The organism is Paenibacillus sp. P4_E11, from assembly GCF_056401635.1.
On the sequence record NZ_JBFUIX010000037.1, the window covers coordinates 1 to 57,459 of the forward strand.

General features: G+C 50.1%; 59 protein-coding genes and 1 other annotated feature (1 of these 60 only partly in view). Of the genes, 46 read left to right on the plus strand and 13 right to left on the minus strand.

Going from position 1 to position 57,459, the window contains the following annotated elements:
- Positions 1-1,657 (minus strand): ABC transporter ATP-binding protein (locus AC1DWB_RS15660; protein WP_477542012.1); only part of this gene is annotated, 1,657 nt, incomplete at its 3' end.
- A complete protein-coding gene (locus AC1DWB_RS15665) occupies positions 1,654-3,453 on the minus strand; it encodes an ABC transporter ATP-binding protein (protein WP_477542013.1) in 1,800 nt (599 codons plus the stop codon). The genes AC1DWB_RS15665 and AC1DWB_RS15660, both read right to left, overlap by 4 nt.
- 426 nt (positions 3,454-3,879) lie before the next feature.
- Here AC1DWB_RS15665 and AC1DWB_RS15670 point away from each other — a divergent pair, with 426 nt between their 5' ends.
- Both AC1DWB_RS15670 and AC1DWB_RS15675 read left to right on the plus strand, forming a co-directional pair.
- The gene (locus AC1DWB_RS15670) at positions 3,880-6,174 is read left to right on the plus strand and encodes a DEAD/DEAH box helicase (protein ID WP_477542014.1); all 2,295 of its coding nucleotides are present in this window, start codon (positions 3,880-3,882) and stop codon (positions 6,172-6,174) included.
- Positions 6,171-7,703 carry a ribonuclease H-like domain-containing protein gene (locus AC1DWB_RS15675; protein ID WP_477542015.1) on the plus strand — a complete coding sequence of 511 codons (1,533 nt, stop codon included), beginning with the start codon at positions 6,171-6,173 and terminating at the stop codon, positions 7,701-7,703. Before AC1DWB_RS15670 ends, AC1DWB_RS15675 begins: the two co-directional genes overlap by 4 nt.
- A 37-nt stretch (positions 7,704-7,740) precedes the next feature.
- Here the strand turns inward: AC1DWB_RS15675 and AC1DWB_RS15680 are convergent, their stop codons facing one another.
- Positions 7,741-8,475, minus strand: a complete 735-nt coding sequence (locus tag AC1DWB_RS15680) for a S24 family peptidase (protein ID WP_477542016.1) — start codon at positions 8,473-8,475, stop codon at positions 7,741-7,743.
- A gap of 308 nt (positions 8,476-8,783) precedes the next feature.
- Between AC1DWB_RS15680 and AC1DWB_RS15685 the strand changes: the two genes are divergently transcribed.
- The 25 genes from AC1DWB_RS15685 to AC1DWB_RS15805 all read left to right on the plus strand — a co-directional run bounded on the left by AC1DWB_RS15685 (position 8,784) and on the right by AC1DWB_RS15805 (position 31,609).
- Positions 8,784-9,059, plus strand: a complete 276-nt coding sequence (locus AC1DWB_RS15685) for a hypothetical protein (RefSeq protein ID WP_477542017.1) — start codon at positions 8,784-8,786, stop codon at positions 9,057-9,059.
- A gap of 113 nt (positions 9,060-9,172) precedes the next feature.
- Positions 9,173-9,391 (plus strand): hypothetical protein, encoded by a 219-nt coding sequence (locus AC1DWB_RS15690; protein WP_477542018.1) that lies wholly within the window; start codon positions 9,173-9,175, stop codon positions 9,389-9,391.
- On the plus strand, positions 9,384-9,806 hold the full coding sequence (locus tag AC1DWB_RS15695) for a hypothetical protein (RefSeq protein ID WP_477542019.1): 423 nt from the start codon (positions 9,384-9,386) through the stop codon (positions 9,804-9,806). The genes AC1DWB_RS15690 and AC1DWB_RS15695 overlap by 8 nt, the downstream gene beginning before the upstream one ends.
- Before the next feature lie 159 nt (positions 9,807-9,965).
- On the plus strand, positions 9,966-10,352 hold the full coding sequence (locus tag AC1DWB_RS15700) for a M15 family metallopeptidase (protein ID WP_477542020.1): 387 nt from the start codon (positions 9,966-9,968) through the stop codon (positions 10,350-10,352).
- A gap of 196 nt (positions 10,353-10,548) precedes the next feature.
- Positions 10,549-10,824, plus strand: a complete 276-nt coding sequence (locus AC1DWB_RS15705; protein ID WP_477542021.1) for a YolD-like family protein — start codon at positions 10,549-10,551, stop codon at positions 10,822-10,824.
- Between the two features lie 60 nt (positions 10,825-10,884).
- The gene (locus AC1DWB_RS15710) at positions 10,885-11,679 is read left to right on the plus strand and encodes an HAD-IIA family hydrolase (protein WP_477542022.1); all 795 of its coding nucleotides are present in this window, start codon (positions 10,885-10,887) and stop codon (positions 11,677-11,679) included.
- Positions 11,680-11,764: 85 nt separating this feature from the next.
- Positions 11,765-12,574 (plus strand): Fpg/Nei family DNA glycosylase, encoded by an 810-nt coding sequence (locus AC1DWB_RS15715; protein WP_477542023.1) that lies wholly within the window; start codon positions 11,765-11,767, stop codon positions 12,572-12,574.
- Positions 12,575-12,586: 12 nt separating this feature from the next.
- Positions 12,587-13,420, plus strand: coding sequence for a deoxyribonuclease IV (locus AC1DWB_RS15720; RefSeq protein ID WP_477542024.1), 834 nt, complete (start codon positions 12,587-12,589; stop codon positions 13,418-13,420).
- Between the two features lie 65 nt (positions 13,421-13,485).
- Entirely contained in the window at positions 13,486-13,863 is a 378-nt protein-coding gene (locus tag AC1DWB_RS15725; protein ID WP_477542069.1) for a cyclic-phosphate processing receiver domain-containing protein, read from the plus strand.
- Positions 13,864-13,947: 84 nt separating this feature from the next.
- Positions 13,948-14,712, plus strand: coding sequence for an ABC transporter ATP-binding protein (locus AC1DWB_RS15730; protein WP_477542070.1), 765 nt, complete (start codon positions 13,948-13,950; stop codon positions 14,710-14,712).
- A gap of 67 nt (positions 14,713-14,779) precedes the next feature.
- Positions 14,780-15,817 (plus strand): SAM-dependent methyltransferase, encoded by a 1,038-nt coding sequence (locus AC1DWB_RS15735; protein WP_477542025.1) that lies wholly within the window; start codon positions 14,780-14,782, stop codon positions 15,815-15,817.
- A gap of 32 nt (positions 15,818-15,849) precedes the next feature.
- Positions 15,850-16,133 (plus strand) — a binding site (T-box leader).
- A 68-nt stretch (positions 16,134-16,201) separates the two neighbouring features.
- Entirely contained in the window at positions 16,202-17,185 is a 984-nt protein-coding gene (gene ilvA, locus AC1DWB_RS15740) for a threonine ammonia-lyase (RefSeq protein ID WP_477542026.1), read from the plus strand.
- A 128-nt stretch (positions 17,186-17,313) separates the two neighbouring features.
- Positions 17,314-19,068, plus strand: a complete 1,755-nt coding sequence (locus AC1DWB_RS15745) for a serine/threonine protein kinase (protein ID WP_477542027.1) — start codon at positions 17,314-17,316, stop codon at positions 19,066-19,068.
- 167 nt (positions 19,069-19,235) lie between these two features.
- The gene (locus tag AC1DWB_RS15750; RefSeq protein WP_477542028.1) at positions 19,236-20,378 is read left to right on the plus strand and encodes a CpaE/TadZ family protein; all 1,143 of its coding nucleotides are present in this window, start codon (positions 19,236-19,238) and stop codon (positions 20,376-20,378) included.
- A complete protein-coding gene (locus AC1DWB_RS15755; protein ID WP_477542071.1) occupies positions 20,362-21,642 on the plus strand; it encodes a CpaF family protein in 1,281 nt (426 codons plus the stop codon). The genes AC1DWB_RS15750 and AC1DWB_RS15755 overlap by 17 nt, the downstream gene beginning before the upstream one ends.
- The gene (locus AC1DWB_RS15760) at positions 21,608-22,369 is read left to right on the plus strand and encodes a type II secretion system F family protein (protein WP_477542029.1); all 762 of its coding nucleotides are present in this window, start codon (positions 21,608-21,610) and stop codon (positions 22,367-22,369) included. The genes AC1DWB_RS15755 and AC1DWB_RS15760 overlap by 35 nt, the downstream gene beginning before the upstream one ends.
- Before the next feature lie 20 nt (positions 22,370-22,389).
- Positions 22,390-23,172, plus strand: coding sequence for a type II secretion system F family protein (locus AC1DWB_RS15765; RefSeq protein WP_477542030.1), 783 nt, complete (start codon positions 22,390-22,392; stop codon positions 23,170-23,172).
- A 24-nt stretch (positions 23,173-23,196) separates the two neighbouring features.
- Entirely contained in the window at positions 23,197-23,430 is a 234-nt protein-coding gene (locus tag AC1DWB_RS15770) for a Flp1 family type IVb pilin (RefSeq protein WP_477542031.1), read from the plus strand.
- Entirely contained in the window at positions 23,385-24,452 is a 1,068-nt protein-coding gene (locus tag AC1DWB_RS15775; RefSeq protein ID WP_477542032.1) for a TadE/TadG family type IV pilus assembly protein, read from the plus strand. The genes AC1DWB_RS15770 and AC1DWB_RS15775 overlap by 46 nt, the downstream gene beginning before the upstream one ends.
- Before the next feature lie 12 nt (positions 24,453-24,464).
- On the plus strand, positions 24,465-26,744 hold the full coding sequence (locus AC1DWB_RS15780) for a hypothetical protein (protein ID WP_477542033.1): 2,280 nt from the start codon (positions 24,465-24,467) through the stop codon (positions 26,742-26,744).
- Positions 26,745-26,772: 28 nt separating this feature from the next.
- Positions 26,773-27,447: a TadE/TadG family type IV pilus assembly protein gene (locus tag AC1DWB_RS15785; RefSeq protein WP_477542034.1), complete on the plus strand. Its 675-nt coding sequence runs from the start codon at positions 26,773-26,775 to the stop codon at positions 27,445-27,447.
- Positions 27,448-27,466: 19 nt separating this feature from the next.
- Positions 27,467-27,988: a prepilin peptidase gene (locus tag AC1DWB_RS15790; protein ID WP_477542035.1), complete on the plus strand. Its 522-nt coding sequence runs from the start codon at positions 27,467-27,469 to the stop codon at positions 27,986-27,988.
- 21 nt (positions 27,989-28,009) lie between these two features.
- Entirely contained in the window at positions 28,010-29,659 is a 1,650-nt protein-coding gene (locus AC1DWB_RS15795; protein ID WP_477542036.1) for a DUF6382 domain-containing protein, read from the plus strand.
- A gap of 46 nt (positions 29,660-29,705) precedes the next feature.
- Positions 29,706-29,993 (plus strand): Dabb family protein, encoded by a 288-nt coding sequence (locus AC1DWB_RS15800; RefSeq protein WP_477542037.1) that lies wholly within the window; start codon positions 29,706-29,708, stop codon positions 29,991-29,993.
- Positions 29,994-30,046: 53 nt separating this feature from the next.
- The gene (locus AC1DWB_RS15805; RefSeq protein ID WP_477542038.1) at positions 30,047-31,609 is read left to right on the plus strand and encodes an ABC-F family ATP-binding cassette domain-containing protein; all 1,563 of its coding nucleotides are present in this window, start codon (positions 30,047-30,049) and stop codon (positions 31,607-31,609) included.
- 69 nt (positions 31,610-31,678) lie between these two features.
- On the opposite strand, the gene AC1DWB_RS15810 is transcribed toward AC1DWB_RS15805, so the two are convergent.
- Both AC1DWB_RS15810 and AC1DWB_RS15815 read right to left on the minus strand, forming a co-directional pair.
- A complete protein-coding gene (locus tag AC1DWB_RS15810; protein ID WP_477542039.1) occupies positions 31,679-32,119 on the minus strand; it encodes a DUF2269 family protein in 441 nt (146 codons plus the stop codon).
- A gap of 13 nt (positions 32,120-32,132) precedes the next feature.
- Positions 32,133-32,468 (minus strand): ASCH domain-containing protein, encoded by a 336-nt coding sequence (locus AC1DWB_RS15815; RefSeq protein ID WP_477542040.1) that lies wholly within the window; start codon positions 32,466-32,468, stop codon positions 32,133-32,135.
- Between the two features lie 117 nt (positions 32,469-32,585).
- On the opposite strand from AC1DWB_RS15815, the gene AC1DWB_RS15820 reads away from it, so the two are divergent.
- Positions 32,586-34,571, plus strand: a complete 1,986-nt coding sequence (locus tag AC1DWB_RS15820; protein WP_477542041.1) for an ABC-F family ATP-binding cassette domain-containing protein — start codon at positions 32,586-32,588, stop codon at positions 34,569-34,571.
- A 56-nt stretch (positions 34,572-34,627) separates the two neighbouring features.
- Here AC1DWB_RS15820 and AC1DWB_RS15825 read toward each other — a convergent pair whose 3' ends face one another.
- A complete protein-coding gene (locus AC1DWB_RS15825) occupies positions 34,628-36,058 on the minus strand; it encodes an NAD-dependent malic enzyme (RefSeq protein WP_477542042.1) in 1,431 nt (476 codons plus the stop codon).
- A gap of 198 nt (positions 36,059-36,256) precedes the next feature.
- Here AC1DWB_RS15825 and AC1DWB_RS15830 point away from each other — a divergent pair, with 198 nt between their 5' ends.
- The 6 genes from AC1DWB_RS15830 (at position 36,257) to AC1DWB_RS15855 (ending at position 41,056) form a co-directional block, all read left to right on the plus strand.
- Positions 36,257-37,873: an ABC-F family ATP-binding cassette domain-containing protein gene (locus AC1DWB_RS15830; protein WP_477542043.1), complete on the plus strand. Its 1,617-nt coding sequence runs from the start codon at positions 36,257-36,259 to the stop codon at positions 37,871-37,873.
- Positions 37,874-38,012: 139 nt separating this feature from the next.
- The gene (locus AC1DWB_RS15835; protein WP_477542044.1) at positions 38,013-38,552 is read left to right on the plus strand and encodes a hypothetical protein; all 540 of its coding nucleotides are present in this window, start codon (positions 38,013-38,015) and stop codon (positions 38,550-38,552) included.
- Positions 38,549-38,854, plus strand: a complete 306-nt coding sequence (locus tag AC1DWB_RS15840; RefSeq protein WP_477542045.1) for a thioredoxin family protein — start codon at positions 38,549-38,551, stop codon at positions 38,852-38,854. Before AC1DWB_RS15835 ends, AC1DWB_RS15840 begins: the two co-directional genes overlap by 4 nt.
- 21 nt (positions 38,855-38,875) lie before the next feature.
- A complete protein-coding gene (gene kapB, locus AC1DWB_RS15845) occupies positions 38,876-39,265 on the plus strand; it encodes a kinase-associated lipoprotein KapB (protein ID WP_477542046.1) in 390 nt (129 codons plus the stop codon).
- 23 nt (positions 39,266-39,288) lie between these two features.
- Positions 39,289-39,921, plus strand: a complete 633-nt coding sequence (udk, locus tag AC1DWB_RS15850; protein ID WP_477542047.1) for a uridine kinase — start codon at positions 39,289-39,291, stop codon at positions 39,919-39,921.
- A gap of 652 nt (positions 39,922-40,573) precedes the next feature.
- Positions 40,574-41,056: a hypothetical protein gene (locus AC1DWB_RS15855; RefSeq protein WP_477542048.1), complete on the plus strand. Its 483-nt coding sequence runs from the start codon at positions 40,574-40,576 to the stop codon at positions 41,054-41,056.
- A 12-nt stretch (positions 41,057-41,068) separates the two neighbouring features.
- Here the strand turns inward: AC1DWB_RS15855 and mraY are convergent, their stop codons facing one another.
- Together mraY and AC1DWB_RS15865 are read right to left on the minus strand one after the other, a co-directional pair.
- The gene (mraY, locus tag AC1DWB_RS15860) at positions 41,069-42,019 is read right to left on the minus strand and encodes a phospho-N-acetylmuramoyl-pentapeptide-transferase (protein ID WP_477542072.1); all 951 of its coding nucleotides are present in this window, start codon (positions 42,017-42,019) and stop codon (positions 41,069-41,071) included.
- A gap of 99 nt (positions 42,020-42,118) precedes the next feature.
- Positions 42,119-42,715, minus strand: a complete 597-nt coding sequence (locus tag AC1DWB_RS15865) for a biotin transporter BioY (RefSeq protein WP_477542049.1) — start codon at positions 42,713-42,715, stop codon at positions 42,119-42,121.
- 102 nt (positions 42,716-42,817) lie between these two features.
- On the opposite strand from AC1DWB_RS15865, the gene AC1DWB_RS15870 reads away from it, so the two are divergent.
- From AC1DWB_RS15870 to AC1DWB_RS15895, 6 genes are all read left to right on the plus strand, one after another.
- Positions 42,818-43,783 (plus strand): ATP-binding cassette domain-containing protein, encoded by a 966-nt coding sequence (locus tag AC1DWB_RS15870; RefSeq protein WP_477542050.1) that lies wholly within the window; start codon positions 42,818-42,820, stop codon positions 43,781-43,783.
- Complete coding sequence (locus AC1DWB_RS15875; protein ID WP_477542051.1) at positions 43,780-45,849, plus strand: ATP-binding cassette domain-containing protein; 2,070 nt, start codon at positions 43,780-43,782, stop codon at positions 45,847-45,849. Before AC1DWB_RS15870 ends, AC1DWB_RS15875 begins: the two co-directional genes overlap by 4 nt.
- Positions 45,850-45,873: 24 nt before the next feature.
- Complete coding sequence (locus AC1DWB_RS15880) at positions 45,874-46,452, plus strand: histidine phosphatase family protein (protein ID WP_477542052.1); 579 nt, start codon at positions 45,874-45,876, stop codon at positions 46,450-46,452.
- 299 nt (positions 46,453-46,751) lie between these two features.
- Complete coding sequence (locus tag AC1DWB_RS15885) at positions 46,752-46,976, plus strand: TraX family protein (protein ID WP_477542053.1); 225 nt, start codon at positions 46,752-46,754, stop codon at positions 46,974-46,976.
- A gap of 38 nt (positions 46,977-47,014) precedes the next feature.
- Positions 47,015-47,170: a hypothetical protein gene (locus AC1DWB_RS15890; protein WP_477542054.1), complete on the plus strand. Its 156-nt coding sequence runs from the start codon at positions 47,015-47,017 to the stop codon at positions 47,168-47,170.
- Positions 47,171-47,284: 114 nt separating this feature from the next.
- A complete protein-coding gene (locus AC1DWB_RS15895; protein ID WP_477542055.1) occupies positions 47,285-47,524 on the plus strand; it encodes a hypothetical protein in 240 nt (79 codons plus the stop codon).
- Between the two features lie 77 nt (positions 47,525-47,601).
- On the opposite strand, the gene AC1DWB_RS15900 is transcribed toward AC1DWB_RS15895, so the two are convergent.
- Positions 47,602-48,792, minus strand: a complete 1,191-nt coding sequence (locus AC1DWB_RS15900) for an ROK family protein (protein ID WP_477542056.1) — start codon at positions 48,790-48,792, stop codon at positions 47,602-47,604.
- Between the two features lie 162 nt (positions 48,793-48,954).
- Between AC1DWB_RS15900 and AC1DWB_RS15905 the strand changes: the two genes are divergently transcribed.
- On the plus strand, positions 48,955-50,196 hold the full coding sequence (locus AC1DWB_RS15905) for a hypothetical protein (RefSeq protein ID WP_477542057.1): 1,242 nt from the start codon (positions 48,955-48,957) through the stop codon (positions 50,194-50,196).
- Positions 50,197-50,265: 69 nt separating this feature from the next.
- Here the strand turns inward: AC1DWB_RS15905 and AC1DWB_RS15910 are convergent, their stop codons facing one another.
- Entirely contained in the window at positions 50,266-50,907 is a 642-nt protein-coding gene (locus AC1DWB_RS15910) for a GntR family transcriptional regulator (RefSeq protein ID WP_477542058.1), read from the minus strand.
- Between the two features lie 93 nt (positions 50,908-51,000).
- On the opposite strand from AC1DWB_RS15910, the gene AC1DWB_RS15915 reads away from it, so the two are divergent.
- Positions 51,001-51,633, plus strand: a complete 633-nt coding sequence (locus AC1DWB_RS15915; RefSeq protein ID WP_477542059.1) for a GntR family transcriptional regulator — start codon at positions 51,001-51,003, stop codon at positions 51,631-51,633.
- A gap of 3 nt (positions 51,634-51,636) precedes the next feature.
- On the opposite strand, the gene AC1DWB_RS15920 is transcribed toward AC1DWB_RS15915, so the two are convergent.
- The 3 genes from AC1DWB_RS15920 to cysK all read right to left on the minus strand — a co-directional run bounded on the left by AC1DWB_RS15920 (position 51,637) and on the right by cysK (position 54,617).
- On the minus strand, positions 51,637-52,416 hold the full coding sequence (locus AC1DWB_RS15920) for an SDR family NAD(P)-dependent oxidoreductase (RefSeq protein ID WP_477542060.1): 780 nt from the start codon (positions 52,414-52,416) through the stop codon (positions 51,637-51,639).
- Between the two features lie 21 nt (positions 52,417-52,437).
- The gene (locus AC1DWB_RS15925; protein ID WP_477542061.1) at positions 52,438-53,586 is read right to left on the minus strand and encodes a mandelate racemase/muconate lactonizing enzyme family protein; all 1,149 of its coding nucleotides are present in this window, start codon (positions 53,584-53,586) and stop codon (positions 52,438-52,440) included.
- A 98-nt stretch (positions 53,587-53,684) separates the two neighbouring features.
- Positions 53,685-54,617 carry a cysteine synthase A gene (cysK, locus tag AC1DWB_RS15930; protein ID WP_477542062.1) on the minus strand — a complete coding sequence of 311 codons (933 nt, stop codon included), beginning with the start codon at positions 54,615-54,617 and terminating at the stop codon, positions 53,685-53,687.
- Between the two features lie 220 nt (positions 54,618-54,837).
- Here cysK and AC1DWB_RS15935 point away from each other — a divergent pair, with 220 nt between their 5' ends.
- The 4 genes in view from AC1DWB_RS15935 to AC1DWB_RS15950 are tightly spaced (at most 15 nt apart) and all read left to right on the plus strand, a layout consistent with a single transcriptional unit that may run on beyond the window.
- A complete protein-coding gene (locus tag AC1DWB_RS15935) occupies positions 54,838-55,683 on the plus strand; it encodes an HAD-IIB family hydrolase (RefSeq protein ID WP_477542063.1) in 846 nt (281 codons plus the stop codon).
- Between the two features lie 15 nt (positions 55,684-55,698).
- Positions 55,699-56,340, plus strand: a complete 642-nt coding sequence (locus AC1DWB_RS15940; RefSeq protein WP_477542064.1) for a hypothetical protein — start codon at positions 55,699-55,701, stop codon at positions 56,338-56,340.
- 4 nt (positions 56,341-56,344) lie between these two features.
- A complete protein-coding gene (locus AC1DWB_RS15945; RefSeq protein WP_477542065.1) occupies positions 56,345-56,815 on the plus strand; it encodes a DinB family protein in 471 nt (156 codons plus the stop codon).
- On the plus strand, positions 56,812-57,459 hold the 5' portion of the coding sequence (locus AC1DWB_RS15950) for an HAD family hydrolase (RefSeq protein ID WP_477542066.1). 6 nt of this gene lie beyond the right edge of the window; 648 of the gene's 654 nt are visible here — the first part of the coding sequence; its start codon is at positions 56,812-56,814; its stop codon lies beyond the right edge, outside the window. Before AC1DWB_RS15945 ends, AC1DWB_RS15950 begins: the two co-directional genes overlap by 4 nt.

The following is a 57,459-nucleotide window of genomic DNA, read 5'->3' on the forward strand; positions in this document are numbered from 1 at the left end:
CCCGTATGGTGGAGAGGCGGTGAGCGATTATGAACGCAGTACGGCCTTTAAGCAGCACCTTCAATGCTTCCTGGATGTGCTGTTCGGTTTCGGTATCTACGCTCGACGTTGCCTCATCAAGAATCAGAATACGCGGATCGGAGAGCAGAACACGGCCGAAGGCTAGCAGTTGTCGTTGACCAACAGATAGTTTGGAGCCGCGTTCTTCGACTTGTGTCGCATAGCGGTCTGGCATACGGTCTACGAACCGATCCACTCGAACGCTGCGAGCCGCATTTTCCAACTCCTCAGCTGTCGCTTCTTGCTTGCCATAACGCAGATTGTCTTCTATGGTTCCGGAGAATATGAACGAATCCTGCAACACGATGCCCATTTGTTGGCGTAAGGAAGCGAGTGTAACGTCCTTAATATCTTCGCCGTCGATCTGAATTGTACCGGATGTAGCATCGTAGAACCGCATTAACAAATTGACGATCGTGCTTTTCCCCGCACCAGTAGGTCCCACGATAGCAATACGTTCCCCCGCATTCACTTCCAGATTGAAGCTGCGAATGACGTCCGGTTTATCCGGCTGGTAGCGGAAGCTGACGTTGTTGAAGACTACATGACCTTTGATGACTGGCATCGTCTTGGCGTTCTTCTTGTCCTGGACCTCCGGCTCGGTATCCAATATTTCGAAGATCCGTTCAGCAGAAGCCATGGCGGAGAGCAGTTGACTGTATACTTTGGACAATGAGCTGAGCGGTCCCCAGAAGCGCCACAAGTAGTTGATGAACGCGATTATGAAACCAATGGTCAAAGCTTCATCCAATACACGTACAGCGCCATACCACATCACTACACACGTACCCAACGTACCGATAAGTTCCACTAACGGCCATACCATGGATTCCAATGAGACGGCGCGCATGAAGGCCGTGCGGTTCCGGTTATTGATGTCATTAAATTGGTTATCGTTCTCGGCTTCTCTTGAGAAAGCTTGCACAACGCGTATCCCTTGAATTGTTTCGCTTACGTTGCCGTTGATAGCGGACATCGTCTTCCTGGAGCGAGTCCATGCACCCTCGACCTTCGGTCTGAAGCGGGAGACGAGCAAGAAAAGGAAAGGGAAAGTAGTGAATGCCATCAAGGCAAGCTTCCAGTCCATCCAGAGCAAGATCGCCACTATGCCGATCAGATGGGTCGTCTCCATCATTAACGTGATCAAGCCGCCGTTAATCAACTCGCCAATTGCATTCGTATCATTCGTAATCCGGGACATGATCTTACCGGTCGGCCTGCCGTCAAAGAAACGGAACGACAACGACTGCAGATGGTTGAATAGCTGCTGACGTAATTCATATAAGATGCGCTGACCGGTGAAATTCACCATCCGAATGTGTAAAAAGCTGAACAGCCATGCCAGTAAGCGGATCGCGAGGAAAGTGAAGCCGACAACATGGATGATCGTCATGTTCTTCTTGATCATGCCTTCGTCGATCGCATATCGGATGAGCAGCGGCTCTGCCAAACTGAGCAGCATGTTCAGAACGACGATGATCGAGACGATGAGCATGACTTTCTTATGCGGCTTCAAGTAGCCGATCATCCGTTTCATATATAGCTTATTAAATGGTTTATCCTGTTCCTCTTCGGAATCCATATCCCATTGACTCATCGAATATCACCTGCGCTTTGCATGTAAGGATGTTTCTCCGATACTTCCTCAGCTCCGGCAGCATCTTGCTGCATCGCATAGAGCTTACGGAAGAATCCGTCTTGTGCGGCTAGTTCTTTGTGCGTTCCTTGCTGGGAAATGCGACCGTCTTGAAGCACAACGATGCGGTCTGCCCGCTGAACGGACGAGAGCCGCTGGGCCACGATAAATGTTGTTCTGCCGTGCATAATGTCGTGCAGCGCTTCATGAATCGCAGATTCGGTTGCTGTATCTACGCTTGCTGTCGCTTCGTCAAGAACGAGAATCGGCGGATCCATTAGAATAGCTCTTGCCAACGCTACACGTTGACGCTGACCGCCAGACAATCCTACACCTCGCTCGCCGATTATCGTATCGTAACCCTCCGCAAGCGTATGAATAAATGCATGGATTTGCGCTTTGGCAGCGGCCCACTCGATTCGCTCCTGTGTGGCGTCCGGGTATCCGAATGCAATGTTCTCCCGTATCGATGCCGAGAAGAGGAATGTCTCTTGGGGGACGATCCCTATCTTCCTGCGAAGCTCTTCGAGGTTGTATTCCCGCGTGTCCATGCCATCAATCAGAAGTTGGCCTTGTGTGATGTCATAAAATCGCGGCAGCAGGTTGATCAAGCTTGTTTTACCGGAACCGGTAGCCCCGAGAATCGCGATCACTTCGCCTGGTTGAACATCGAGCGTGATGTTGGAGAGGATCGGTGCGATCTCCGTTTCTTGGTCGTTCGGGAATGTGAAGGCAACATCTACAAACTGCACATGGCCTTTCAAGCCGTCTGTAGATTTGCCCCCATTTGCGGGAGATTGGATGTCGATAGGGGTGTCGATAATCTCAAATACTCTAGGTGAAGCCTTCAAAGCTTGCTGCATGATGTTTATGAGCCAACCGAGCATATTGAGCGGCCAGATCAGTCCCCACGCATACCATTGAAATGCCATCAACGTTCCGATTGACATCTCGTCGCGTGCTACGTATATGCCACCGACCCAGATCATGAGCATGAACACGATACCGCCATAAAAACCCATTAACGGAAATGAACCAGCTTCCAGTTTGGCCCGTTTCAAATTGGTATTGAAGTTCGTGTCATTACGCCAGCTGAATTTATCCTTCTCTGTCGATTCACGAGCGAACGCTTTCACGACCCGTATCCCTGAAATATTTTCCTGTAAAGTCGTAGTGAGCTTCCCCATCTGCTCTCTAATCTCGGTCCAGGCGGGTCCAACCTTGCGGTTGAACTGCCGCAAAGCGATAGCCAGGAACGGGATCGTAATCATGCTGATGACTGTCACTTGCCAGTGCAGGGTCAACATGACGATGAAAGTGCCGATGAAGGTTAGTACCCCGGTAATCATAAGCATGGCGCCGAAGCCTACGAAATTTTTGATCGCGTCGACGTCACCGGTCATCCGGGACATAATCTGACCTGTTTGCGCTTTATCATAATAGCCGAACGAAAGTCGCTGCAGATGAGCGTAAAGCTGACTGCGCATGTCGAACACGACGTTTTGTCCGACTCGTTCCTGTGCTACTCCTTGCCAATACATACCGACACTTTTCACAATCTGGCCGATCGCCAGCATAGCTGAATACAACACAATGTAATAAATGCTAGCTGTTCCGATGCCTACATCAATGGTTTGTTTAAGAAACCAAGGAGCCAGCAGATCGAATGCAACTCCAAGCGTAAGCATAAGAAGTGCAAGGCAGGCCCAGCCTTTGTACGGAATAGCGTATCTCATAATTCGAAGCAAAATGTTCAAAGATTAACCCTCCTAACGAGCTAGTACCGGTGTGAATGTCTTAATAAATTAATAACGTAAAAATAACCACAGCCAGATTAGCTGCGGCGTTATCCCGAAGTTGACTTAGGTCAACAACGGTTACGATCCAACAGATTTTAACTGGATAATGAAGCTTGTAAATATAAATCTATAACGAACGGATGAAATTACGAATGGATTATGCAAATGATCGTGCTCCTCTCTGACAGTAAATGGGTAGGCAGGATGTGTAAATCGTATCATCGACAGTTCAGAGCAGGCAAGATAAAAGATTAAATATAGATGTTCTCTCCTCCTACAATGTGAGATTGGGTTGAGTAAGGAATCGTTATTGTCATGCGAACGTATATTCTGTACAATGAAATCATAATCGTCCAGACTAAGCTTGGCAAGGAGTATATTTCGATGAATCCGATAACGGGTAAAGTATCTTCGATCAATGAAATGATCGACCTAATCAAGCGTACGCCAGATCTAATGAACCAAGTTACGCATTGGCGCACGATTCCTCCCAGAGACGCAGAATACGCGGAATTCCCGGACCTCATCCACCCTGGAATCCGGGAAGCGTTAAAGGCTCGAGGGATCAATCGTTTATATACCCATCAAGCCATGACGTTCGAAGCGTCACAGGCAGGGCACCACGTTGTAACGGTAACACCAACGGCATCGGGTAAGACGCTCTGCTACAATTTGCCGGTGCTGCATCGTATTCTGGAGAACGACAGCTCCAGAGCGCTGTATATGTTCCCGACCAAGGCGCTTGCCCAGGATCAGGTGGCGGAACTGCATGAGATCGTGAACGTGATGGGAGTTGACATCAAGTCGCATACATATGATGGTGACACTCCGCCTACTGTGAGACAGGCGATCCGCAATGCCGGGCACATTGTAGTGACGAATCCGGATATGCTCCACTCGGCCATATTGCCTCATCATACGAAGTGGGTGAAGCTATTTGAGAATTTGAACTTCATCGTGATCGACGAAGTGCACAGTTATCGGGGGGTATTCGGCAGTCATGTTGCTAACGTCATTCGACGGTTGAAGCGGATTTGCCGATTTTATGGTTCGAATCCTCAATTTATATGTGCATCGGCGACAATCGATAACCCTCAGGAACATACCGAGGCGTTAATTGGGGAACGTGTGGCTTTGATTGATCGTAATGGCGCGCCGGCCGGGGAGAAGCATTTCGTCTTCTACAATCCGCCAGTCGTCAATCAGCAGCTTGGCATTCGCAAGAGCAGCGTTCTGGAGACGAAGAAGATTGCAGGATTGCTGCTCAAGAATGATGTTCAGACGATCGTGTTTGCCCGCAGTCGCGTTCGCGTGGAGCTGTTGCTCACCTACTTGCAGGATTTGGTGAAGCATGAGCTAGGCACGAAGACGATTCGGGGCTATCGTGGCGGGTACTTGCCTAATCTACGCAGGGAGATCGAGCGTGGGTTACGTAACGGTGACATCCGGGGCGTTGTCAGTACGAATGCATTGGAGCTTGGGATTGATATTGGTCAGTTGCAAGCTTGCGTATTGAACGGATATCCCGGTTCTATTGCGAGCACGTGGCAGCAGTCCGGAAGAGCGGGTAGGCGACAAGAAAGTTCGATCACGTTTCTCGTTGCGAGCAGCAATCCTCTTGATCAGTATGTGATTCAGAACCCTCAGTACTTTTTCGAGCGTTCGCCGGAACGGGCACTAATATTGCCGGACAACCTGATTATTCTCATGGACCATGTCAAATGCGCCTCTTATGAATTGCCATTCGAGGTAGGCGAACAGTTCGGTGGCGAGTCGTTGGAGGACATTTTAGAGTTTTTAGTAGAAGAGAAGATCGTGCATCGTGTTCAAGGGCGGTTTTATTGGATGGAGCAATCGTTTCCTGCTCATGAGATATCGCTTCGGTCCGCAGCACAGGAAAATTTCATCATTATCGATAAAACCAATGGCAGCCGCGTTATTGGCGAGGTGGATCGGTTTAGCGCACCGACACTCATTCACGAAGAAGCGATCTATCTTCACGAAGGCGTCCAGTTCCAAGTTGAGAAGCTCGACTATGAAGAGAAGAAAGCCTATGTACGGCAAGTGAATGTCGATTATTTCACGGACGCTAATTTGGCGGTACAACTGAAGGTGCTGCAGACGCATCGGGATAAGACGGGGGACAGCGTATCGATCCAATATGGTGAGGTCACGATTAATGCAAAAGCAACGATTTTCAAAAAACTGAGATTGCGGACTCATGAGAACATAGGTTCCGGTCCGATCCACCTGCCCGAGGAAGAACTGCATACGAATTCGTATTGGTTCACTCTGGAGGAGGGCGCAACACGCGATATGTCGACGAACGATTTGCAATTCGCGCTACTCGGATTGGCGAATGTCCTAGTACATTTGGCTCCGTTGTATCTGATGTGCGACCCGCAAGATATTCGCGTAGTTCCTCAAGTGAAGGCTGTGCACGACCAGAAACCCACTGTATTCCTATATGACCGCTATCCCGGGGGTGTTGGGTTGAGTGAAAGGCTGTACGAAATGCACGAGGAGCTGCTCGGGCGGTCAGAGGACTTGATTCAAAACTGCACCTGCCTGAGTGGCTGTCCGGCCTGTGTCGGTCCGATCGAAGAGGTTGGATTGACGGGAAAGGAACTGGCAGTTCGGTTGTTATCCCAGATGAAGGGGGCGTATGCATCATCATGAGCGGGATCAAGGAAAAACTGCTGCGAATGAAGCGTAGCGTAGGCTCTGGAGCTGGCGAGGGCAGCGATGCTGGTTCTCAGATCGAGTCTGTAGTGAGTGCTGACCGCATAATGGAGGACGAATCGGAATCGTCAGGATCCCTGGCGTCTGACCACTTTCCAAAGAAAGAGGCATTGGATCCATGCTGGGCCCGACTTGGGGTTCAGGTCAAGAGCCATGATCAGGGCGCATTTCTAATAAGAGAACGGCGTTATGGCTTGGACTATGCGCATGGTATGCATGATTTGGGGGAACTGCAGGGCCGTACTAATCTGTTCTCCTCGATGACATCGGGAACTTCTGTGACTTCGGGAGCAGAGGTAGCGGAGGTACTTGAGGGAACAGAGGGACGGACGAGTTCATCTTCGTTCTCCATTGAGGAACTATTGTTTCTAGATACAGAAACGACGGGTCTGGGGGTCGGGACGGGCAATGTGCCGTTCATGATCGGTATAGGCTTCTATGAGGCAGATGAGTTCGTCGTTCAGCAGTTGTTCATCCGCAATCCTGCTGAAGAGCGGGGGATGCTCGCTTATTTGCAAGAGACGATGGAGACGCGCAACCGTCTTGTCACCTATAATGGCAAATGCTTTGATTGGCCTCTCGTCAAAAACCGCTTCATTCTGAACCGGTTACGCACAACAGGCGCGGAACCAGATCATTATGATCTGCTCTATCCTTCTCGCAGCTTATGGAGGCGTTCGCTTCCTTCTTGCCGGCTCAGCATAGTCGAGAAGGCGAGATTGGGGCTGTCCCGGATGGATGATGTTCCCGGCTCGATGGCTCCGGCTCTGTACTTCCTGTACTTAGCTGAAGAGAAACCGGATGTGTTGTCTGGCGTATTCGAGCATAACGAGAAGGACGTGCTGACACTGGCGACGCTGTCTGTTCATCTGGCTAAGCTGCTCGAGGGCATCATACCGATGGAGCAGCTCGACGAGGAGGAGCTGTATCGGCTAGCGTTATGGATGGAGAAGCTGGGGGAGTCTGCCAAGGCCATGGAAGCGATCGATTCGCTGATCAGCCGACCGACGATCCAGCATTCGGAGATCGCGCTGCTCTGTGCGGCCTTCTATAAGCGACGCCATCGTTATGATCTTGCCGTGCCTATCTGGCGCGAGCTCGCAACTGCGGCTGGGCGAAGCGGGTTGACCTTGCTTGAGCCGCTGCTTGAGCTGGCGATGTACTACGAGCACCGCGAACGTGATATCGCGGAGGCGCTCTACATGGCGGAGCAGGCCCTGAACCGCGCGTGGAGCCGATTGTCCCTCACCCGAGGGGACAAGAAGCAGCGCGAGGCCTGCGAGCAGTTGCAGCAGCGCATTGCGAGGCTGCGGAAGAAGGCTGCGGGCGGTACGCAGAAGCGCACAGCCCCACGAGCTGCGACGGCGGATCGAGCCGTCAGTCGATCTGCGTCGCAGCTGCGACGCAGCCCCCAGCCGCGTACGGCTGAGTACGCGAACACCCTGTTCACAGCTCCGCATATGTGAACAGGATTAGAGCTTGTGTTGTCCCCGTAAACGTAGTTTACGGGGAATATTTCACATTCGGATCGAAGATCACTTGGATCACTTTTCCGCAGACACGGGCACTTTCAGAGTCGACAAGGATCGGCTCGTACTTGGGATTATCGGCAAGCAGCAAGTATTTGCCGTCGATCCGTTTGACCCGCTTGAGCGTCGCATGATCACCATCCACATTCACGACCGCAATCTCCCCATCCTCCACCTCATGCTGCACCTTCACAAGTACTTTATCCCCCGCATAGATGCGTGAGCCAGTCATACTGTCTCCTTGGACGATCAGAGAGAACAGCTCCCCTTCACCATAACCGGGATTCGGCATCACATCATACTGGATAATATGATCTTGTGCGAAGATCGGCTGGCCGGCTGCGATGTTCCCAAGTAACGGGACCCTGACAAACTGGTTGATGGACTGCGCACCGGCATCCTGTAACAGGCTGATACCTGCTACTGAACGTGCGTCCAATTGATTGTAGACAGCCATTTTCTTCTGCATATACTCGTCTGTATAATGACCGGCCGCTTCCATCAACATGTCATATGTAACTTCATTGTGGGCGGCTTCCGCCAGTTTCTTGATCGTTTCCGGCTCAGGGGCTTTGACGATTAGGCATCGCATAAGACGGGAGACATGGGCGTTTGAGACACCAGCGTTGTCAGCGTACTTATTAAGTGATCTGCGGCCTATCGCCATCTTCAGCAGTTCGGCGAATCTTTCTTTCTGGAATGAGGACACGGGTGAAGCTCCTTCCGAAAATGGGTTATTGATCACAGTATACATGATTCGTTACATGCAAGCAATGGTTGGCAGATATCTCAAACAAAATGTTGACTGAATGTAACGATATGTGATAAGTTTTTCTTGCGTAACTGTTACATTCAGTTAATGACACTTTAAAGGGAGTGAATCTCTGAGCATTTAAGTGGTATCGAATAGCTTTATTTGGAGATTGCCGAACTGGATTTTCAATATGCTTCTCTTACTTAAGTCCCTTCCTTTTGCTCGGTTTTTAACCTAATCCAATATTTGAGGAGGAATACACTATGTTTGCAAGGTATCAGATCGTTACATTTGGATTTTTTAACCGCTTGAGGTTTTTATGTACAGGCAGATTATGGCTCCGAATCGTGTATGACCCGAATGGGGCGCCCACCCATGCAGCAGCAGGCTTCAAGGAGCCTGGTGATGCGGTTCGTGCTACTCCTGAGGAGTTGCAGTCCGTTCAACAGCAGTTCGAGAACCATCAAGCAGCCGCAACTGAACATGGTATAGACTCGCAAAGTGCAGTAAATGAAGCGAAGGGAAATGCTGAGGAGTAGTTACGATGTTTCAATTGCGACAGTTTCCATATACGTTACCCCGCTGGTGAGGTTTTACTTTACACATACCGTTACATGCAGATAACAAAATATTAATAGGAGGATCCAGAAATATGATTCGTAATGAGAGTGGGACTCTGCATTTCATGAGACACGCACCGACGGAACGGCAGGAAATCGTACGCAGACCTCCGGGAGCATTCGCCGGGTGGATTAGTCGGGAATGGGGCGTGTCTTGGGTCATCAGTCAGGAAAGAAGCGATAAGCGTACCGGAAAGCGCCTTCAAGCCACGGAGGGCGTTCGTCTTGGGAAGGAGAGGGGACATGGATGATAACAACGGAGTTCGAATACCACAACCTGAAGAATATGGGGAACATATCGCGCGATTGAATGCCGAAAGCATTCATCAGAAGCAGCAGATTGCTTGGCAGTCGAAACAGATTGAACGTCTGGAACATAACTATCAGGCGCTGACGACGCAGCAGAGCGAGACCAAGACACTTGTCGGAGGCTTGTATACGCGGTTTGAAGGCTTGGACAGTCGTCTATTCGGTATGGTCCAACAGATGACTAAAGATAATGCCCAATTACTGCAACAAGTTACCAAGGGACAAGCCCATGAGCGTCATGAAAGTGATCTGGAACGATCAACCACCCAGAAATCATGGATGGGCCTCACGAAATACGTAATTTCAGTTACGATAGCAGCCCTGATCACTTATATCTTCACAAGGGGACTAATATGATGGCTGACATGAACGAACAGCAGATCAGCCAGTTGCACCCAACAGTCGCCCTGAAGGCGCGACAGTGGATGAAACAATCAGAGACGGAGGGCATCCGGCTTCTCATCACCCAGACACTGCGAGCTATATGCTCAAGGCAGAACCCGACCCGGCGCAATAGTGACCAATGCGAAGGGAGGTCAATCGTATCATAATTACGGTCTCGCTTTGGACTTCTGCTTGCTTAATGAGTATGGAAGCGCCAGTTGGCAGGTGAATGCGCAATGGAAGCGGGCAGCCGAGATTGGTAAGAGCCTGGGTTTTGCCTGGGGTGGTGATTGGAAAGGTAGTCTGATTGATTATCCGCACTTGGAATATACGTTCGGCTTATCGATCCAGCAACTGCAAGGAGGGAAGAAGCCGCCAACTCATAGCGAAGGGGAAGCCAATATGATCTGGCCATATCAACCTGAAATAATCAAGGAACGCATCTATGCTGAGAATGGTCAGCTGTATCGTTGTGATCGGCGACTACAACAAATTAGCCACTTCCAATGTCCACAATGAATCGACAGCCGCTATGATCAGAGTTAACGATCTATGTAATACTGACAATAACATGCTATTCTACCTCTCTCCCGCTGAGCTTCTGCTCAACGGGTCTTTATTAATTTAACAAATACCCTTTTCTTTCCACCTGAAATCATTGTATAATACGAGAACAAACGTTCGTATTTTTAATAGAGAGAGGAGATAATAATAGATGACAAACAAACGATCGATCACCTCAGTGCCTTGGCAGGATCACATGAAACCAGTAGTAGATGAGCTGCAGCTGAATGAGTTTTCTATGAAAATCCATCAATCTTATATATCACAGCAAGTACTAGAATTCACCCTGTTCGGAGGGATAGAGAACTATACGATTCACGGGGTTGTGGTCCACTTGGACAAGACATCGAATCGGTTCCGGATCATGGTGAACGGGGAGCTCGAATGGATTTGTATGTCGGAAATCGCAAGTATTGAAGCCAAGTAGCAAAAGAGGTACAGTTATTGAATACGCAGTCGTAATGAAACTGAAGGAGAACTGATCTTTTTGAAAAAGAAACTTGGCTTTTTAATCGATTTGGACGGTACGATGTATGCGGGCGATCAGGAAATTCCGTATGCCAGCGATTTTATTCAGTTACTGCGGGAACAGGACATTCCTTACTTGTACGTGACTAATAATTCTTCAAGAACACCCGAGGCAGTCGCCGAGCATCTACGGCATATGCGAATCCCGGCATCAGCCGAAGAGATAGTCACTTCTTCGCAAGCAGCAGCCGAATATATCGCCCATACGAATGGACTTGGAACGAAAGTATTTGCTATCGGGGAAGAAGGGTTGCGGGTGGCTCTTCTAGAAGCTGGGCTGCAATTGGTGGATGATGAGCCGGATGTTGTCGTTCAAGGGATTGACCGCACGTTCGACTATGCGAAGTTGAACCGGGCAGCCAGCTTCATTCGGGAAGGGATCCCTTACGTGCTGACGAATCCGGATGCCATGATCCCGTCGAACGGAACGTTCCTACCTGGAGCGGGATCCATCTCATCTGCTATTCAGATGGCTTCCGGTACTAAACCCGTCGTGATCGGGAAGCCGTGTGAGCCCATCATAAGCTTCGCTCTACACAGACTTAGGGAGACGGAACAGGTGTGGGTCGTCGGAGACAACCTCCTTACAGACATTGCAGCAGGCGCCGCCAGTGGGCTTCGAACAGCACTCGTGTTGACCGGCTTGGCAACGCCGGATAATGTAGAGCATCAGGTCGAACAGTCCGGCATTGTTCCGGATGTGATCGTCCAGCATCTGATGGAGTTAATTCCTAGCATCCAGCAGCGTGACTAGCAACCCATCTCCGTTTAGATTCTCGTGGAACCGGACATAAAAGTAACAAGGATTGACGGATCACGGAACGGAGGAACGTTGCACTATGCCTGAATTGCCAGAGATGGAAACGTATAAAATGCTGCTTCACCGAGAACTTGTCGGGAAAACGATACTTGACGCCTCGGTGCAAAGGGAAAAGTCGCTTAATGTGCCAGTTGATACGTTCATAATCACGGTTCGCTCGCGGACAATAACCGATATTTCCCGACGTGCCAAGCATTTACTGTTTCATCTGGACAATGGGGATACGTTGCTGCTCCATCTAATGTTGGACGGGTGGATGTTCTATGGCACAGACGAGGAGAAACCGGATCGCACTACACAAGTCGTGCTTACGTTCGGGGAACGAAGTTTGTACTTTATTGGACTACGGCTCGGTTATCTGCACCTGTTGCATGCAACGGAGCTGCAAGAGCGGTTAGCCTCATTCGGCCCGGAGCCTTTTGATCCAAGACTCGATGAAGTCAGATTCAACCATCTGCTGAAGCGAAAAAGGGCGGTGTTGAAGCCAACTCTCGTGGATCAAAAAATTCTTGCGGGCATCGGGAATTGTTATGCTGATGAATTTTGCTACCATGCCGGTGTTCTGCCGTATCGGCGAACTGGAGATTTGAGCGAAGCCGAGACGGCTCGATTGCTCCATGCGATGCGATACATTTTGAACGACGCCATGCGCTTCGGGGGCTATATGGAATATCCGTTGTACGTAGGGGATTCGCTGACTGGTGGCTATAATGCCCAGTGCCGGGTATATGACCGTGGGGGAGAACCTTGCTTCCAGTGCGGTCAACCGATCGTTCAGGAAGAGCTGGCATCCCGTAAAGTGTTTTATTGTAAGCATTGTCAGCGATAAGGTGGACGAGACATGTACCTGGGCAGTCATGTGAGCATTCGAGGTGGATATTTGGGTGCAGCGAAGACGGCGATTCAGCTTGGCGGGCGTTCGTTTCAATATTTCCCGAAAAATCCGCGGAGTCTCGCAATCAAATCATTCGATCGCAGAGACGCAGAAGCTTGTGCGGTATTTTGCCGTGAACAAGACCTGCAATCTATTGCACACTCCGCGTATCCCGCCAATCTAGCGGCTGAGGACGATGAGAAGCAGGAGGCGGTCATTCGCTCGATTCTGAACGATCTGACGATCACGGAGGCGTGCGGTTCGGTCGGACTCGTTGTCCATTTCGGAGTGTACAAGGGTAATGACCCGTTGCAAGGCTATACACGGATCATTCAGACTCTCAATGAAATCATGCGATTGTGGGAGGGCAATACGCTCATTCTTATCGAAAATCAAGCAGGGGAGCATGCGCGGATGGGCATGACGCTGGAAGAACTAACCCAAATCCGCAATCTCACCACAGCACCTGACAAAATTGGATTTTGCCTGGATACGTGTCATGCATTCGCAAGTGGATTATGGGATGGGCACAATTGGACAGAGGTGATCGCTAAGGGAGAGAAGACGGGGTATTGGGACCATCTGCGGGCGGTTCATCTGAACGATTCTGTCTATCCGACCCGCTCTTACCGAGATCGTCATGCGAATATTGGACACGGCCAAATCGGTCTGGAGGCGTTTAGACAGTTTTTGACTACGCCCTTGCTGTCGAACTTGCCTGTTGTGTTGGAAACTCCGACGTCCATATCGCTTTCTCATGCGGATGAACTACGACATCTTAGCACGTTGGCTGGAGAATAGTTACTGGATGGTAGATGAATATAGGCTACACTCATGATCGTTTGGGGGAAGACGTTATGGAGCAGATGGAAGAGAGAGGACCGAGTATCCTATTATACTTGGATGATAACAGGCCTTGTCCGCCTGGATTCGTTGTGGCGAGAAATGCGGACGAGTGCATAGAGTGCCTCACATTATGTGACGTACAACTTTTATCTCTGGATTATGACTTGGGCTGGGGGATGCCAACGGGACTGGAAGTCGTGCGTTTTATGGTTACGAAGTTGACGAAATCAAGGTTTCCTCGTGAAATCTATATGCATTCTTCGAGTGCGATAGGCAGAATGAATATGTATCAACTCCTCTATATGCACTTACCAGATGGGGTACAGCTATACAATGCTCCAGTTCCAGTTGAGACGCTTCAACGAGCAGCCTTGGGGAAATTGAATGTGGAAAAGTAAGGGCAATCAAGCTACAATAGGTCTATTCGCATTGTAATGATTCGCAATGAATAGGCCAACAGGAAGTGAAGGTGACTTATGAGCTTGATTCAACTTACAGATGTACAGTTCACCCGTGGTGAACGACGCATCCTACAAGATGTTCAATTGAAGGTCAATCGTGGCGAGCACTGGGTTGTTCTGGGGAAGAACGGTTCCGGTAAAACAACAATTCTGGAAATGATCAACGGATATTTGTTTCCGAGCAGCGGTCATGTAGAAGTAATGGGCAATTTGTTCGGCTCTGTCGATCTGCGCGAAGTTCGTAAGCATATAGGCTACATAAGCCAGTCGCTGTTAGAGAAGCTGACGATGCGCGACCCTGTATGGGAAGTTGTCGCCACGGGGGAATACGGTTATCTGAGATTTTATGAACAGATTCCGCAGGAAGCAGAAGACAAAGCTAGAGCGATGTTGGCAGAGCTGCGGCTCTCGCATGTGCAAGATCAGCCGCTCGGAACTTTGTCTCAAGGGGAGCGCAAGAAAGTGATGCTGGCTCGGTCGCTGATGACCGACCCTTCTATCCTGATTCTGGACGAGCCATGTTCTGGCCTGGATTTGTTCGAGCGTGAAGAGCTGCTCCAAAGTGTCGAAACTCTCGGCAAACGCGATTTGACCATGGTATACGTGACACATCATATTGAAGAGATTGTACCGACTTTCACCCATATTGCACTTATTCAACAGGGACGCATCCTTGCACAAGGGGAGAAGAAGCAAGTGCTAACGGCCGATCTGCTCCAGCAAGCGTATGACGTACCTGTAACGATCGAATGGGTTAAGGATCGCCCTTGGATTCGTGTTATTTAAGCAATCATACCACATCATTAATGCTGTTAATAATTAATGCAACTAATAAGTTAGGGGATTGAGGCAAATGGATACCGAGATACGAACATCAAGCTTTATCGGCACATCCAATCGCGGCTTTGCCCTTTACGCGCAGGACGAGATTCGCCGCCTATTTCCAGGCGCCAAATGTACAGAGCTATCGGAGCAGGAAGTATTCCTCATCGGGCTTTCAACGTCCCGGGAAGAGGCCATCGGCAAATTCATTACGGATGAGCCTATTTTTCTGCGCCACATTCAACCCGTTGACGCAGCAGTTCCTATATTGCGCAATGAAACGGATTTATTCATGCTGTCCTCCTATGTCAGCTCGAATCTTACGTTTCAATCCGGTGAACGAGTAGCGATTCAGATTCGCAAGCAAGATCGGTTGGAGCTGCCATATAGCCTTACACAAGTTAGAGAAGCGCTATCGGAGAAGCTGGAGCAGTACTTTCAGGTGGCAACAGTACCCAAGGATGCGGAACGTATTGTCTCGATGTATTTCACGAGTGAGACGGCGTACATCGGATTATCCACTCCAGATGAAAACTTGTCTGATTGGGCGGGCGGAGCGATTCGATTCCAGCGGGAAGCCGAACAGATCTCGCGTGCGAAGTTCAAGCTTCTGGAAGCGGAGCAGGAGTTCGGACTGGATTTCTCGGCGTTCTCAGCTGCGTTAGATATTGGTGCGGCACCAGGGGGTTGGACATCATTGCTGCTTGAACGTGGACTGCGTGTTGCAGCTGTCGATCCAGGTGATATGCACCCCAGCTTACTTAAGCATCCGCAGCTTACGATTTACAGGAAAAATGCGAGTGACGTAACGTTTCCGGATCAGTCCTTCGATCTGCTCGTATGTGATATGAGTTGGAGCCCCTTACAGATGGCCAAGCTGCTTATTCCATTACTGTCTGCGTTACGTGTAGGTGGAACGGCAATCGTGACACTTAAGTTAATGCATGGTAAACCGTTCCAGACCGTGAAGGATACTTCCCGTACGTTTGGTCCCCAGCTTGAGTTGATTCGGGCGAAGCAATTGTTCCATAATCGGGACGAAGTCACATTATTTTTGCTGAAGCGTTGAAATGCTTCTCCGTATCTGATATATTCGTTCTAACAAAGTCAATGAAGAGGAAGAGTATGTGCACCCTCTGTTCCCCAGAGAGTCGGCGGTTGCTGTAAGTCCGACGTTCAGATTGCACCGAAAATCACCTCCGAGACGTGACCCGAATCCAGATTCTGCGTAAGTAGACTAGGGGTAGGGGGCACCGGATGTCCACCGTTACAGGGAACCGCATGTGATGGCATGTCGGATGAGCGCCGAATTTATTCGCTGTTTGATTACAAGCAGTGCATGGTTCGGAATTAGGGTGGTAACGCGAGTAAACCTCGTCCCTTTTTGGGGCAAGGTTTTTTTTGTTTTCCAAGAAAAATAATTCGATGAGGTGGTTCAGTTGGGGATTACTCGGTGCAATATCAGGACATCATGCGGGCTAAATACAAGCTTGGAGATCACATTCACCGCACGCCACTAACGTTGTCCAAGACTTTAAGCGAGATGACGGGCAGCACGGTGTATCTCAAGCTGGAAAATTTGCAGAAGACAGGTGCATTCAAAGTTCGTGGAGCGTGGAACCGGATCGCGCATCTGAGCGAAGCAGAACGTCGTCGCGGGGTTATCACGGCTTCGGCAGGTAACCACGCCCAAGGCGTTGCTATGGCAGCAGCACAGGCAGGGATYGCTTCAACGATTGTGATGCCGATCGGGGCACAAGAAGCGAAGATCGCCGCGACGAGAAGTTACGGATCGAGTGTTGTGCTGCATGGACAAAACTATGATGAAGCCTATGAACATGCTGTGCAACTGGCGGACAAGAGTGGTGCTGTGTTCGTCCACGCCTTCAACGATCCATATATTATTGCCGGTCAAGGGACGATCGGAATTGAGATCATGGATGATTTACCTGGGGTCGATGCGATTATTGTACCTGTTGGTGGCGGTGGTCTAATCAGTGGAATTGGTTTGGCAGTGAAGTCCGTTCGTCCTGAAATCTCGATTATCGGGGTGCAACCTGAAAAGGCCGACTCGGGATTCCGTTCCTGGCAGGCTGGTTCGATGCAAGCAATCGAGCAGCCCAAATCAATCGCTGATGGGTTGTGCGTGAAGAAACCGGGTGCGCTGCCCTTAGGATGGATGAAGCAAGTTGTGGACGACTTCGTAACAGTGAGTGAACAACAGATCCGGGATGCCATGTTCCTGTTGTTGGAACGAAACAAGGTGTTGGTGGAAGGGGCGGGTGCCGCTGCTGTTGCCGCCATGCTGACGGGTAGCTTGAACCTTCGAGGGAAGCGTGTGGCACTAGTAGTGAGTGGCGGTAACGTGGATTTTGCCAAGCTTGCCGACCTGTACTCAACTCGGACGTCGATTCCGGTCGAGATGGGTACATCATAATTGTATTGAGATAAAATGGAAATAGTGGTAATTTGAATAGGACTGCTTTGTGCAGTCCTATTTCTTTTGGCAAACATAAGGGGGAATGATGAATTCAATCATTACCGAACAATAACACCCCGTCCGAGTTGCTTGGCGGGCGATATCGGCTGCTGCGTCCAATCGGACAGGGTGGGATGAGCACCGTATTTTTGGCGGAGGATATGAAGCTGCCGGGCAAGCTGTGGGCGGTGAAACAGTATAATAATCTGGGAACGGAGTATTCGATTGCACAAGGTGAAGTAGCGGTTATGCTCCAGCTGAAGCACCCTTACTTGCCACATATCGTGGATTTCTTCCCGCCGAATCCGTCTAATCCGGATCCGCCCCACCCAGCCAATCCGCAGCTGCCTCAACAGCTTGAACGCTCCGATTATGGATATTTGGTCATGGAATACATCGAAGGACAGACACTATTAGATTGGCTCAGTCAACAGGGAAATCGACTACCGATCCGTCTGACATTGGAGATTGGCATGCAAGTATGCGAGCTGCTTCAGTATTTGCATGAGCAACAACCAGCCCCGATTGTTTACCGGGATCTGAAGCCGGCTAACTTGATGCTGGACAAGCAGGGGAAAATTCGGCTGATCGATTTCGGCATTGCGAGAAGCTATAAGCCCGGCCAATCCTCAGACACCGTCCCGCTAGGGACCATGGCGTTTGCAGCACCAGAACAGTTGAACAGGGAACAGACCGATCCGCGATCCGACCTCTATTCGCTCGGGGCCATGCTGTACTTCTTACTGAGTGGAGGCAGCTACTTTGTGTCTACTCGTAAGCCGCTACACCAGCTGAGAGATGAGCTGGATGAGCAAGTGTCTGAGGTCGTTCATCGGCTGATGGAGCATGATCCAGGTGATCGGTTCCAAACGGCGGGCGATGCGGGGGCGGCGTTGTATCAGGTAAGTTTGCCTGCAACTCTAGATCCGCTACACTCGACGATAAGCAAAGGCATAACGGCTCGCACGGAGCAGCTTCCGTTGACTTTGCCGGATACGTCCAGCAATCGTGTCGGTCAAATGTCCGCAAGCCATGCAACCTACACGGCTAAAGGTCAAAAACTGATCATTGTCGGATCGCTATACGCTGGAGCTGGTGCAACATTCACAACGATCGCATTGGCTCGTACGCTTGCCCGACTTAGTATCCCGGCAGCCGTTATCGAATCGGCGGTCAGGGAACCAGAGCTTGCCGCGCTTCTGAGGCTCCCTGATGTGAGGCCTACGGCAGCTTCCGCGAACTATTATGATGACGATCCTAGCTTGATCGGCCATACCAAGGGCGGAATTCGTTGGCTAGCGCTTCAGCCATCTGCAATGATTTCTGCCTCGACTGACTCAAGGAGTGCGGCTGCGAATGTGGAACGTGTGTGGCAAGCGATGGAGCGTGTGACGGAATCGAACGTCATTCTCGACGTATCTGACGGTTGGTTGGACCAAGGTGTGCTTCAGTTATGCAGGACAACTGCGGAAACCGAGATTGTAGTCGTACTCGATCCATTCCCATCCAGATGGGAAGCGGGATGGACGCATAGGAATTTACAAGTGCTCCGTCGATTGTCGAATGAAGGCCATTCGATTCGTTGGGTGATGAACAAAGACGCACCACATGCTGGGAGAAAAGAACGGATGAACAGAGCACCTGCCAAGCCGCTGTGTGTTCTGCCCTATATCGCGGCTGAGCAACGTCTTCAAGCGCTCGATAAGGGCAAGCTTGTTCAAGACATGCCTGTTGTGCGAGAGTCGATTGCCACAGCACTGATGCCGCTTTTGAAGCAGTTGCAATTGTTGCCAGCTTCGTCCAAGACATCTAGCACGTTTTCATTTTTGTCGTTTTTTTAATAATGGTGTAAAAAAATATGTTGAATTATCGTCATCAGTTGCATATACTAAGGGTAACTTAGTAACATTTGGAAGCGGAAGCACCGCGAACCTCAGACCTCAGTCTGTGCGTTTGCGAGTGCTTTTTTTGTTGTTATTTTGGGGTGAGAGAAGGAGGAATTGTATCGATGACTGAAAAAATGGATTTTGTAATCGCTGATCCAGATAGTGCATATTTGCAATTGTTGGCCGCCTATATTCGACAGTCCAACTGGTCGGAACGTCTAACCGTCAGATGGTTTACGAAACAAGAGAGCTTGCAAGAGGAAGTAAGTAGCTCTGATCAACAAGCCCATTTGTATCTGGTTCATCGTCTTTGGCACCCGGAACAACCGGTGCGAGGTTGGGTTGCTCTGGATGATTCGAATGTTGAACTAACCGTTGCTGTCAATCAATCACTCGTTATATCCCGGTTGTTCAAGTACCAGCCGATTGAGCGATTGCTAGACGCGGCTTCCCACATGGCCGAGCAGTTACGATCCGATCGCACGCAGAGAGCATACCTGGAGCCGTCGAAGGTGACTGTTATCTCCGTTCTCTCGGCAGCGGGGGGCACGGGCACCACTACTGCCGCATATCAATTAGCTCGCTTGCAGGCAATGAAGGGAGGGCGGTGTCTGCTCGTCAATCTGGAACCGATCTGCTCCCTGCTGTCGTCCGATCCCGATTATTCCCGTCAATTCGGACAATATTTGTACTACTGCCGGGGCGATTCACCAAAAGTGTCTGAAGGGCTGAAGAAGCTGATTCGTAGGCATCCTCGCTGTCCAATCGATGTGCTTGGGGGATCTGGGGCATTCCGAGAGATGGAAGAGATTTCGGCAGAAGATATTCGACGTCTACTAGACCATATCCGTTCATTGGGCACATACAGCACCGTGATCATCGATCTCGATTCAGGAGTAAGCGCCTGTGTGAAAGGAGCCATCGGCGCAAGCGATCGATTGGTCTGTATGCTGACGGAGGATGCAGCTTCGATACGCAAGACTGCTGAGTTTCTCAATGCTTGTCCGAAGTGGCTGGACACCGATTCCGAATGGATTCGTTCCAAACTGATTTTAGCCTTTAACCGATGGAAGGGTGATACTGGAATTGATTTTCGTACTCTCGGAGTTCCGGTTGCGGCCAAGTTGCCCTATATCCCACAGTGGAAGCTGATCCCGGCATGGGAACAAGAGCAATGCGATCCATTGTTCGAGCGTCCGTTGCAGCAGCTGGCAGAGGCACTACACCTTGATTCGACAGGATTCGGTCATGCTTCAACAGCTTGATACCCTTGCTGCCGGAATTCGCGAACAGATCCGTGAACGACTGAATTGGAACCGTACGATGTCAGATGCTGAGCTGCTGGAGCATATCGAACAGACCGTATTCCATCACAACGAGTACCAGACTTCCGAGTTAACTGCCCATGAGATACAAGGGATTATACGTCGCATTTATTATTCATTCCGGGGAATGGACGTTCTGCAGCCGCTACTTGATGATCCGACGGTAACCGAAATAATGGTCAACTCGCATGAAGAAATTTTTATCGAGCGTGAGGGAAAGGTCGAGTCGTTCGGGGGCCGATTCGAATCAAGGGAGAAGCTGGAGGATTTGATCCAAGCGATTGTCGCCAAAGTGAATCGGGTTGTGAATGAAGCGAACCCGCTCGTGGATGCAAGGCTCCCAGACGGCTCACGTGTCCATGTCGTGCTTCCGCCTATTGCGTTGAAAGGCCCTACCCTAACGATTCGGAAATTCCCAAGTGAACCGTTGCTCATGAGTGACTTGATCACCCGAGGGGCAATTGATCAGCGAGCTGCTGTATTCCTGCAACGTCTAGTTGCCGCCAAATTCAACGTGTTCATTAGCGGTGGCACCGGGTCAGGTAAAACGACTTTTCTGAATGCGTTGTGTCAATTCGTGCCTCGTGAAGAGCGGATTATCACTATTGAAGATTCAGCTGAGTTGCAAATTCGTTCCGTGCCGAATTGGGTACGATTGGAGACACGCAATGCGAATACGGAAGGAAAAGGCCACATCTCAATACGAGAGCTGATCAGAAGTTCATTACGCATGAGACCGAACCGGATCATTGTGGGGGAAGTTCGCGGTGCGGAGACACTCGACATGCTGCAAGCAATGAATACCGGTCATGATGGTTCACTGAGTACGGGTCATGCTAACTCTGTTGAGGATATGCTGAGTCGATTGGAGACGATGGTGCTAAGTGGTGCCGAGCTTCCCCTCCAAGTGGTGCGCAAGCAAATAGTTTCCGCTATTGAAGTCATGGTTCACTTATCGCGATTCAAGGACGGCAGTCGGAAGGTGACGGAGATTACCGAGATCGCCGCTTGGGAGAATGGAGAAGTTGTATTGAATCCGTTGTTCAAGTTCCAGGATCAGGGAGAATCGGATGAAGGGAAGCAACTCGGAACACTCATCCCGACAGGGTATGCCTTGCAGCGTAACTATAAACTTAATCTTGCAGGTCTTGGGCAGGAGGGAGCGATTGATGGAGAGACAAGAGGAAAATCTGCTGATTTATAGCGAGTATGAGCTTTCTCCAAGCGAGAGGGGGATTTGCTTAACGGTATCGGCAGTGTTTCTGTTCGGCGTAGGTATGTTGTTCTATGACAGCTATGTATTCGCATTGGTGATGAGCTTGTGCGCTGCGTTCACGCCCAAGTTCCGTAGGCAGCAGCTTGTTAAGAAGAGAAGATCAGAGCTGAAGCTGCAGTTCAGACAAGCACTGTATGCCTTGTCCACTGCACTTGGTGCCGGGAGATCCGTGGAGAGCGCCTTCCGCGAGTGCATTCCTGATCTGCGACTGCTGTACCCCGCTCATAGGGCACTGATCATCGTGGAGTTGGAAATCGTGAACCGTCGGGTCGACATCGGAGAGCCACTGGAAGCTGCACTAAGAGATTTCGGAGACCGTAGTGGGATTGGCGACGTGATCCAATTCGCTGAGGTGTTCGCCACTTGTAAGCGGACAGGCGGAGATATGGTCGAGGTGTTAAGGAAAACGTCCCATATGATGGGGGAGAAGCTGGAGATGGAACAGGATATCTCGGTCATGATCGCCCAGAAGCGGTTTGAAGCGAAGGCACTTAGTCTCATCCCGTTCGGGATTATCGCTTTCTTGTCATGGAGCTCACCGGATTATATGGCGCCCTTGTACACAGGAGCGGGTCGAATCGTCATGACGTTGGCATTAGGCATGCTCGGCTTGTGCTATGTGATCTCCCAGAAAATAATGGAAATTCGAATATAACGAAGAGGAGGGCTTGATGAATGCAGGCATGGTTAATGGCACTCGCCCTCATTGTCGTCGAGAGGACGAATCTTCTGGATCGCTTACAACCAGTCAAAGTCCAATTGCATTTGAAAATGTTGGCCCTTCATGGAGACAATCGGGAGTTGTTTCATTCCAAACGGTTCGCGGCACAAGCACTACTTGTCTGGATCATCAGCGTTCTGATCCTGCTCTTCTTGTTTCTGGCTTCCGAAGGAGACTTGGTCATGCTTACAGCCGGATTGTTGTTCTCCTTCTGTATTCCATTCGCCCTATATAAGGAGTTGGATCGACGAATCAAGCGAAAGAAGCAGTCCATCGTGCTGGAGCTGCCGGAGCTGCTTAATCGAATGACGCTGTTGCTGAACGCGGGGGAAACGGTTCAGGGTGCCTTGTTGAAATGTGCGGCGAACCGATTCGGGTCCACGGGTGCAACGGTTGCCGATAAAAGTCCATTGCAGAAAGAAATTGCACTGTTAGTGTCCGGACTTCACAATAGGGAACCGTTTCATCTGCTGATGGAGAGGCTTAGCAAACGGTGTGCTGTGCAGGAAGTAACGGTGTTTACAACAACGGTACTAATGAACTACAAGCGTGGAGGGGATTCATTCGTATTGGCTCTTAAGGGGTTGTCCGGTGAAATGTGGGAACGGCGTAAAGCTCTCACTCGAATGCTCGGTGAAGAAGCGTCTTCCAAGCTTATTTTTCCGATGCTGCTCATTTTTCTTGTGGTCATGACTATCGTTGCAGCACCAGCAGTCACGATGATGAATCAGCCTTAATACTCATATTGGAGGAATGTGGAGATGAGATCAATCTATCGATTATTAGAACGAGTTTGGAAAGAGGAAGATGGATTGGGGACACTGGAGTTACTCTTGATCGTTGCAGTTCTGGTCATTGTGGCCGTAGCATTCAGGAAATGGATACTGAGCTTCATCAAATCGCTATTCGGGCAAGCGAACGAGGAGCTGGGTAACACAGGTTCGAAGGAATGCTTGTCCAATCCGAGTACCTGCGCGACTCCGACAACCCCATGACCCTGCGCAAGAAGTTGCTCAAAGCTTATGTCCGTATTTGGTCGGAGCAAGCGGGGAGCTTCACATTGGAATCGGCGTTGGCATTTCCAATTATACTGCTCGCTGTTATTGCGCTCATTAGCTTCAGCTTCATGCTGTTCAATCGTTCGGACCTATACGCTACCGCAGCGGCCGTAGTAGATCGTGCGGCATTCACTTGGGATAACAGCTCCAAGGACTCGGTGACGGGATCCTATCCACTGGGACAGCATGATGGCCTGTACTGGCGAACGGGGAGTGACAGCTTCTCGGATGCGTTCGGTTTTCTCGTGCGGAACGAGGCATCACGCCTTGTCTTGCCGGCAAATCCGAGTGGAAATGATTCGGGGCTACCTCAATCGAAGTTAAGAAAAGCGGCTGACCCAATATCCGCTTCTATTGTTGGAGATATAAGTTATACGAACAAGCTATACAGTCGTCAGATTGAGGTGAGCTTGGACCGCCCTCCAGCAATACCCACGTTCACGAAGGATTGGTTCACACCTTCAAGTACTGTAACGATTCGTTCGGCGGTTACCGAGCCGGTCGAACTAATTCGTACCGTCGATTTCGCCCGAACGTTTGCAGGCAGGTTGAAGCAACTGCTATCTAATCGGAGCACAACTGTTCCGCTTCCTGCTGCTACAAGTACTCCGCCAACTAGCATAAAGCTTACTTCAGAAAGAGAAGCGGCCGAATACTTGCGAAGCTTGTTGGGAAGTACGGAAGCCGTATACGTAACGACACCTTCCGGGCAGCAGAGAAAGCTGGATTCACTCGATCCGGACGGGTTGTTCCATGAAGCGAAGTTCGGTTATACATCGAAGACGGAAGCGGTCGAAGGGCAGATTGCCAAAGACTTGGAGTTGCTGCAAAGTGCTGGCATGGTGAAAGGTGTCGTGTGGCACTTTTTCCGCGATAGCCGCAATGGCAAGATCGGTCCTTCCAAGCCATTACGTCGAGAACTTGAAAAACGTGGAATATTGGTCGTCATTCATTCATGAGGAGGAATCAGGTTGTTGGGCATACGCAAGCTGTGGAAATCACAAAGAGGCTCGGCGTCCGTATTTCTAATGCTCATTGTGGCTCCTCTATTCGTATTTCATGCGGTGCTGATCGATTTCGTCCGAATTCGAATAGCGGAGCGTGAATCCGAATCTTCCTTGAAGACCGCCCTCCGTTCGACATTATCGGCCTATGACACGGCATTGAGGGAATATGGACTATATGCAATCGGTCTTGACGATGAAGAGGCAGAGCAATTGTTCAAGGATRTTTTGTCCCGCAATCAGAGCSCATCGGACTCTAGAGGGGTGATGACGCTTGTTAAGCCTATTGCGGATGAGAATTCGGTGAAACTGACCGGCCTATATTCGTTGGGGAATCAGACCGTTTTTCGTCAGCAAATGCTTGAAGAGATGAAGTATAGGGCGCCCGCTGAATTCGCGGTTAATGTGATTGATAAGCTGGTAAGTGGGAAGAACATGACCGCTGCACTAACTGGTGCTTCTGCCTTCGAGAAGCGTGCGGAAGAAATTGAGAGCTTAGTGAACAAACGGGAACATGCACTTGACGGAGCATGGGACGCCTTATTGCAGATGGGGGAGAAAGCTGAAGTTTATAAGTCCTATTACGCCGTTCGCTTGTACGAACTGGATCAATTGGCGTCGCAAATCGGGGTGCACGACGTAGCCGACATCGAGCAATCGATTCGGACTCTTAGAAGTCAGACCGAGCAAATTCAACAAGCGATCACCCAGCATTATTCTACACTCCAAGAGCTTGTCAAGCACGCCAAAGAAAATATGCAACTGATCTCCGATATCCAGAGAACGATCGGTGGACTACAAGGCAGCTTGTCTGCCTTATCTGGGCAAATCGAGCAATGGCAATCGTTATTGCGGACGATTGCCGAATATTCGTTACTCTTGGAAGTGACCAAGGGAGAAGTAGCCCGAGACGCAGCCATCATGATAAGTAAGCAGCAGGTGATTATGAACAAGCTGGATGAAGCACAGCARTATGATGCGGACATTCGTAATCTCGCGACTAGTTCCGATGCTTCGCCGTTCATGTCGACGGAGATCGTAGAGCAAACGATAAAACCAGCATCCTATTATGCCTCATACAAAGTGGAAGCGAGTAGTGTAGCTGCCTTATTCAATGGGTTCGACGCAGCGGTTCGAGCGACTACACCGTTCCTGGGAGACAACCGATGGACGCCGGACCGTTACAGCACATTAACTTCCTCGAATGAAGCTTATGCTTCACGAGCTAGGACCGTTGTGGACAACCGGCAAGTTGAAGAGGTCAAGCGTCAACAAGCGTCCGAATCCACGCGCAAGGAGCGGAACAAGCAGCTCAATCGAATGAACGAAGTCATCGATCAGGTGAAGAGGCTCGTTGCGGAATGTGGTGGCATTAGCGGGGGAAGTGAGATTTATGACCGACTGGAGAAAAACAACCCTAGTTCAGGTTCGACTGCGTTGTCAGCCAAATATATGGAGTACAATCGGATTGCCGAATCTACCTCCACACCAGCCGCATCTGTTGCAACTAATGGCGAACAGGCAAGACGCGGCGCGTTTCGTCTGATCGATTCCATCGTACCTATTCTTACATCGGCGGCCCAATCGTTTCGAAATGAGTTTTATGTGAATGAATTCGCACTGGAGAAGTTCAATTATCGGACGTACGGGAAAGAAATGGCGGCTGACGGACAAGCTGTTCGCGCAACAGCGGTTACGAATCCGGGACAGCATTCGCTGAGAAATCAAGAGGCTGAGTACATCTTGTATGGTCAAGCCTCCTGCATGTTGAACCAATCTGCAGCTTATGCGGAGATGTTCGCCCTGCGTCTGGCCATTCGAATGACGGAAGCGCTTATGAGTACAGAAGCCAAGCTTGTTGGGTCATTAGGTACCCCGCTGATGATGATCCTCTGGGCGGCAGCAGAAGGCGCGATTGTTGCTTACAAAGATATGACGGAGCTGGTGAACGGGAAGGCTGTACCGGTATCAGAGAAGCTGGCTGGTGGTGCTGTTACGATGAACTATAAAGATTATTTGCGACTCTTTTACTTGCTACATAGCAACAACAAGACAACGATGGCTCGAATGCAGGCGTTAATCGAGGTCGATACCGGTCAGGATCTTACCCGGAAAAACACCTATTTGCGTGGAGTAGCGACAACTAGTGAACGATTGTGGTTTTTTCCCTACTTCGAGTCCTTATTCGCCTATGACATCAAGCGAAATCGTGTCTATTTGCAGCAGACAGCATTGTTATCCTATTAACGCTTCCAATGGCTAGGAGGTCTGATCTATGGGCAACTGGTTTACCCGGATGTGTAAGCGAGAACAAGGTGGTATCGCGTTGGAGGCGGCACTTGTAATGCCGTTCTTCCTCGCATTCGTGCTAGCGATGGCCTCCATTATCAAACTTACGGTGACAGACCTGGCGCTGCAGCGAGCACTGACGGAAACGACGAAGCCGATTGCCGCTTATGCCTATCCGGCCCAATTGCTGGCTGTCGAAGCCAAGATGGTGTACGAGAGCAGTAGTGTAGGGAGTACGATCAACGAATTGATCGGACGAGTCACCTCGGCCAGAGATAAGCTGCTGCAGGGTGAACAGTTGACCGAACGTTATGAAGCATTTATCCCAGACTTTATGTTGAGTTTGGTCAGTTGGGAGCAACAGAAGCGTGAACAGCTGGAGTCGAATTCACAAGAACAAGTGGATGCTTTCGTCAACAATCAGCTTAACCCGATTATCCGTCAAGTTTTCAAGTCCCTTGTGCTTCAGGCTGCTGACACGCATGCACTCTCTGCACAGCGGCTGCGAGTTGTCGAAGTCAAGCTGCCCAAGCTGGATCATCCAGGGGAGGCTTTCATCGGCATAACGGCTGAGTACGATGTACGGTTACCGATCCCTTTCTACACCCGAATAATTACACTCCGCAAACAGTGCTACGAACGGCTGTGGATCGGCGCATGATGAGGAGGATTGAAGGACTTTGGCGGCTATTATCGCATTGCTAATCTTACTTGGTGTTGCCTTCGTACAAGATGCCATGCAATCCAAGATTGCCAACGCGCTTACATTAACTGGGATGCTGGCAGGACTAGTGCTCTCGGTAGCGACAGGTGATGGTAGTTGGGGAGCTCGCTTGTTTCATTCTGTAACCGGTCTGTTGAGCGGCCTAACCGTTATGCTTGTCTTGTATGCGATAGGAGCGGTTGGAGCGGGTGATGTCAAATTGTTCGGCGCTATTGGAGCGATAGCTGGGGTGCAATTCGTGTTATATGGCATGATGAATGCCGTATTGTGCGCAGGTATCGTAGGGATTGTCGTGCTGGTGTGGAAACGGGAATTTCGTTATAGAATCCGGAGGGTTGCCGCTGTACTATTCGGCATTTGGATATGGCGAGACCTGAGGCCTATTGAGACGCTGAAGTCGGCAGAACCGCTCAAGTTTCCTTTTATGTACGCTGTGCTCCCGGCTATGGCACTAACCTGGTGGACAATCGGGATATAAGTTTTTGGTAAAGGAGCCTATATGGACGAGCAAGCAGAAGGACTACGTTTTGATTATAAAGCGGATAACGGCAATTTTCTGTTGGTAGACCGAAATCCGCCATTGAGCAGAGCAGATATGAATCCGATTGAAGTGCAGATGTTGCATCATAATAAATTTCCTAGATTGCTGCCCATTCAATTCGAAGAAGTGGATCGGAACGTACGTCTTCTATATGACATTGGTGGCAAGAAGATGCTAAGTCACAGGCTGAGAAGAGAGCAGCTGACGCAGGAACAATACTTGCGCATCATGCTTCATACGGTTATTGCGATCGCCGATTGCCGAGGATACATGCTGGATGAGCAGGGCTTGCTTCTACAATTTGACCATATCTTCACCGGAACTGATATCGAGGACTTATATTTTACGTACATCCCGATTCTGAACTTTGCAGGGAAGCAACCCATTCAAGAGTCGTTCAGAGCTTTCTCTGCACAATGTCTGGGTTCGGTCAAATCGATGGAAGGACAAGCGATACCACGCGTTCTCTCCATTGTGCGGGATGAGGGGGTTCATCATCCAGGACTTAAGGAACTGTTGCTGACGTTGCTCTTGGAATGTACTCCAGCTTCCTCTCTCGCTTATAGTGAACAACGTCCTGCATGGATTCAAGCAACGCAGACTCGATCTGAACAGTCAGAGCATACTCAGGAACGTTCTGCAGGATCGTCACCAACATTTTCTGCTTCAATGCCCATTTCACCTGTAACAATCCCGTCAGCTCCATTAGTCAAGCCGGAGATGACCCCACAAGGCTTCGTACTGCAACACGAACCAGCTAGCGGCCCAGTCTCATGGTTGAAACGCATCCGCGAGCTAAAAGACGAGGTAGGTCCTTCTATGGAAACGGGTGAGCTCCCCCTTCATGCTCGGTTAGAGAAGAAAACGAACGTTCCGATCAAAGCCAAATTAGGTGGTAAATCTGGAAAGAAGCTCTTGTATGTTATTGTCGCGGCTCTGGCATTAATCGGGTTGATCTGGAGTTTTTATTCCGAAGCTTCCTCAACGTTTGATCTCGTTCTGATGGCAGGATTAAGCGGATTAGTGTTGCTAACAATTGTCCTATTACTCAGAATCCGTCCCTCGTGGTTGGTTGGTAGGTTGGATGATCAGAGCAAGGATCGAGCTGAACATAGGGATAAGAATGAGGATGACTATTCCGAGGAAAGCATGATGTGGAACAACAGCAGCATCCAATTGTCTCATAATCAAGTTGCCGCTGCTCGTTCAATCACTCCAATAAGCCAAGATTTAGCTCCGATTCCGTACAATCCTTCTACGGTATTGCTGGATATGGATGTGTTGCGTAACGTGAATGATATTCAGACGAACCATTACTCGCTAAGCATCCGGAAGGAGTCGGGAACGGATAAGGTTCTGCTAACCGGAGATAACTTCATTATCGGGCGGGAAGAGGGTGGTGTGAATTATTCACTTGAAGGCGCAGGTGTATCGAAACATCATCTGGAGTTGATCTTCCGAGACGGAACATATTGTGCTCAAGATCTCGGATCGACGAACGGAACTTTGCTGAATGGAGAACGCATGGCCCCCTACAAACCTTATCCGTTAAGTGATGGAGACCGACTAGGCATCATCCGCACGCAATTTGTTTTTAAGAAGGAATAGATATGGTACAATAAATCTATTCTTGTCGAAAAAGGGGATATTGACGGTGCTTACTCACATTGTGTTATTTAAAATGAAAGATAAAAGCCAAGAAGCTGCGGACAAAATGATCAGCATGCTTCGTGCGCTGGAAGGTCAAATTCCGCAATTGCTTGCGATTGAAGTAGGTCAGGATGTGCTTCGCACAGAGCGTTCCTACGATATCGGACTCGTCACGAAGTTCGATTCGGTCGAAGCTATGAAGGAATACCAAGTGCACCCTGCTCATCAAGAGGTATTGGCCTATATTAACACCGTACGCGAATCAGCGGTTGCTGTTGACTTCGAGAGCTGATTGTACGGAGAAGATCAACTAAGAAATGACGAAAGTTGGAGAATGAGAATATAATGAGCCTTTTGACTGTTGAAGAATTAAGCCACGGTTTCGGAGAGCGCGTTCTATTTCAGAACGTTTCTTTTCGTTTACTCGCTGGTGAACATGTAGGCCTTGTTGGCGCTAACGGCGTTGGCAAATCGACGATGATGAACATTTTGACTGGCAAAGTATTGAAGGATTCCGGCAAGGTGGAGTGGACGCCGCGAGTCGAGTATGGGTACTTGGATCAGCATACAACACTAACACCGGGCAAGACGATTCGGGAAGTATTGAAAGACGCTTTCCTGCCCTTGCTGGAGCAAGAACGTGAACTGAATGCGATTACGGATAAGATGTCCGATGCAACACCAGAGGAACTTGAACTTCTATTGGAGCAGATGGGGGATATTCAGGACCGATTGGAGACAAGCGGGTTCTATCTGCTCGATGTGAAGGTGGAGGAGATGGCCAACGGTCTTGGGATCGATGCGATCGGACTGGAACGTGACGTGGCCAGCTTGAGTGGCGGTCAGCGTACGAAGGTGCTCCTTGCCAAGCTGCTGCTGGAAAAACCGATGGTGTTGCTCTTGGATGAGCCGACCAACTACTTGGATGTGGAGCATATCCAATGGTTGACGAACTACTTGAAAAACTATCCGTATGCCTTCCTGTTAATCTCACATGACACGGACTTTATGAATCAAGTCGTCTCGATTATCTATCATCTGGAGTTTTCCAAGCTGACCCGTTATACGGCCAACTATGAGAAGTTCCTGTCGATGGCCGAGATGAACAAGAATCAGCATATTAGTGCCTATGAGAAGCAGCAGGAATTCATTAAGAAGCAGGAAGATTTCATCCAACGTAACAAGGCCCGAGCTTCTACTTCAGGCCGCGCCAAGAGCCGGGAGAAGCAGTTGGATCGCATCGATAGAATCGACCGTCCAGAAACGGCGATGAAGCCAACATTCGTGTTCAAGGATGCGCGAACAAGCGGGAAGATGGTGTTCTTGGCCGAGGATATGGAGATCGGCTATACGTTTCCGCTATTGCCCAAGATGAATGTGATGATCGAACGTGGAGAGAAGATCGCGATTGTCGGTTGTAACGGAGTCGGGAAATCAACACTGCTCAAGACGATTCTGGGTAAGATTGAACCGTATAGTGGGAAGACCGAACATGGGGATTTCCTGTTCCCCGCGTACTTCGAACAGGAGACAAAAGCGGGTAACGTGACTCCCATTGAGGATGTCTGGAACTCCTTTCCACATATGAATCAGAACGAAGTGCGTGGAGCTTTAGCCCGTTGTGGCTTGACGAATGAGCATATTACAAGATCGCTTAACATGCTGAGCGGAGGAGAACAGGCGAAGGTACGCCTCTGCAAGCTGTTAATGAATGAGAGCAATTGGATCCTATTCGACGAGCCGACGAATCACCTTGACGTCGTGGCTAAGGAAGAGTTGAAACGAGCGCTCAAGGCATTCAAGGGTACCGTACTGCTCGTGAGCCATGAGCCAGAATTCTACGAGGATTGGGTGACCAAGACGTGGAACGTGGAAGAGTGGTCGAATCAGAAGGTAAACGCCAATTAATACGAATAGTAAGAAAGGCTATTGAGACGTAGGCGCTCAATAGCCTTTCTTCTGTTCGAGATAGCTTGTCTACCAGAGAGTAGGCTTGTCGACCATCAACCATAACAAGATGAGTAACAGACCGATGTATATCCATACGGCTCTGTACAGTTTGCGAATGAGTATCGTCCGGTCGGCTTCGTGTTCAGGTTTAGCGAGCTTGCGCAGTGTGGGCGAGAATGCACGAGCCATGAAGATCAGGGAAGCTAGAAGGACAAGCAGTGTAGCTATCATCCAGGAATCTTCCCAGCGATACCCAGTTTCCCATACGAGCAGTGCACCTGTCGCAACAAGTACATGCCCTGCATGCTTGGACAGACGAACCGCGAAGCGGAATGTGGTGATGAGTTGGCTAAGCTGTGGGAATTCAGCCGCACGCATCGCACTCATGACGGGAAACATGACAAAAAAAGGTCCAAGGGATACAATAACACTTAGGATGTGTATGTATAGCAAAATGTCGCGTAGCATAGATGGCTGCCGACTAGGAAGAGATCGGTCTGAACTCGTGCACCCACACTTTGACTTGAGGTACCCATGGCATCCCTTTGTGCATGGAAAGGATGTAGGTTTTATAAGCCTCCATACTCTCGAAGCCTTCTGACTGCGCATCTTCATCCGTCATTTCGCCGAGCGATTGTTGATACACCCGGGTAACTTCGAATGATTGGCCTCCGAGAATCATCGTTTCACCGGGATCTGCATAACGTCCATTTCGACGTGTGGCCTTCTTACGGCCTTCGAGTACGTTTGCAACATCACTGGGAACGGTAACGAGCCTATCAATGGAACAAGTTTTGGGATCCAGAATTTCTGTCATAGGAATACCTATCCTTTCATCGGTCAGATTCAAACAAATTTGTAGTACCATTCTTCATTGTACAGGATGGGCAGTCCAATACCAAATTATATTAAATACACAGTAGGAGTAGATCCGATGTCGATCATTCGTGTGGAACAACTTAGTAAAAGTTACGGAGAGAAAATATTGTTCGACCGCATCTCCTTCACCATATCCGAGAAACAAAGAATCGGCTTGATTGGTGTTAACGGCACAGGGAAGTCATCCTTGCTGAGTATATTGGCGGGGCTGGATTCGCCTGATTCGGGTGAAGTGATTACCGCAAAGCAGATGAGGGTGGAATATTTGCCGCAGAACCCCTCATTCGAGTCAGGTGGAACCGTGCTTGAACAAGTATTTTATGGCGATACGCCGTTAATGCGAGCGCTGCGCGAATACGAAGGCGCCTTGACCGACCTGGAGCGAGACCCGGCTAGCGAGAACCTGCAGAAACGGCTGTTCCATGCTCAGCAGGCAATGGATGCGAACGATGCCTGGGGGGCGGAGACCGAAGCGAAGACTGTACTGTCCCGTCTAGGGATTCATGATGTAACCCAACAAGTCGGCAAGCTGTCCGGAGGCCAGCGGAAGCGAGTCGCGATGGCGCGTGCGCTTATCCGGCCGGCCGAACTGCTCATCATGGACGAGCCGACGAACCACTTGGACAACGAGACGATCGAATGGCTGGAAGGGGTGCTGCTGCGCTTCCCGGGCGCACTACTGTTAGTCACGCATGATCGATACTTTCTCGATCGGGTGACGAACCGCATCTTCGAGTTGGACCGCGGGAAGCAGTACGGCTACGAGGGTAATTATGCCATCTTCCTGGAGAAAAAGGCAGAGCGGGAGGAGCAGGAAGCGGCTTCGGAGAACAAGCGGCAGAACTTGCTGCGACGTGAGCTGGCATGGCTGCGACGTGGTGCCAAAGCGCGCTCGACGAAGCAGAAGGCGCGGATTGATCGAGCTGAGGCGCTGCGCGATCAGGAGCAGGACGGACCGCGCGAGCAGCTTGATATGGCGTTGAGTGCCAGTCGTCTAGGCAAGAAGGTATATGAGCTGGACGCCGTCACGATTGCAGTGGATGGACGAACATTGTTCAGCAATTTCAGCTATTTGTTCCAGCCGGGTGCACGTATCGGCGTAATTGGGCCCAACGGTAGCGGCAAGTCTACGCTGCTCAATCTGTTGGCAGGTCGACTGCAGCCGGAATCGGGTACGATAGAGACCGGGCAGACAGTTAAACCGGGCTATTACACTCAAGAAAGTACCGATATGAACTTGAAGCTGCGCGTGATCGACTATGTGAAGGAAGGGGCGGAAGTGATCCGCACGTCCGACGGAGAGTCGATCTCTGCTTCGCAAATGCTGGAGCGCTTTCTATTCCCACCAGGCCAGCAATGGACGACGATCGATCGATTGTCGGGCGGCGAACGTCGACGCCTTTACTTGCTGCGTATATTGATGAGTGAACCGAACGTGCTGCTACTGGATGAGCCAACAAACGATCTGGACATTCAGACATTAACTATCCTAGAAGAGTATCTGGAGCAGTTTCCAGGAACCGTTATTTCAGTTTCCCATGATCGGTATTTCCTCGATCGGACTGCAGATGTGCTGCTTTGCTTCGAGGGGGACGGCGTTATTCGTCCGTTCTTCGGTAACTATTCGGAGTACCTGGAGGAGAAGCAGGCCATACAGCTTGCGGAACGCCAGCAATCTGAAGGTGCTGTACGACGCGTCGATAAGTCATCTGCCAATTCGGCGGGAACTCCAGCGGGAAGAGGTGCGGGGGCGGGTTCGGCCGTTGGAGACGGTGAAGCTAGTTCTGCCACGCCGCAATTACTTCGCAAACTGAGCTTCAAGGACCAGAAGGAGTGGGACGGTATTGAGCAGCGCATCGCTGGTCTGGAGGAGAAGCTCGATTCGGTGAAGCGGCAAATCGGGGAAGCTGGAAGCGACTACGATGCGGTACGCCATCTGTTCGAAGAAGAGCAGAAGCTGAGTGAGGAGCTGGAACAGACGATGGAGCGATGGAGCGTGCTGGCCGAGATGGTCGAGCAGATCGAGCGCAATCGGGGGTAAAATTGAAAAAATCCCGATTCCTACCTGGCTTACAGGGGAATCGGGATTTTGCATTTTTACCGGTACTCGCGTGGAATACGTCGTGCTACTCCAGTTTGGATCGCAGCTTCCACAACTCGAGCGCGGATTAACTTCGAGATTTGGTCATTAAACACACTTGGGATGATGTAGAGCTTATTGCGCTCATCATCGGAGATGACCGAGGCTATCGCTTCAGCGGCCGCCAGCTTCATCTCCTCATTGATGATCGTCGCCCGGCAGTCGAGCGCGCCACGGAACATGCCTGGGAAGCACAGTACATTGTTGATCTGGTTCGGATAATCCGAGCGACCGGTCGCCACAACGCCAACGATGTCCTCGATCTCCTCCGGGCTGATCTCCGGCGTTGGATTCGCCATCGCGAACACGACGGGCTGCGGCGCCATCGAAGCGACGTGTTCGCGCTTCAGCAGCCCTCCGGCCGACAGGCCGATGAATACATCGGCGCCGGCCAGCACCTCATACAGCGAACCACTCACACGGTTCGGATTCGTATGCTCGGCGTACCAGGTCCACATCGGATTCGTATACTCACGGCCGGCGACTAGCGCGCCTTCGCGATCGACTCCGATGAGCTCCTTAACGCCGGCAGCGAGCAATATCTTGCTGCAGGCAATTCCTGCAGCCCCAATACCGCAAACGACGACCTTGGCTTCGTGGATCGACTTATTGACCACCTTCAATGCACTGATCAGCCCGGCGTATAACACAACCGCCGTGCCGTGCTGATCGTCATGGAAGACGGGAATGTCGAGCTCTGCCTTCAATCGCTCCTCGATTTCGAAGCAGCGCGGGGAGCTAATATCCTCGAGATTAATGCCGCCGAATGCCGGGGCGATGGCCTTGATTGTGCGAATGATCTCCTCCGTGTCCTGCGTATCGAGACAGATGGGGAAGGCATCGACGTCCGCCATCTGCTTGAACAGCATCGCCTTCCCTTCCATGACTGGCATAGCCGCATAGGGGCCGATGTTTCCTAGACCGAGTACGGCGCTTCCATCTGAGACGACGGCTACCGTATTCCGTTTGATGGTCAAAGTAAACGCTTTGCGCTGTTCTTCATGGATCGCCATACAGACACGGGCCACATCAGGTGTATATACACGGGATAAGTCATCCCGGTTCTGGATCGGTACTTTCAGTTTCGTTTCGATTTTGCCACCGAGGTGCATCAGGAATGTCCGATCGGACATGTTGACCAGCTTGACACCGTCAATCTTCTTGATTCGATCCACGATCGCTTGAATTTGTACAGCATCATTGACGGTGACGGTTAAGTCCCGTTCCGTTGAATTATGCTTCGTCTGAATGACGTCAATCGCGACCAGATCGCCGCCTTGTTCGATAATGACTGTCACGATGTCGCTGAACTTCACTTTGTCGGTATGTATTTCGAGACGCAAAATAATACTCTTCCCAGTGGTCAGCGTTTTACTTTCCTTTTCCATGACGACCCTCCTCGTTCCATCGCGTGATTGTTACCCCCACAGTTTAAACCAACCTTGTCTTCTTGAGAAGCGCATCGCTTTAAACCAATTGTTCGACTCGGAATTATTGACAGAGCAGCGGCTAGGAACCGGAAGCATTTTATGATAACATGTAATAATGTGTGTAATTCTTTTTTATGAACGGAAAGGCGGGTAACGATGATTCATACAAGTAACGTGACGCTTCGCTATGGCAAACGTGCATTATTCGAAGACGTCAATATTAAATTCACCCCAGGCAACTGCTACGGACTAATTGGTGCGAACGGTGCGGGGAAATCCACATTTCTGAAAATATTGTCTGGTGAAATTGAGCCTAACAGCGGTGAAGTGCACATTACACCGGGCGAGCGTATGGCCGTGCTTAGCCAGAATCACTATGAGTTTGATGAGATTGATGTACTGAAGACCGTCATCATGGGCCATAAGAAACTATTTTCTATTATGGAAGAGAAGGATGCTTTATATGCAAAAGCCGACTTTTCCGAAGATGATGGGATGCGTGCAGCTGAACTTGAAGGTGATTTTCAAGATCTGGACGGTTGGCAGGCGGAGTCGGATGCGGCAGAATTGCTTATCGGGCTAGGGATCGGTACGGACTTGCATGACAAGAAGATGAGGGAACTCGGCGGCAACGAGAAAGTTCGCGTGCTCTTGGCGCAAGCCTTGTTCGGCAATCCGCAGATACTGCTGCTCGATGAGCCTACCAACCACTTGGACTTGGAATCGATTAACTGGCTGGAGAACTTCCTGGCCAAATTCGAAGGCACCGTTGTTGTCGTATCCCATGACCGTCACTTCTTGAACCAAGTGTGTACGGCGATTGCGGACATCGATTTCGGTAAAATTCAGATGTACGTCGGTAACTACGATTTCTGGTACGAGTCCAGCCAATTAGCGGTGAAGCTCTCTCGTGATGCCAACAAGAAAACAGAAGAGAAGCGTAAAGAGCTGGAAGCATTTATCGCCCGATTCAGTGCGAATGCGTCCAAGTCGAAGCAAGCTACTTCACGTAAAAAGCAGTTGGAGAAGCTTACGCTTGAAGATATTCGCCCTTCCAACCGCAAATATCCGTTCATTAACTTCAAACCGGATCGTGAAGCGGGTAAAAATATTTTGTCCGTCGACAGGATAAGCAAGTCTGTAGAAGGCGAACTATTGTTGAACAACATTAGCCTCGTAGTCAACAAAGGTGACAAAATCGCCCTCGTTGGACCGAACGGCGCAGCCAAGACGATGTTGTTCCAGATCATTACTGGTGAGCAGACGGCAGATGCCGGTTCGTATGAATGGGGCGTCACGACCACACACGCGTACTTCCCCAAAGACAACTCCGCGTATTTCGAAGGAGTGGAATCGAACCTTGTGGACTGGTTGCGCCAGTATTCCAAGGATCAAGACGAAACGTTCATCCGCGGGTTTCTGGGGCGTATGCTGTTCTCAGGCGAAGAATCGCAGAAGAAAGCATCTGTCTTGTCCGGGGGAGAGAAAGTCCGCTGCATGCTGTCCAAGATGATGCTGACGGGCGCAAATGTTCTGCTGTTGGACGAACCGACGAACCATCTCGATCTGGAGTCGATTACTGCGCTCAATAACGGGCTGATCGATACCGACGAGACGATGATGTTCGTTTCCCATGACCATCAGTTTATTCAGACGATTGCCAACAGGATTATCGAGATCACGCCTAACGGGTTGATTGATCGGATGACCACCTACGATGAATACTTGGCCAGCACAGAAATCAAAAATCTTCGTGAGTCGATGTACGCGTAAAGCTTGYTGAAACTTAATCCCATTCGCAGGAGAGCAGTTGTTGCTCTCCTGCTTGTTTTCATCCAAAAGCTTTTTCTTTTACCGATTCCTTTGGTATAATCTAGGCAGATTAATCCATTGATCGGGAGGGCGGACGCCAATGTTTGATCCCACGATATTCGAGAACTTGAAGGTCGTCATGGAGGGAGCGGTCTATGACTTAGATCTGGAAGGCGTTGTTCTGGTAGTCGGCCGCCAAGACCTCGTAGATTTGGCAGATATGTCAAGAGCATTTGTCATTCAGTTCCGATTGAAGGAAGGCCGTGTTACCGGAGAACTTCGCCTGACGGCAGGGCTCTCGGATCTCGCTGGGGAGAAGCTGGAATGGAAGCATGCCACACCTGGTTGTTCACTGGAGTTGAGATTCGTGCTTGGCATGAAGGAGTCCGGGAGCGCATGCTATAACATTCAGCGAGAGTTGGAAGCGTTATGGGATGGACGTCCGGATATTAGTCAGACGATTTCTTATCCGTATCAAATGGAAGGAGTCGATGAGCGATTGTTTACGAATGAAATCCGTTGCTCCTTCAATCGTAAAATCGACGAAGGTCATTGGAGTGATTTCCCCGAGTTGCTCGATATTATGGTTGATTGTCTGGAAATTCTCGAACCTCATCATGCTGCTGGAGAAACGGGATGACAGAACTAACAGAACGTCAGCTACTGAACTTGGAATTACCGGGTACGCTATATTTGTTCATTTATACGCCGTTGTGTGGGACATGTGCAGCGGCTCGGCGAATGCTGGACATCCTGGAGCAAATGCGACCGGGGCTCCCCTTATTCACGGCAAATATTAATTTCTTGTCCAAACTGACTCAGCAGTGGGAGATTACAAGCGTACCTTGTCTGCTGCGAATCCAACGAGGAAAGCCCGTAGACCGGTTATATGCGATGAAATCGATTGATCATGTGTTCCGGTTCATCGTGCCGACAGAGTAACTTATAGAAAGAGGAGATACCATGTCTGAACAACTGATTCCTGTAGGTGCACTCGTGCTAGTTGAATATAAGACTGGTCAATATATTGGCGAACTGCTGGAGTGGGCACCACCTCGAGCACTTGTACAGATTGCTGCCGTAGTCAAGCATCCCGAGCAGGGAGATCTCCACCGTCCGATGGAAACGGAAGTCTCGTTGTTTCATCAACGCCGAGCACTCTCGTTCCGTGAGAAGACGTGGATTCCACAGCAAGCCGTTCATCCATACCGAGGAACCGTTCCGGAGTATATGGAGTCGTTAAGACAAGCGATCGATTCGGAGATTCGACTTCTGGAGCGGACGCAGAAATGGGCTGAACGGTCACTTGTCGAGTTCGCATCGCTTCGGAAGGATTATTTTCCACAACATTAATTCACCGTCGGAGGCAACTTAGAATGCTTATTATTGGTATTGCTGGTGGAACCGGATCGGGTAAAACAACCGTTGCCGAACGTCTGGTGGACGAGCTCGGGGGAAACAACGTCGTTCTGCTGTCCCAGGATTCCTATTATATGGGCAACCATCACCTGAGCATGGAACAGCGTGAACGCATCAATTACGATCATCCTGAATCAGTGGATGGCGCATTGCTGCTCCAGCATTTGCGTCAGCTTCGTCAAGGTCAAGCAATCGACATGCCGCAATACGATTTCTCCACTCATAACCGCAAGGAGGAGACAGTCAAGGTAGCTCCCAAGTCGGTTATCGTGCTGGAAGGTATCTTATTATTCTCCGACCCGTCGATCCGTAATGAACTGGATATCAAGGTGTTCGTAGACACCGATGCGGATGTACGGGTGCTTCGCCGACTTATGCGGGATATGCGGGAGCGCGGTCGTTCGGTAGAATCGGTATGTACGCAGTACTTAGAGACGGTGAAGCCCATGCATGATGCGTTCGTGGAGCCGTCCAAGCGTTTTGCGGATCTAATCATTCCGGAAGGCGGCCGCAATGAGATTGCAATCGGTGTACTCTCTTCAAGGGTCCAGTCCTATTTGGGGCTCGCTGCTACAATAGAAAATCGTTGAAAAATCTTACAAAAACAGGGTGAATATGCCCTGTTTTTTTGTTGTTCTTGTAGAAATATGCGCTTCCAGAATGAAAAACGGCTATATTCTGTGCGAAATCCAGCTCGTTATGATTAAGGTGCAAGAGTCATTCTGAAAAGCTAAGGAGGGGATCGCCGTTCAAAAGAAATGCACTTTGGTCGCTAGTCGCTCGGTTGAATGCAACACGATGACTTCGCTCTAGGAGACGTAACCGGAATCGTAAACTAATCGCCTGTTCCGTAGATGGGAGGTCTGCTGCACCCAATTTATCTCAATCACTCCGTTCATCTTCTGCTAATCCGATACAAACTATAGGGGCTATTTGTCTGCGTTCCCCGCGGTAAGTAACAGCAGAAAAAAGACGATTAATGTCCGCTCTTGCAGATTGAACAAATACAGGATACAAGCATACAAACCGTGCAGCAGCAACACGATCAATGCGACTAACTGAAAGCCAATGGAATACCAGCGCTTGGTATCGATTGACGCCTGAGAGCCGAAAAGGGTAGATCGGGTTGGAGACAGTAGGTATACGACACATGCAGCAGCCGGCCTAGGGGCCGGCTGCTTGATTTTGTGGTATGATAACGGGAGATGAATCAATTACATGGAAGTGGATCAGGAGGCCGACATGTCTGCATCATGGAAAGAGCAACAACAAGTGGCGGAAGCCGAATTGCAAGAACGAATCGAGTCGATCAAGCCCATCCATGAGGATGAGAACGAACAATACGAGATCGTCAAGGACCGCGAGACAGGCGATCACTACCTGCACTACAGCTATCGCCACCTGCATATAGCCGACGGGTCGGAGGAAACGTTCCATCAGTTGCTGCCGTTGGAGAGCGACGATGTGCTAGGCATTATTTTCGGGCAACAAGCGTATCAATACCCGGCTCATTGGACCCGAGCTTTCATGCGTAACGGGCCGGACGACAGCTACGTCTGGTTCGATCCGACGGACCTTCAGGACGATGCCGATCAACAGCGGAGAGCCAACGAGATGGTCGACATCATGCGTACATTCAAGTCCAATGGACAGGTGGATGAGGCGTCGGTCAAACGGATGCTAGAGGAAATCGACCGCAAGCTGCAAGAGGGCGAAGACACATAGTCTTCGCCTTTTCTACATCCACAATTTCCAAATTACCCAACTGAGCAGGGCGCACGCGCTAGATACAGTGCCGAAGACGAGGACGATGCGGTTTTCGCTCCACCCGTATTTGAGGCTATAATGATAGTGAATCGGTGCCATGCGGAAGATGCGCAGCTTCGTTCTTTTGTAATACCACACTTGCAGAATGACGGACAGTTGCTCGGCAAAATAAACAAAGAATAACAGGGGGATCAACAGTTCCACTTTTTCCAGAATGGCCAGGAAGGAAAGCGACCCTCCAATGGCAAGCGAACCTGTATCCCCCATAAATGCTTTGGCTGGAAACACATTGTAGATGAACAAGCCGAGCAGGCAGGCGATCATGACCAGACTGAATACTTCAACCTCCGGACGCTCGGAAATGGCGAAGAAGAACAAGTATGTAGGAATTGCCACGACGATCAACAGCCCGTCCAACCCGTCTGTGAAATTAATTGCATTAGCCGACCCGACGACGAACAACATCATGACACATACGTATACAAGCATGGGCAGGTCAAGCTTGTACGATCCGAATAAGGAGATCTGTGGACTGAGATCGAAATGGACGAACAAATAATAGAGTAGGACTCCTGTGAAAACAAATTGCATAATCAACTTCGCTCGACCGGATATACCACCCGGGTCCTGATAGACGGCCTTCTTGAAGTCGTCCAGAAACCCGACCACACTGAAGAGCAGGAACGTTGCGCTCAGAAAAGCGGTTAATGGATTTGGGATTGCGTAATAGGAGACTGCACTTCCAATGAGCAAGATGAGGCCCGCCATAAGAGGCGTTCCTTTTTTGGCTTGAATCCCTGCCGGCATCTCCGCACGAATGGGTTGGACGAGCTTGAACGTGCGGAGTGCCCAGATCAGGACTGGCGTCAAAGCAGCAACAACTAGGAAAGTTAGGAATGAAACCCCAAGAGCGGACGTCATGAGCATGTGCATCGAATCCTTTCGTTACAGTCATATAGTCTAGTGTATTTCCATAGACTGGACGAATATTCCTGCTGCCCTGACACGAAATCCTTTTGATTAGTCGAGTGAAACGACCTGATTTTTTGTGGAAGACAGTACGCCACTTGGGAAATAGATTCTCAACTGTTGTATGATCAGGGCGGCGATGAATGCTTTGACTGCATCTCCTGGTAGGAATGGATAGCAGCCCTGTGTCAATGCTTTCTGAATCGACATACCTGTTACGTGTGAAAGCCAAGGTACACCGGATACGTATAGAAGTAAAGAGCCGAATACTTCAATGACAAGGAACATGAGGACCAAGGAAGCCCAGCCTTTCCCTCTGATTCTGGAGATGAATAGACCGACGAATAATGCGGCGAATGGGTAGGCCCAGATAAAGCCAGCGGTAGGACCGGTCAGTAAGGATATTCCGCCTGCTCCATGTAATAGAGGTAGCCCTAACGCGGTTAATAGTACGACGGCTCCTATACTGATGAATCCATAGACAGCCCCAAGAATACCACCAGTTAACATAATTGCGAAATTGGCCAAGGTGATCTGGACCGGAGTAAAACCTAGCGGGATTTGGATAAAGGTGAAGACGACGAACAGCGCTCCGAATAAAGCTGCGTATGTAATTCCTCTGACATTCCATGTAAACGATTTTTGCATTGCTAAGCCTCCTTTTATTTGTTAACCTATATCGTGTGATGTGGTTAACAATTGGCATTGTAGCATACATATTTCTGTCTGGCTAGAGGGGAGTCGAATAAATTGCAAGACTACAAACTAGAACGAATCTGTGTCGCCTTCCCTAGTCAGGAACGGATTGTGAAAGTGCTGGACGATATTTCGTTGTCGATCCGAAGAGGAGAATGGTTGACCATCATTGGCCGTAACGGCAGTGGGAAAAGTACGCTGGCTCGTGTATTAGCCGGTCTATTGCCAGTGTCTGCTGGTGTCATTGATCTTGGTTGGGCAGGTGAAGAGACTGAAGATAACCGGGCGGACTCGAATGCGAGACGTGGTCTTGAGGCTCGGGCGCCTATTCGAATGGTGATGCAAAATCCGGAGTCCCAGCTCTTTGGCGATACCGTTGAAGAGGATTTGTTGTTTAGTTTAGAGTTGGCTGGCATTGATTACTCTGATAGGGAGCCAATCTTGCAGTCCACTCTGCAGACGGTCGGTTTGCTGGCGCTACGGCGACATTCGGTAACAGACCTGTCTGGCGGACAAAAACAACTGCTCGCGGTTGCAGGATGTATCGCGGTTGGGGCTCGACTGATTGTCTTCGATGAACCTACATCCATGCTTGACCCCTTGGCTCGAGAGCAGTTATTGGAGACGGTGAGTATGTTGCACCGCCGTGGCGTGACTATAGTATGGGTAACTCATGTGATGGAGGAGCTCGCACAAGCGGATCGTGTGTTGGCGCTGGAACAGGGGCGGGTTGTATATGATGGTGATGTTCGACGCTTCTTCTATGAAGTTGACGATTGCGGGGCGATCGAGCGGGACTTGATGGTGAGGGATGATGTGAGGCCAGACCAGGCGAGGTGCGATAAAGCTGACGAAAGTGAAGCGTTGGAGCAAAGCTTGACGTTTTGTGAGCGACTTGGCTTTGAGACGCCATTTGCCATTCAAGCGGTTCGTGAGCTAATAACGCGTGGTGTTGATCTGCAAGAGCTGCCGCTGACTTGGGAAGCGTTGGAGAGCGAGCTGGAGGTGAGGCTGGCATGAGTAGGGGACGATTGGTACTTAAGGACGTAAGCGTGTTTGGAGACGCTGACAGGTCTCAGACAGTTGAAGTGGACGAGAGCTCGGATGGAACGACCGTCAGAAAGAAACGTCTGGACTCGGTCTCGTGTTCTATAGAAGCGGGTAAATTAACCTTATTAGTCGGGTCCATCGGCTCGGGAAAATCAACATTATTGGACGTTCTGGGAGGTTTGATCCTTCCGGATGTTGGAAGTGTGAGGGTATCCCTTCCCACCGTTCAATCTGAATTTGCGGTTCATTCCGATGCAGTTCACAGCATACTGACCGAAGCTGATTCACTTGAAGATTATCGTTTCCCTGGGCAGGAAGCTCGTTCTGCGATCGGCATGATGTTTCAGTTTCCGGAGCAGCAGTTGTTCGCTCGAACCGTACAGGGCGAATTCGACTATTCACTGCGGCCCCTACGTTTGCCGCAGCAACAGGCGGCTGCGCAGACTGCTGAAGCGCTGCGTGAAGTTGGACTGGATGGGGGGACGCTTCCGCTCCACCCGTTCGCCCTTAGCGGCGGGCAGCAGCGCCGCGTCGCTATGGCCACCACGCTGGCGACAGCGCCAGGGTGGCTGCTGCTTGACGAAGCGTCCGCCGGGCTGGACGCGGAGGGCATCCACCGCCTGGCGCAGCAACTGCGGCGGTGGACGCGGCAGGAACGTCTCGGGATCGTGTTGGCCACGCACGATCTGGAGACGTTCCTGCCGCTGGCGGACGAGGTGCTCGTCCTCGTCCGCGGTCGCCTCGCGGCGGCGATGAGCCGCGAGCAGCTGTTGGCGGCGCCTGCCGTGCTGCGGCAGGCGGGCCTTGTGTTGCCCGACCGCGTGCGGGCAACGGCCTGGCTGCAGGCGCGCGGATTCGCGGCGCCTGGGGCAGTGCCCGCCGCAGGCGGCGGGGCCGGGGACGCGATGTCCCCGGTCCGCTTCGCCGAGGCGGTCAGCGGCGCATTGCGCCGCGGTCGCCCGTGCGCGGCGAATGCGCCAGCACCCGAGCCCGTCGCACTGTCCGTCGCCATTGCGCCAGCACCTGAGCCCGTCGCGCTTTCCGTCGCCGCTGCGCCAACGCCCGAGCCCGTCGCGCCGTCCGTCGCCGCTGCGCCAGCACCCGAGCCCGTCGCGCCGTCCGTCGCCGCTGCGCCAGCACCCGAGCCCGTCGCGCCGTCCGTCGCCACTGCGCCAGCACGCGAGCATGCCGCGCCGTCCGTCGCCGCTGAACCAGCACCCGAGCCCGTCGCACTGTCCGTCGCCGCTGCGCCAGCACGCGAGCATGTCGCACCGCCCGCCGCAGTTGTGCCTGCGGCTCGCCAATTAGACCCAAGAGCTGTGTGGGTGTTCTGCACACTGGTTTCTGTGGGCATGCTGCTACAGATCACATGGCTTGGGGTTGTGGCTTCCGCCATCACGGCTTATATAGCAATAGCTCGGTCTTCCGTAACCTTTCATGCAGTCTGGAAAGTAGTACGCCCTTTTGTATGGCTAACTAGCCTTACTGTTGTGTTTTCCGGCATTCGTTTCATAGGTTTCTCTATTGCTGATGCAGCGGATACACTTCTGACCATGCTGCGCTTTTTGTTTATCATGGCCGTAAGCTTCTTGTTACCGTTGCAGTATAGTCCGCTCACCTTGAAGAGAACATTCGAGCAGAGTTTGTCGCCTACTGCACGCTTTGGACTCCCGGTCCAGGCAATCGCTCTCTACTTGACGATGCTGATGCGCTTTATCCCGCTAATCCAGTCGGAATGGGGGAGATTCGCTCGCATTGCACGAGCAAGAGGACGAAGCAAGTCTAAACCCGGAACCATTCAAACACGGGATTTACCTGCGATTGCCATTCCTCTATTGCTATCGTTGCTTAGGACAGCGGACTCTGCTGCAACAGCTCTGGAAATGAGGGGATATCGGTCATCGAGCCAACCAACAAGTCAGATCCAACAGATGCCAACCAAACAAACGCCCCAGTTGCTTGGACGGGACTACGTTTGCATAGCAGTAGGGTTCGTGTTCTTTCTATTGCTCGTCCTAATCCGTATAATGGAGTAGACATGATGAGAAGGAGTGGAGTATATGACGGTACTGGGCTTGATACGCCACGGTGTTACAGATTGGAATATCCAGAAGAGAGCACAGGGACATACAGATATCCCCTTGAACGAAGAAGGAAGAATGCAGGCGCAGAAATTAGCTGATCGGTTAAGCGCTGAGGATTGGGACTTGATCTACTCAAGCGACTTGTCCCGAGCACAAGAAACGGCCCTCGCAATCGCGGCGCTAAAACAACTGGATGTTATCGTCGATCCCATGTTGCGGGAAGTAAATCTTGGACAAATCGAAGGTATGACGCATGAGGAAATAGTGGAAAAATGGGGCGATGACTGGCGCCAGCTTGATCTCGGTATTGAAACGAAGGAAGAGTTGGAGCTGCGTGGTCTCGAGGTATTGAATCGGATTGCCGACAAACATCCAGGCCAAAGTATATTAGTCGTGGCCCACGGCGGATTCATTGGGACTACATTGAAGCAGTTAGTTGCTCATGTTGATACGATGGCACTATTAAACAACACTTCTATTACACGGATTTCGAAACAGACGTCTAAGTGGGAATGTGACCTCTTTAATTGTACGATCCATTTGACGGAAAAATAGACTACTCCCTGCCTCACTCCAAGGCCGAAAATGAGGATGTCGATTAACTGTTAACAGAAGCAAAAACGGCCGTTCCAAGTGAAAAAGGACCCCTATAGCTCAAACATCTTGTTTGAACCTCCCTGATTGTATAAGGGATCAAGTGGTATGGAGGTTCAAGCCAAAACTCGCTGGGGTCCTCTTTTTCACTTTCCACTCCTCTTGTCCACAGTTAATCGACAGCCTCAAAATCGGCCTTAACTGTGACCGGTACTCGGGACACATGCATAGCGAGTCTCGCCAGTCTGCTGCTGGGAGGCTTGCAAGCTCATGTCTATTGTCTGGGGTATCGGCGCACGAGCAGCAAGTCCAGATATTTCAAACGAATGGTGCTGATCGCGGTCGTTTCGGAAATCCCCTACATGCTTGCCATGCAGGCCATTAAAGTCAATATAGTAGGCACCTTCCTCGTGTGCTTCATCGCCCTGTTGACGATCGAACGCATCAAGAACAAAATACGCTGGTTGCTACTCATTTTATACTGAATTTGGCCTATCTCTTTCACAAAGGGTGGCTGCTGCAATTGTACAGCATTCTGCCAACGATGGTCCTGTTCTATTGGTCCGCTTTGTTCGAGAAGCTGGACAGGTTCAAGGTGGAGCGTTGGGTATGGCGAAGCTTTTATCCTGTACATTTAGCAGTGCTTGGTATTATAGTCATACTAGTAAAGGGATGGTGAGCCGCTATGCATGCCATATTCCAAGAGCTTACTGCTTCTGTAGAAGGATGGGCTGAGCGGTAGCAAGCAGGATTGAATAATGCCGATTTATTATCGTAAAGGGAGATAAGCAAAATGAGCAAAAATAGGGTATGGAACAAGGGAAAGCACAATGGGGGCCCGCCAAAAGGCAGCAAGAGCATAGCCCCGATTAAGACGGCTGACAGCTTAGGCGCTAATAATGCTGCAACAGCAGACGGCTCTCCTGGTGGCAACAATGGACGGGCAAATAATCGGGTAGATCTCATAAAACCGATGAATCGTGAAAATTGGGTGGAGAGGCAGACGCGAGCAAGCCGTAATACTTCTGAATAAAGCAAGCCTCCGATAGAAGATGCCATATTATGCAAGCGCAATAACGGTTATTCGCGATGCGAATGGCTTTTTTTGTGCTACCCTCGCGGCTTGATGTGAGGCGTTGAGAATAGAGCATCCAATACAAGGGCTGTAGCACCGAGTGTTATGGAACGCTCGGTAATGGTTGAGAATTGGACTCTGACGTTCCTTCTCAAGAAAGGCAAAGCTCTTTGCTGGAATACCGCTTCGAAGGAGGGAACCATGAGATTCTGGATATTCCCGAGGGCATTACCGATCACGATCAGCTTAGGGTTTAACAAGTTAACCAGATTGGCGGTTCCCAGCCCCAAATATTGTGACAGCTCATGAACCGCTCTAACAGCATGGGGATCTGACTTTTGCGCGGCAGAGGTTACGGTTTCTAGCGTGATCTGCTCTGAGCCGCTCTGGAAACCCATTAATTCTACGTATCGTTGAACTAAAGCATGCTCCGAAGTATAAGCCTCCCAACAGCCATTGTTGCCGCAAACACATTTTCGTCCATTCAGATCAATCGCAATATGTCCGACACGACCTGCAAAGCCATCATCGCCTTGCAAAATTTGCCCATTAACGATTAGGGCTGCACTTAAGCTGCTGCCTACTCGGATGTAACAAACATTTTGCTCGCCCTTGGCGCTCCCGAAGTAAGATTCAGCGATAAGTCCGGCATGGGCATCGTTGTTGACGACAATCGGGCAATCGAATTTCTCGGAGAAATAGCTGACAAGTGGAACAGAGCTCCAGTTGAGGGAGTAGGAGTTAACGACACCTTGTTCTACGATTCCGGGCACTATGATTCCAATTCCCAACAGGCCCAGATGCTTGGAAGGGAGCTGTTGGTAAGCGGACGTTATGATCTGAATAACCTGACGGATCTGCTCGACAGGATTGTTGTGTGTTTTGTCCGCATCAAGGGTTTGCGAGAAGAACAGATCTCCTCCGAGATTCGTTATGAACAGCTTGATCTTCTCCCAAGACCAGTCAATGGAAATCGTATAGGCAGCATCTGAATTAAATTGCAGAAGAGTTGGAGGGCGGCCTCCTTTGGAAGCTCCTACCCCTACTTCTTTTACAAGCTGCTGCTGTAGTAGTTCGTTAATTATCGCAGTGATCGTACTGCGGTTCAGTCCAAGAATCTCAGCCAACGCGGCCCTCGAGATCAGAATCTTCTCCTGAATAAGCCGCAAGGTTGTGATAATATTCAATTCTTTGAGGAAGGAATGGTTGCCTGAGTAGGTTTTCATGGGTGAGGGTATCTCCTTTATACGGATTTTACCACTGCCATCTATAACGTGTCGAGCGTGTACTACATATGCGGTACAAAATAAGGATTGAAATATGGCGTCATTTCCAATACACTTAATTTAAAATTACAACAAAGTATTGAAAATTGGGAGGGGACTTATATGGCGGGTAAAATTAATGAGTATGTGGGTCACCGCAAGCAGCACGGATTAGAAATCCCTAAAACGGTCGAGATGTTTCGGCGTTATGCGTTCATAGAGCATAGCTGTGTCAGGGCACTAGCGGGCTGGTTTTTGAGAGCTCCGGATTGGGAGGTCAAGCTGAGACTTGGCTACCATTTGTTCGCACATGCTGAGCGCGCCAATGACTTGTACGCTCGACTTGAAGAGTTGCGCGGGGGCAATCGTGATGCCAATCTTGAGCCAGCCGTGAATCGATTGGCTGAAGATATCGTGAATGCTCCGGATGATAGGAGCTTCATCGCCGGATTAGTTTTGGTGCTGCGCAATCTGGCACAAGCCTATCGTGAGCATCTGTCTGCAGCAGACGCTTCTGCCAATGCGATGGAAATCCGTGTTCTTCAGCGGTTGCTGCCGGATGTCGAGCGGGAATTGGCTGAGCTCGAGAAGATTCAACAGGATCAGGCAGCCAAGGGGGGAAACCCTGGCGGCGAAACTAAGAGCGAGCAGTGGTCGGCATATATTGCAAGTCTTATGGATTCAGCTGGAGGTATCTCTGGCTTCGGAGTCAAGGGCGGTCCGATCTCGCCGCGTCCCGAGGAAGCGCTGTTCGAATGGCCGACCTCCATCGTATTCGATGAGCGGCTTCACCACGCAAATCTTGGAACGTACGAGTCCAAGATGGCACTGCCGTTAAGAGAACGGTGTATTGGTGAGTTCGAGGTGTATTTTAACGAATTGTATGCGGCTGCCATTCTGGCGACTGTCATTTTCGAGTCCTGGAAAATAACCGCCCCCCGTCAATACTTCTTGGATATTGCGCATCACTTCTGGGATGAAGTGCGACATGCGGAGTTTGGCGCTCTTCGCCTTCGCGAGCTTGGGATTGAACCAAGCAAAGTAAATATGGTGCTTTTCGAGCAATCCCAGGCCATGCCTTTCCTGCATCGTTTCTGCCATCTCACATTAGGTTTGGAAATTTTCTTCATGCCGCGTAAGCCAGAGAGAGTTCGGTATTATGAGGAGCAAGGTGATCTGCGCTCGCAGCTGTTCGCTGATGTGGACTGGTCAGAAGAGAAGAACCATGTCCGCTATGGCAAGCGATGGGTTGATCATTTCCTTGAGGATGATGCCCGTACGCTCACTGATCTCCAGCAGGAGATTGCGAAATATTTAGAGGATTTTGAGTCACAGCTTCCGGAAGGAAGAAAGGCTCCTTGGTAAAATACGGACATCGTCTATTGCTGGTGTGAGCAAACAACCGTCTGGAGAGATCCGGACGGTTGTTTCCTATTACAGCATAATACGCATCACATAGTCCAGATGCTGGATCATGAGCCTTTCCGTTGCTAGCGGGTCATCCCCAGAGAGAGCCCGTCTGATTTGTCTATGCTCTTCAATACTCCCTAGTAAGCGCTGATTATTCTTGAGGAAGGTTGCTYGAACAACCAGAAGGAATTGATCATGAATGCGGTGTATAGCATTCGAGTATTCCTCATTATCAAGTCCAGCTACGATCATCGCATGAAACTGCCTGTCCTGCTTCACATATTCCGTAATATCCCCATTCTTGATAGCATGTGCTTGCAGGTCAATATTGCTGTCCATCCCGGTGAAGAACAGATCATCCAGCTTCCCGGTTAATTGTTTGGCTGCATAGGTTTCGAGCGCTTTGCGGAGCTCGTAGATTTCGAGTATTTTCTTTAAGGATAGTTCCGTGACGACCGCGCCTTGTTTTGGAAAAAGCTGAACGAGGCCCATCATTTCCAACCGATCGAGCGCGGCACGGATAGGAGTTTTGCTCATTCCAAGCGACTCGGTGAGCTCTTTCTCGGATATGAATGTGCCTCCTGCCCATGCCCCTGCAACGATATTCTCTTTGATATATTCATAGGCTGTTTGCTTCAAAGGTTTGGGCTGCTGCAGCGGCTGCATGATGAATGTACATCCTCTCTTGACCGATAATGGGAGTCAATCATGGTATAATGAATGCCTGTAACTATATGATCAGAATTCGGGTGACATGAGATGAAGCAAACATTACGCGAGCATGCCTATGAGCGGATTCATCATTGGATTTATACGCAAGCTCTGCCCAAAGGCTCCGTTACCTCAGAGGCTCAACTCAGTCAGCAATTGAAAATGAGTCGAACCCCGATCCGGGCGGCCTTACAGCAATTGGAGCTGGAAGGGTATTTACGCATCGTTCCCAAGTACGGAGTGCTGATTCTGGAATCGTCGGCCGATAGAGTCAGTAATTTGCTGGATATTATTATCTCGCTGGCGATGTTCTCAATGGAGCAAGCCCGATTCGCACAGACTTCATGGCTCCCAGTCAAGGATGCGGCTTGCGGCACGCAGCTTATGCAGCTGCTGGCAGAGCCCGATCAGGTTATCCAGCCTAAGGCTCTGTGTGAATACGAGTATGAGCTGCTGCAGCAATTAATCTCTCAAAACGGGAATACGGAAATGCTTAAGCTGTTCGAATTCTCTTCCGAGAGACTATACTGGAAGGAAAATACAAGAAGATGGCGGGCACCGCATCGCAAAGAAACGATAGGCTGTTTCTCGTTGTTGTTAACTGCAATTACGGACAACCAAGAAGATTGCAGATTGAGATTATTAGAATATTTGCAGCTGTTGAAGAAGACCTGGGTATAAGATTTATAGCTCAATCGTCATTCCGCCGTCAACGACCAAAGTGGCGCCAGTCATGAAGGAATTGTCCGGACTGGCTGCGAAAAGGATAACAGCAGCAACCTCCTCGGGCTGGCCTACTCGGCCGATCGGTTGCGCAGCGTCCCATTCCTGCATGATTTGTTCGCGCGGAGTATCCAGACTCTTCACACTTGATTCCAGCATCGGGGTATGAATCGCACCGGGGAGAACGACATTGACCCTTACTTTATCCTTAGCGAAGTCGAGCGCCATTGCTCTGGACATAGCAACGATTCCACCTTTGGAGGCAGCGTAAGCGGAATACCCATCCAATGTTGCCAATGCATGAACCGAGCTGACATTAACAACAGCACCGCCAGCTCCCTGAATCATGGAGGGGATTGCTTCCCGGCAGAACAAGAAGACGGATGTAAGATTATTCGTTATGACCTGATTCCATGTTTCCAATGTCATATCTGTTGTACGGACCTGAGGGCAGACGGCTGCGTTGTTTACCAGTACATCGATTCTCCCCAATTGGAGCAAAGTATCTTGAACTACACGCCGAACATCGGGTTCAGAGGAAACATCCGCGCCCATAGCGATGGCCGACAGACCATTGTTCGTAATCTCCTGGCAGACCGGATTCGAAATTTCCAGCGTACGGTCCACGACGACAACAGTTGCACCCTCTTGGGCGAATTGGAGGGAGACCGCTCTACCAATCCCCCCGCCTCCACCAGTTACAACAACGACTTTTCCGTGCCATTTGCTAGGTGAACTCATTTCCATCCTCCATTTCAGTCCTTAGTCGAGCGCTATCCGTTTCTCCCAGCCCTGCTTGAACAAAGGAAGCCAGTTACCGCTCTGATAAGGATGCTTCACGATCTCCTCTAAGTTAAGTTCAACACCAAGACCGGGCGCCTCCGGAGGATGAATATAGCCCTTATTCACATGAAGAGGAGGAATCAGCACGTTCTCTTCCCAGGGCTCGTTGAATTCGTCGAAGATCTCATGCAAAAAGAAGTTGGGAGTGGCCATGTTTAAATGACTGCAGACGACAGAGCACACTGGTCCCTGAGCGCTGTGAGGGGCAATTACACCATTATGAGCGTGTACCATGCCGCATATTTGCTTGGAGGCTGAGACTCCCAGGAACTGAGGCTCCAGCTGGATAATATGCACGGCGTCATGCTTCAGCAATTCTGCGAACTGCTCCCTTGTATAATAATCTTCGCCGCAGGCAATAGGCACAGGACTTCGTCTAGCTACTTCAACCATGGAGGAAATCAAGTGATGYGGTACTGGCGCTTCGAACCAGGTCGGTTTGTAGACGGTCATCGCTTCAGCGAATTGCAGTGCTGTATGCACAGAGAAGCGGTTATGTCCTTCAATTAGAATATCGACCTGATCGCCTACCGCTTCTCTGACGGCTGCAATAATTTCCAATGATAATGCAAAATCAGCTCGGTCAACAGTGCGATAGGCTGCCCCGAATGGATCGAATTTGAGGGCGGTGTAACCCTTGGACATAACAATCTTTGCTTTCTCGTAAAAATTTTCCGGAGTGCGTGGTCCCCTGTACCAACCGTTGGCGTAACAACGAAGCTGATCATGGCATTTGCCGCCAAGCAGTTTGTACAGTGGCTTCCCGGTGGCTTTCCCCATAATGTCCCAGCATGCCGTCTCAATTGCTGCAAGTGCAGAGCCTTGTATTTGTCCGCCATCGGAGTAAACGTCGCGGAATAATCGCAAACCGATCGTCTCCACATCGAATGGATCCCGACCCAGCACCAGATGCTTCAATTCATGAATGGCTGCTTCGACCGTTTTGGCAAAGCCGTTCAATGTTCCTTCTCCCAAACCGCTAATGCCTTCATCCGTATGGACCGTTACGAAGAGCCAATTTTTCCAAGGGTTGCCCACAATATACGTCTGAATATCCGTGATTTTCAAAGTAATTCTCCTTTTCTCCAGTAAGATGAGCTAAAGGTAACATGGACCCTGGTGTTGTTCAAGATGTCACACTTGTATACATGATTTACAAACACAAGCTAGCCAGAGTAAAGCGCAGTCGACAAATACCGTTCTCCTGTATCAGGCAGCAGTACGACGATCAGCTTGCCTTTGTTCTCCGCTCTGCGAGCAATCTCGGATGCGGCAAATACGGCAGCACCGGACGATATGCCGACTAGCAGCCCTTCCGTTCGCGCCAACCGGCGTGACGTTTCGAACGCCTCCTCAGTTCTCACCTTAACAATCTCATCCACGACCGAACGATTGAACGTATCCGGCACGAAGCCGGCACCGATGCCTTGAATTTGATGAGCCCCGGGGCTGCCACCCGATAGGACAGGTGAATCGAACGGTTCGACTGCAATGATCTGCACGGAAGAATTCTTGAGCTTCAATCCTTCACCCACCCCGGAAATCGTCCCGCCGGTTCCTACACCTGCTACGAAAAGATCGACCTGGCCGTCCGTGTCTCTCCATATTTCCTCAGCCGTAGTCGTTCGATGAATGTCTGGGTTCGCCTCATTCTGGAATTGCTGGGGGATGAACGAATTCGGGATTTGAGCAGCAAGCTCATTGGCCTTCTGGATCGCCCCGGCCATTCCTTCTTTTCCAGACGTCAACACGAGCTCGGCCCCCAATGCTTTGAGCACGTTTCTTCTTTCTATGCTGAATATCTCCGGCATCGTGAGCACGAGTCTATACCCCAACGCAGCTGCGACGAATGCCAGGGCAATCCCCGTATTCCCGCTGGTCGGCTCTATAATGACCGAGTCAGGCTTCAGCTGACCTTGTTCTTCGGCACGTTTGATCATCGCATAACCAATGCGGTCTTTGACGCTCCCAGCCGGGTTGAAGTATTCCAGCTTAGCAATCAGCCTTGCATCGATTTGGGCCTCTCTAGCATAATTAGATAGCTCCAGCAACGGCGTGTTTCCGATCAAATCAGTTAAATTCGCGGCGATTCGGGTCATGTATCGTTTACCTCCATTCATATCCTATTATTCCTATGAAATTATTCTCCTATAAACATAGTCGGATATATTCGTTCAGTCAAGTGCATCATTTTGAAAATGGGATGCCAGTCGGAAGCCATATTATGGTATGGTAATAGTAGCGATAAAACGTTACAGGAGGCGCTTGCATGGATTTCTGTATCAGTCCTACGTCTTCCTCAACAGGAGGAGTGATCCGATGAATCGTCAAGCTTTTCTGACCGATCTGGACGGCACATTACTCCGTTCTGATACGACACTGACCTATTTTGCAGTTGAAACGGTCACCCGACTATTGCTTGAAGGCGTTCCGATCAGCTACGCTACAGCGAGAAGTTATCGAAGCTCTCATCAAGCCGTTTCAGCGATTCCTTGGAAGTACCCACTCGTGTTATATAACGGCGCGCTGCTCTTCGATCCCGTTTCACAGCAAGTGATCGACGGTTATTGGCTGGATACCCTATTGGCTAATACGATTATCGAGACCGGCCGGCAGCATCAATTGGTTCCACTTCTTTTCGCTTTAGCAGATAACGGAGAAGAAGCCGTTTTGCATGAACCGCTTGTTCGTGTAGGAGACCGTCAATTTTATGATAGCCGTCCGAATGACCCTCGTTTTAGAGAAATGATACGCCTGGAATGTCCAACGGATTACAAAACATTAATAATAACTTACATCGGTTTACTTGGAGAGCTTGAAGCTTTTAGCCAGGGGCTGATTGAGAGGTACGGCTCGCGTGTGAATATGCACATGATGAAGGACTTTTATATTGAAAACCACTACTTTCTCGAGATAAGTCACGCCCAAGCCAATAAGAGAGAGGGTCTTATATTGTGGTCCCATCTAGTCGGAGTCGATCCGGGAGAAGTGACCGTATTCGGAGATAATCTGAATGATGTGGGGATGTTCGAAGCCGCTGGTACCCGAATAGCCGTCCGTAATGCCCATGATCGTTTGAAAATGATGGCAGACAGTATAATTGATAGCAATGATGAGGATGCCGTACCCCGATATTTGAACAACTGGTATGCGAGGTCCGATTAGGGTGGAGGGGACACGATGGCTTCAAGAATGATGCATATGCTGATAGGCGAGAAGGTGGCACAACGGTTGGGTTTACCGGTCGACCCGGAATATATATTAGGATCAATCGCAACCGACGCTGTATACGAACGAACCGCCAAGAAACGATCTCATTTCTACCAGCGAAATACCGATATGAGGACGCATGTGGACATAGCTGCATTTCTAGCCAAATATGAATCCAGCCTGACTCATCCGTTCATGCTCGGTTATATGACTCATCTGATCGCGGACGATGTGTGGTTGAAGGACATCTATTACCATAATAATCTGCACCTGCGAATGCGTGAGAACCCGGATGTGTTGTCCCAAGCGCATGATGATTTCCGCACAATGAATGGTAAGCTCGTCCAGGATTATCAGATATTTGGTTTAAAAGATGTTTTGGAAAGTTCGCGACTTGATGCTTGTCCGGTAGATGAGGTCGCTCTAGAGGATTTGATCCGGTTTAAAGGTGAGGCACTGCAAGATTTTACGGTTGAACCAGATCTCTACTCCAAGGCGTTGAAGATATATAATTATGAGGAAATTCGCCGTTATTTCGAACATGCTGCTGATGCTGCGACCGAAGCTTGCAGAGCGATCTTGAGCCAAACAGATAGGAATAGAGAGGAATGAGAACATGACAGTCCAACCAGTATCAAAAGAAGAACTGCTTCAACAATTTCGGCAATGGGTGGCTTTCGTTCAATCGTTGGAGACTGCGGATGAGCGTTGGAATATTCAACTGGGCGATGGAAAATGGTCTGTCCGCGAAGTGGTAAGTCATATCGCACTATGGGACAAGTATTTTCTAGAGGAAGCGATTGATCCTATTCACAACTCGGTTCCTCTCACCGTGAAGCATCTGGATTATGATGCATTCAATGAAAATGCCAAACAGTATGGAAAACGCACAAGTCCCTCTGATTTATCTGAGCAGGCCATCTCCTACCGGTTGCAGATTATTCAACGGATTGAGGGCTTCTCGCAGTCGGTTTACGAAGGGCGTTATGTGGATGCGGATGGGCATCCTTTCGTGTTGGAGCAATATTTGAAAGACTTTCTATGGCACGACAATCATCATATGGATCAAATGAGAAGCTTATCATGAAAAAGACAACGATCTTATTTGATTTTGACGGCACATTGGCGGACACGCTGCCCGTATGCTTTCATTCCTTGCGAGAGGTGTTTCGGGAATATGATGGCGTTGAACTGGACAATGAGAGTATTGTAGCCTTATTCGGCCCGACCGAGCCGGATATTATCCGGTTTAATCTGAAGAAGCAAGATCAGGCTGAGCAGGCTGTGGAGCAATTTTACAGCTTATACGACCGCCATCATCTTGAGTTGGTGCAAGCCTCGCAAGCGGTTAGAGAGATGTTAATTGCGTTGAAGCAACAATCATACCGATTGGGTGTCGTTACTGGAAAAGCCGGCCACAGCCTGGCCATTTCATTGAAACATCTTGGATTGGAAGGCATGTTTGATGTGGAAATCAGCGGAGACGATGTTCAAATCCCGAAGCCGCATCCGGAAGGGGTGCTGCTGGCTATGAAGCAGCTGGATGCCTCGCCAGAGGAGACTATGTTCCTGGGGGACAGCATAGCCGATATAAGGGCGGGCAAGTCGGCTGGCGTACTAACCATCGCCGTCCATTGGTTCGAGCATGTCCAGACTCGTACATTTGAAGTCGAGCCGGATTATCTATTCACGCACCCTTCTCAGGTGACGGACTATTTGGCTGGCAATGGC

What these genes read in the sequence shown, in the direction of transcription:
- AC1DWB_RS15670 (WP_477542014.1), top strand. Translation starts at nt 3,880, where the DNA reads ATGAATCCGATAACGGGTAAAGTATCTTCGATCAATGAAATGATCGAC.
- AC1DWB_RS15675 (WP_477542015.1), top strand. Translation starts at nt 6,171, where the DNA reads ATGAGCGGGATCAAGGAAAAACTGCTGCGAATGAAGCGTAGCGTAGGC.
- AC1DWB_RS15685 (WP_477542017.1), top strand. Translation starts at nt 8,784, where the DNA reads ATGTTTGCAAGGTATCAGATCGTTACATTTGGATTTTTTAACCGCTTG.
- AC1DWB_RS15690 (WP_477542018.1), top strand. Translation starts at nt 9,173, where the DNA reads ATGATTCGTAATGAGAGTGGGACTCTGCATTTCATGAGACACGCACCG.
- AC1DWB_RS15695 (WP_477542019.1), top strand. Translation starts at nt 9,384, where the DNA reads ATGGATGATAACAACGGAGTTCGAATACCACAACCTGAAGAATATGGG.
- AC1DWB_RS15705 (WP_477542021.1), top strand. Translation starts at nt 10,549, where the DNA reads ATGACAAACAAACGATCGATCACCTCAGTGCCTTGGCAGGATCACATG.
- AC1DWB_RS15715 (WP_477542023.1), top strand. Translation starts at nt 11,765, where the DNA reads ATGCCTGAATTGCCAGAGATGGAAACGTATAAAATGCTGCTTCACCGA.
- AC1DWB_RS15720 (WP_477542024.1), top strand. Translation starts at nt 12,587, where the DNA reads ATGTACCTGGGCAGTCATGTGAGCATTCGAGGTGGATATTTGGGTGCA.
- AC1DWB_RS15725 (WP_477542069.1), top strand. Translation starts at nt 13,486, where the DNA reads ATGGAAGAGAGAGGACCGAGTATCCTATTATACTTGGATGATAACAGG.
- AC1DWB_RS15735 (WP_477542025.1), top strand. Translation starts at nt 14,780, where the DNA reads ATGGATACCGAGATACGAACATCAAGCTTTATCGGCACATCCAATCGC.
- AC1DWB_RS15750 (WP_477542028.1), top strand. Translation starts at nt 19,236, where the DNA reads ATGACTGAAAAAATGGATTTTGTAATCGCTGATCCAGATAGTGCATAT.
- AC1DWB_RS15755 (WP_477542071.1), top strand. Translation starts at nt 20,362, where the DNA reads ATGCTTCAACAGCTTGATACCCTTGCTGCCGGAATTCGCGAACAGATC.
- AC1DWB_RS15760 (WP_477542029.1), top strand. Translation starts at nt 21,608, where the DNA reads ATGGAGAGACAAGAGGAAAATCTGCTGATTTATAGCGAGTATGAGCTT.
- AC1DWB_RS15765 (WP_477542030.1), top strand. Translation starts at nt 22,390, where the DNA reads ATGCAGGCATGGTTAATGGCACTCGCCCTCATTGTCGTCGAGAGGACG.
- AC1DWB_RS15770 (WP_477542031.1), top strand. Translation starts at nt 23,197, where the DNA reads ATGAGATCAATCTATCGATTATTAGAACGAGTTTGGAAAGAGGAAGAT.
- AC1DWB_RS15775 (WP_477542032.1), top strand. Translation starts at nt 23,385, where the DNA reads ATGCTTGTCCAATCCGAGTACCTGCGCGACTCCGACAACCCCATGACC.
- AC1DWB_RS15785 (WP_477542034.1), top strand. Translation starts at nt 26,773, where the DNA reads ATGGGCAACTGGTTTACCCGGATGTGTAAGCGAGAACAAGGTGGTATC.
- AC1DWB_RS15795 (WP_477542036.1), top strand. Translation starts at nt 28,010, where the DNA reads ATGGACGAGCAAGCAGAAGGACTACGTTTTGATTATAAAGCGGATAAC.
- AC1DWB_RS15805 (WP_477542038.1), top strand. Translation starts at nt 30,047, where the DNA reads ATGAGCCTTTTGACTGTTGAAGAATTAAGCCACGGTTTCGGAGAGCGC.
- AC1DWB_RS15810 (WP_477542039.1), bottom strand. Translation starts at nt 32,119, where the DNA reads ATGCTACGCGACATTTTGCTATACATACACATCCTAAGTGTTATTGTA.
- AC1DWB_RS15815 (WP_477542040.1), bottom strand. Translation starts at nt 32,468, where the DNA reads ATGACAGAAATTCTGGATCCCAAAACTTGTTCCATTGATAGGCTCGTT.
- AC1DWB_RS15820 (WP_477542041.1), top strand. Translation starts at nt 32,586, where the DNA reads ATGTCGATCATTCGTGTGGAACAACTTAGTAAAAGTTACGGAGAGAAA.
- AC1DWB_RS15825 (WP_477542042.1), bottom strand. Translation starts at nt 36,058, where the DNA reads ATGGAAAAGGAAAGTAAAACGCTGACCACTGGGAAGAGTATTATTTTG.
- AC1DWB_RS15830 (WP_477542043.1), top strand. Translation starts at nt 36,257, where the DNA reads ATGATTCATACAAGTAACGTGACGCTTCGCTATGGCAAACGTGCATTA.
- AC1DWB_RS15835 (WP_477542044.1), top strand. Translation starts at nt 38,013, where the DNA reads ATGTTTGATCCCACGATATTCGAGAACTTGAAGGTCGTCATGGAGGGA.
- AC1DWB_RS15840 (WP_477542045.1), top strand. Translation starts at nt 38,549, where the DNA reads ATGACAGAACTAACAGAACGTCAGCTACTGAACTTGGAATTACCGGGT.
- kapB (WP_477542046.1), top strand. Translation starts at nt 38,876, where the DNA reads ATGTCTGAACAACTGATTCCTGTAGGTGCACTCGTGCTAGTTGAATAT.
- udk (WP_477542047.1), top strand. Translation starts at nt 39,289, where the DNA reads ATGCTTATTATTGGTATTGCTGGTGGAACCGGATCGGGTAAAACAACC.
- AC1DWB_RS15855 (WP_477542048.1), top strand. Translation starts at nt 40,574, where the DNA reads ATGTCTGCATCATGGAAAGAGCAACAACAAGTGGCGGAAGCCGAATTG.
- mraY (WP_477542072.1), bottom strand. Translation starts at nt 42,019, where the DNA reads ATGACGTCCGCTCTTGGGGTTTCATTCCTAACTTTCCTAGTTGTTGCT.
- AC1DWB_RS15865 (WP_477542049.1), bottom strand. Translation starts at nt 42,715, where the DNA reads ATGCAAAAATCGTTTACATGGAATGTCAGAGGAATTACATACGCAGCT.
- AC1DWB_RS15875 (WP_477542051.1), top strand. Translation starts at nt 43,780, where the DNA reads ATGAGTAGGGGACGATTGGTACTTAAGGACGTAAGCGTGTTTGGAGAC.
- AC1DWB_RS15880 (WP_477542052.1), top strand. Translation starts at nt 45,874, where the DNA reads ATGACGGTACTGGGCTTGATACGCCACGGTGTTACAGATTGGAATATC.
- AC1DWB_RS15895 (WP_477542055.1), top strand. Translation starts at nt 47,285, where the DNA reads ATGAGCAAAAATAGGGTATGGAACAAGGGAAAGCACAATGGGGGCCCG.
- AC1DWB_RS15900 (WP_477542056.1), bottom strand. Translation starts at nt 48,792, where the DNA reads ATGAAAACCTACTCAGGCAACCATTCCTTCCTCAAAGAATTGAATATT.
- AC1DWB_RS15905 (WP_477542057.1), top strand. Translation starts at nt 48,955, where the DNA reads ATGGCGGGTAAAATTAATGAGTATGTGGGTCACCGCAAGCAGCACGGA.
- AC1DWB_RS15915 (WP_477542059.1), top strand. Translation starts at nt 51,001, where the DNA reads ATGAAGCAAACATTACGCGAGCATGCCTATGAGCGGATTCATCATTGG.
- AC1DWB_RS15920 (WP_477542060.1), bottom strand. Translation starts at nt 52,416, where the DNA reads ATGAGTTCACCTAGCAAATGGCACGGAAAAGTCGTTGTTGTAACTGGT.
- cysK (WP_477542062.1), bottom strand. Translation starts at nt 54,617, where the DNA reads ATGACCCGAATCGCCGCGAATTTAACTGATTTGATCGGAAACACGCCG.
- AC1DWB_RS15935 (WP_477542063.1), top strand. Translation starts at nt 54,838, where the DNA reads ATGAATCGTCAAGCTTTTCTGACCGATCTGGACGGCACATTACTCCGT.
- AC1DWB_RS15940 (WP_477542064.1), top strand. Translation starts at nt 55,699, where the DNA reads ATGGCTTCAAGAATGATGCATATGCTGATAGGCGAGAAGGTGGCACAA.
- AC1DWB_RS15945 (WP_477542065.1), top strand. Translation starts at nt 56,345, where the DNA reads ATGACAGTCCAACCAGTATCAAAAGAAGAACTGCTTCAACAATTTCGG.